The organism is Pelatocladus sp. (assembly GCF_059505505.1).
Window position 1 is genome coordinate 1 of sequence record NZ_JCACKS010000060.1, and the last position, 57,671, is coordinate 57,671.

The following is a 57,671-nucleotide window of genomic DNA, read 5'->3' on the forward strand; positions in this document are numbered from 1 at the left end:
AGGGCTATGAGGCTTATTCTGTCTGCATCATAGCTACTTTTGTCGCCCCGTCAGGTTGAGTAAAAATAAATTTGCGTTACCTAAAACACCCAGTTTACCAAGAATATTCGAGGGATTACCGCCTGTGACTCTGGTGAAAATATTGATGATATTAGCCGGATTAGAAAAATAGGCTCCTCTACCTTCACCAATATTAAATTCTTGAAAACTATGTAACAAACTTGAGCCGCGAACTGCACCACCATCAATGCGATCGCTCGGTATACCTTTAATTACATCTGGATTCACAACAGAACTTTCAGCACCCAAACTGCTATCTGGTACGATTTGCGCTGTTGCAGTGGTAATAGATGCAAGACTGATTACGGTAGATAAAGATAAGGTGGTGACAGGAGATAGGTAACGAAGCAGTTTCATCAGTAATGTCTTATAGAAATTATGGAGAAGAAGACAGCAAGCTTTAAAATTTGATACACATGATAACCATATAAGATAATATGACAATTTCGCTGGTCAGAACTAAATATTGAGGTGCTTTTTTTGGCGCATCGCTCTTCATACTCCAAATTTCCTACTTCAAACAAGAAACTTCTCGCTTCAAACAGCGGATTTGAACATTTGCGATGCTGCGATTTCAATCGCAGGCGGATTTGAACATTTGCGATGCTCCCCAAACAGGATTGCTTAAAATGCAGGACAAGCAGCAGTTGATTTAGAACTCCGTTGAGCAGTGCTAGTCGCTGTGGGATCATAGGCTGTTAACACTACTTCACCTTTGCTGTTAAATATCCATCCTTGGGCTGGAATAATCGGTTTATTAGTATTAGTTACTTTTACCGATTGGTTGGTTGTTGCAGCTTGGGTACTGTTACTAGCGACAGGTTCTACTAAATCCACACGAGTCTCGTTATTGCTAAAGCCATCATCAGGACTAGAGGGAAAACCGCCTCGTCCTGTGATTGTAAATGAGCTACCAGTACCTTTTTGACAAGGATTTTGAGCAATTTGATTACTCACATCTGCAAGATTTTCTGGTAATTCCACTAATCCCTGACTGGGGTCAACATCTGCGGTATCAATTTGAACTGTACCACTAAACTCAGGACTTGCACCTGTGGCTGTGATGTCGCTTTCTGGGGTGGGTTGGTCTCGAAACTGAGTACCAAAAATGGCATCAGCCCTGATAAATACCTTTCCACCAAAGCTTTCTTGAGAATTGGCGCTGATGTCGCTATTTTCCAGAGCAACTAAATTACCAGTATCAATATTTATATTCCCACCTGTGGCTGTACCTGTGGCGTTAGTGGTGATATTGCTGTTGCGACGCAAGATTAAATCACGAGATCTGAGGAAAATATTGCCTTGACCACCTTTGGTTTCGGCGCTAATCAATGCACCATTATTTAGTCGAATATCCTTAGTAGTTGTGATATCTATATTACCTGCCTGACGATTCTCGATATCACTGTTGGTATTTAGTTGAGCAGCATCGAGCAAAAAGGAATTGGCATTAATTTTGATATAGCCAGCATTTCCCTGACCCGAAGTGCTGGAAATAATTTCTCCACCATTAGTGACAAACAGTGAGCCTGTAGCAATTTCAATATTTCCTGCATTTCCGATAGCCCCATCTCTAACTTCACTGAAGATTCCACTGCCGTTGAAGTTGCCAGTAAAGTTAGGTGTATCACTGATTCCTGCGATATTAATTGTATCAGTGATATTGAGCTTCACATTGCCAGCATCGCCAATTCCACCGGGTTGTGTATCAGAATTTCCACGAACAAAGGTTCTTAAACCACCTCCATTCGTAAGTGAAAGTGACCTAGCAGTAATGGTGATATCTCCACCTTTACCCTCTCCTCCTGCTTCCACAGTGCTGAAGAGACCACTGGGGAATCCTTGGTTATCTGTGCCGTCAAAAGAGACAGTACCAGTAGGGGCATTAATTATGATATTACCTGCATTACCTTTTCCAAAGGTGCTGGAACTTAGTTGGCTTCCAGCAGCTATGAAAAGTGAACCTGTGGTAATTTCGATGTTACCAGCGTTACCTGTTGCTCCGCTTTCCACATCGCTGTTGATCCCACTTCTGGCAAAGATGTCGTTAGATTGAGGTATATTACTTTTCCCTATTATTTGCGTTGTATCACTTATATTGAGCTTGACATTTCCCGCATTACCGATACCACCGACTTCTGTATCGGAAGCTCCATTAACAAAGGTATTCAGTTGACCCCCATTAGTTAATGAAAGTGATCTAGCGTTAATGCTAATGTCTCCACCTTTGCCCACAGCTCCTGAACGTACGGTAGTGAAAGCTGAACTAGCGAATCCTTCGTTATCTGTGCCATCAAAAAAGACTGTACCACTGGGAGCATTAATTGTGATGTTACCAGCATTTCCTTTGTTGAAGGTTTCGGCAAGTAATTGACCTCCATTGGTGACAGAAAGTGATCCCCCTGTAATATTGATGTCACCTGCATTACCTTCTCCAAAGGAGCGAGAAGCTAACACAGCATTATCTATATTTACAAAATCAGAAGCATTGACTTCGATATTTCCAGCATTAGGTAGCCCATTCTCTCCTGTAAATCCAGAAGTGACAGTAGACAAGATCGCACCATTAGTCACAGAGAGCGATCGCGCCTTAATCTCAATATCACCACCTTGGCCAGTACCGACAACATCAACTCCAGAAATATTTGATTCACCATTAATAGATGTGTTTGCTGATGTTCCTACGCCATCAAAGGAGACAGTTGCATTGGGAGCGTTAATGATGATGTTACCCGCATTGCCATCAGAAAAAGTAGATGCTAGCAAAGATGAAGCGCTATTTACTGAGACAGAATTCGCAGCGTTAATAATAATATTGCCTGCACTTCCTTGTCCAGATGTAGAGGTATTGATTCCAGCATCGTTAGATATAGAAAACGATGGTGTATTGATAATAATATTGCCTGCATTTCCAGAGGACGAAGCAATAGCGGTAAAAAATGAGTTACTACCGCTTAACGAGACAGAATCAGAAGCATTGATCTCGATATTACCTCCATTTCCTTGCCCAAGGGTGGAAGTACCCAGAACAACAGAATCTGATACAGAAAGCGATCGCGTGTTGATGACAATATTACCAGCGTTTCCTGTCGCTGAATCTCCTGTGAGGCTATTAATTCCACCATTGAATCCTGTCAATCCCTGCAAGGATACTTTATCTGTAGCCGTAATCGTTACATTCCCGGCATTTCCTTGTCCAGAGGTAGCAGAACCAATTGAAAAATTACCAGTACCTTCCAAAATACTGGTGTTGATAACTACATCTCCCGCAATGCCAGTATCTGCTAGTGAACCATTAAGGATATTGCTTTGAGAGTTAGAATCTCCCTCAATTCTGACCTTATCTGTAGCATTAATGACGATATCACCAGCCTGAGCATTAGGATTAGCATTTGATGGAATCACAGCAAATAGTCCCCCTCCAGCAGAAATATCTAGATTTCGCGCATTAACTGCGATACTACCTCCTTGTCCGATAGCACCAACGCGAACTCCATTACTGAGTCTGACATCGCCTCTAGTTATGCCATTGGGAAAACTCAAGCTACCATCAGGATTTATCCCAATTGTTCCAGCTTGTGCTAATCCCCCTAACTCAACTCGCACCCCTGGTACTGTTAATATCCCATCGTTGAAGCTAACGTCACCACCTACTAAAGCGAAAAATTTGCCAGATTGTACGTCCAGATTGGCGTTACTGTTAATACTGCCAGGATTTTCCCGAAATCGCAAACCTATAGGAATATTAATGGTTAATTGGGGTACTGGCTGGGGATTACTCGCACTAAATTCAAAATTGTTGTCAAATAAAATACTATCTGCCGTACTGCCAAAAAACGAGCCACCACGCAAATCCAGACTTGCACCTGGGCCAAAAAAAATCCCTTTCGGGTTAATTAAGAAGAGATTCGCATTACCTAAAACACCAAGCCTACCGAGGATATTCGAGGGATTACCACCTGTGACTCTAGTAAGAATATTAATGATATTAGCAGGATTAGAAAAATAAGCTCCTCTACCTGCATCAATATTAAATTCCTGAAAGCTGTGAAACAAGTTTGAGCCGCGAGTTGCACCACCATCAATGCGATCAACCCCATCAACAACATTAGGACTAACAACAGAACTTTCCGCACCCAGACTGTTATCTGGTATGATTTGCGCTGTTGCAGTGTTGATAGATGCAAGGCTGCTTACAGTGCATAAGCATAAGGTGGTGAGAGGAAATAGGGAACAAAGCAGTTTCATCACTAGTACCTATAGAGATCGTGGTGAAGAACACAGCAATCCTTAAACTTTGATACACATAAGATAATATGACAATTTCACTGGTTAGAACTAAAGACACTCGGTTCTTTTTTTGCGCGATCGCTCTTCAAACTCCAAATGTCTCACTTGAAACAGGAAACTTCTGACTTGAAGTAGGAAACTTCTCGCTTCAAACAGAAAATTTCTCACCTGAAACAGCAAACTTCTCACCTAAAACAGGAAACTTCTTGCTTCAAACAGAAAATTTCTCATCTAAAACAGCAAACTTCTCACCTGAAACAGCAAACTTCTCATCTAAAACAGCAAATTTCTTGCTTCAAACAAGAAACTTCCCGTTTTAATCCTTAGCGGTATATTTTCAAAGCAGAAATCTAGAAAATGAAAATTTCTTGGTGTCTTAGTGTCTTAGTGTTTCAATAGACCTCTTGCAAAAGTCGAATGAACCCCCCTCAATCCCCCCGTTCACGCTTAGGGTTAGGGTGGGGTAAAAATATTTTTGCAACAGGTCTAATAATTATCTTTGCAACCGTGCAATCATGCTGTTAGCTTGGGACTCATATCCACCACCAAACAAATTAAAATGATTGACAATGTGATACAAATTATACAAAATTTTCCGTCGTTCATATCCTGGTTCCAGGGGAAACACCTGATCATAGCCCTGATAAAACGCCGCCGGAAAACCCCCAAAAACTTCAGTCATGGCGATGTCTACTTCTCTATCTCCAAAATAAGTTGCTGGATCAAAAATCACTGGTTCTCCAGTTACAGTAAATCCAGCATTACCCCCCCACAAATCACCATGTACCAAAGAAGGTTGCGGATGATAATCTACTAATATTTCAGGAATAGATGTAAGTAACTCTTCTGCTTGCGGAAATCTACCACCCCCTCGCCTTGCTAATTGAAACTGATAACCCAGGCGATGCTTACCAAAAAATTCTACCCAGTTCGATGTCCAAGTATTAATTTGAGGTGTAGAACCAATCGTATTATTTGTATCCCAGCCAAAACCGTTCCGACTCGTGACTTTGTGCATCGCCGCTAACTTACGCCCCATCTCTTCCCAGGTTTTGGTATTACCTGAACCCATATCCAACCACTCTAAAACCAAGTAACAAGAATTACCTGCTATTCCATAACAAATTGGTTTGGGAACGCGAATAGTACCTGTGTTATACATTTGTTCCAAACCCAGCGCTTCCGCTTCAAACATGGAAACTTGGGATGCTTGATTCAGCTTCACAAAATAGGTAAGCTTGCCATCAGATATGGCATAACCTTGATTTATGCACCCGCCACTAACAGAACGTCGTTGTGCAGAATGGAATTTTTCACCAGTGATTTGAGTAATATTAGCGTCGATATCAGTCCACATGATTCAGTTAACAGTTAACAGTTAACATTATCTCTTGAATAACTGATAACTGATAAGATCAAGTTCGGATAATTACTAAATTGGTTTCATTATTACTACACCGTACGCATCGGGGTTAAGATACTTTTGGGCAGCTTGGATTAAGTTTGTTGCATCCTGGGCTTGGATATGGCTGGGATAGTCAAAAGCTGGCTCTAAATCACCTATTAGTGTTTGATAATAACCATATAAACGTGCGCGAGCGCTCGGTGTCTCGTTGCTAAAAATAAATTTATTGGCTACTCGTTTGTGTATGCGGTTAACTTCTGATTCTTGCACTAACTCGGTTTGTAGGGTTCTGATGTGTTGGGCGATCGCTTGTTCTACTAACTTGACATTTTCGACTGGACAGTGGGCGGAAATATAAAATGTCCCCTGCAACTTATGACTCATGTTACTCACAGAAATGTGAGAAGCCAGTCCCTGTTCTTCGCGTAAATCTCGGACTAATCTTGATGTACGTCCATGTCCTAAAATTGCTGCTAAAACATCCAAAGCGTAAGTTTCATCAAGTTTATCTAACCCTGGAACTCGCCAAACCATCACTATTCGTGCTTGCTGCAAGCTTTGATCGCTAAATTCGTTTCGGATAATTTCAGTAAATGGTGCTTCGGGAGCAAATGTTGATAGTTGTTTGTTGGTAGTTAATTGTTGATTATTAGTTTTTGTAAAGCCTTCTGCAATGGTTGCAATTAATTCTTCTACTGGTAAATTACCCACAGCTACAGCAGTGATTGACTGGGGTTGATACCAAGTAGTGTGAAAATCTCGCATTTGTTGGGCTTTGAGTTGAGAGATTACTGCTTCTGGCCCCAATACTGGTCGCCGATAGGGTAGTTGTGCAAAAGCTAGTTCCATCGCTCTCCTAAAGGTGCGACGACGAGGATTATCTTCGGAACGCCTAATTTCTTCTAAGACTACCAATCTTTCTCGTTCAAAGGCATCATCAGGGATACTTGCGTTAGTGACTACATCTATTTGCAGAGGTGCCAGAGCGGCAAAATCTTGGGGAGCAGTAGTTATATAGTAATGAGTATAATCCTGGCTAGTGGCAGCATTGGTAACAGCACCCCGCTCTTCAATTCTACGTTCAAATTCACCACTTATGAGTCGCTCAGTTCCCTTAAATATCATATGCTCTAAAAAGTGAGCCATGCCGTTAATTGCATCTGTTTCTATGGCTGAACCAACCTTAATCCACAAATTCAGGTTCACCACATCTATCGGCATTTGCTCTGCGATGATTGTTAAACCATTAGACAAATGATGTAATGTGGGGGCATTTAAACGAGGAAATGTTAGCAGGGTTGAGGTCATGGGTTGTTGTAGGTGAGCGATTACCTCTATCTTACGTAGAGACGCAAAATTACGCGTCTGGTACAAAGAATTGTGGACTTATGTTTGTAAAGTATAATTAAGAAACATAAGTATAATTTTGTAACATCAATGCCAAGTCATCGTGTTGGCAAAATCAAATCCCGTGTCATCGTCATTGGTGCAGGAATTGGCGGACTCACTGCTGGGGCTTTACTCGCACGTCGAGGTTATAGTGTCCTCATCTTAGATCAAGCTTTAGTGCCTGGTGGTTGTGCTTCTACATTTAAACGCAAAGGCTTTACCTTTGATGTGGGTGCAACTCAAGTTGCGGGTTTGGAACCTGGAGGAATTCATCATCGGATTTTCTCAGAGTTAGATCTTGATCTCCCGCCAGCAATACCTTGTGATCCTGCTTGCGCGGTGTTTTTACCTGGAGAAAATACACCTATAAATGTTTGGCGCGATCCTCAAAAATGGCAAGAAGAACGCCAGCGCCAGTTTCCTGGTAGTGAACCTTTTTGGCAGTTAATCGCAGCATTATTTAAAGCTAGTTGGAAATTTCAAGGGCGTGATCCAGTACTTCCACCGCGTAACTTTTGGGATTTGTTGCAGCTAACGAAAGCAGTCCGTCCTGGTACTTTAATTACAGTACCTTATACGTTATTTACGGTTGGGGATGCGTTACGTGCTTATAAATTGGCAGATGATCACCGCTTGCGGACATTTCTGGATTTGCAACTGAAGCTATATTCTCAGGTAGATGCAGAGGAAACAGCATTACTTTACGCAGCAACGGCTTTGAGTGTATCTCAGGAACCACAAGGATTGTTTCATCTTGAAGGTAGTATGCAGGTGTTGAGCGATCGCTTAGTTTCTGCTTTAGAAAGAGATGGTGGTCAATTATTAATGCGCCACACCGTTGAACACATTAAAATAGCCCAAGGTAAAGCTAAGGCTGTAGTGATTTGCAACCAAAAAACTGGGGAAACTTGGACAGAATCGGCTGATCATATAGTGGCGAATGTGACAGTCCAAAATTTAGTAAAATTGCTGGGTGAAAAAGCTCCATCTGGGTATAAAAAACGTGTAGAAAAATTGCCTCCTGCATCAGGTGCATTTGTGGTGTATCTAGGCGTGGATGCAAGTGCTATTCCCCTTAATTGTCCACCCCACTTACAATTTATGTATGATGCCAATGGTCCGATTGGCGAAAATAATTCCCTATTTGTATCTGTAAGTCATCCTGGTGATGGTCGTGCTACTACAGGTCAAGCTACAATTATTGCTTCTTCGTTTGTAGATCCCCAAATTTGGTGGAATACAGATGATTACGAAGGATTAAAACAAAAATTCACTGAAGATGCGATCGCTCATCTGGCACAATACTTTTACTTAAAACCAGAAACTATCATTCATATAGAAGCCGCCACTCCCCGTACTTTTGCTTATTACACAGCACGCGATCGCGGTATTGTTGGTGGTATTGGTCAAAGGATACCGACATTCGGCCCCTTTGGATTTGCCAATCGTACACCCATAGATCATCTCTGGTTAGTTGGTGACTCCACCCATCCCGGCGAAGGTACAGCAGGTGTGAGTTATTCAGCACTAACAGTAGTTAGGCAAATAGATGGTTAATTGGGGATTGGGAAAACCCTACCTTCCCCAATCCCCGATCTCTCAAGGTAAAAACCGATCTAAAGCAGCTTTGAGTTGTTCAATTTCTACATCAATATTGCCTTCTTCTGCGGCTCTAGCAATACACTCAGTTAAGTGTTCATCCAAAACTATTCGTGCTACTTTATCCAGCGCACCTCTAACTGCGGCGATTTGCAATAACACATCAGGACAAGGGCTATTTTGCTGTACCATAGTTTTAATCCCGCGAATATGTCCTTCTATGCGCGACAGTCGGTTTACTAATCTTCGCAAAGACTCTTCACTGTGAACGTGAGGATGAGGTGATTGTCCATGGTTATGAGTCTTGTCTGTAGGTTCGTGGTCTGTATTTTCCAAAAGTACATCGTCATCTTGCTCAAAACTAGGCAAAGATGATTTAGGCGATCGCTTTGATCCATTCATTGGCAACTATTTGGCAACTATTGGCATTCTGGTCATACATTAGATCCTAGCTTAGTTGGGGATAGTAGTGGGGAGTGTGAAGTGTCAGGTATTTTTGAATTGTGATGCTCCCTCATGATGGCAAATCGCTAAAGTAAAGAAAAGCACTAAAAATTTATACTAAAGTTGCAAAGCAGTAATGCTTGTTAGTCATATTATTCATAACCATAAAAAAGCTCTCCTGGACTTTGGTCGTACTCTTAAAATTAATCCCAACCACATTTTTACACTGGTGCGTCGGGGTCAAATTTATCACTCCATGCAGCGCTATGAAGATGCTCTCCAGGATTTTGATCGCGCTATTGAACTTGACCCCAATTTTATTGAAGCATTAGCAATTCGGGGTGAAACTTATCGCTTAATGCAGCGTTATGACGACGCACTCCAAGACTTTGACCGTGCGATCGCACTTAAACCTAATTTTGAGTGGGCGATCGCAAGTCGGGGTCAAATTTATCACTCAATGCAGCGCTACGACGAAGCACTCCAAGACTTTAACTGTGCAATTAAAATTAACTCTAACTTGGATTGGGTGTTGGCAAGTCGAGGTCAAACTTATCAATTAATGCAAAGTTACAAACAAGCCCTCAAAGACTTTGACCGTGCGATTAAACTTAATCCTGGTAATGCTTGGGCGTTAACAGGACGGGGTGAAACTTATCGCTTGATGCAGCGCTATAAACAAGCACTCAAAGATTTTGACTGTGCGATTCAACTTAACCCTAATTACGCTTGGGTGTTGGTAACTAGGGGCGAAGTTTACTTAATGCTCAAAAGATACAAAGATGCTCTTGCAGATTTTAACAATGCTATGAAGTTGGAATCTAATAATGATTGGTGTTTGTATGTTCGAGCTTTAGCTTACCAAGCCCTGAAACAACCAGACGAAGCACGTTCAGACCTTGCTAATGCGGTTCAACTTGCCAAAGAGAATTATAAACAAGATTCTCAAGACTGGCACAATACGTTTAACTTAGCCCTTTACTATCTGGCTGTTGATTATACTCCCACAGCAGAGCAAATATATCGATATGCTTTATCTCAGGGTGCTTCTTTGCAGTGTATCCATGAAGCCATTCGTGATTTGGATGATTTTTTAACTATCTTTCCAAATCATATATATGCTCAATCTCTGCGCCAGTTGTTACAGTCAGCTTTAATGCAATAGACTGCATCCTCGCAGACATTTGTGCAATTACCTCAAAGTCACGTGATTGCAACATTCCTCACTCTCTCCTAAAAGCTACCCAAAATCATACCAGCCAGTAAGATGAAACCAATCCAAACATTTTGTCGGAACATTTCACCATATGCAGAATTAGGTAAATCTTGTTGATTTAAGCGAACAGACTGCCAAATCCAACTAGCAGTAGCAACTACAAGACTAAACCAAAAAGCTAGGTGAAGATGAATAGCTATTCCTAACCAAGCAAGACAAAATATAGTACCAGCAAAGAAAATTACAATGGCGATCGCTGCATAATCACCAAAAAATAAAGCACTGGAGTTTACACCAATACGCTTGTCATCAGAGCGATCGCTCATGGCATAAACAGTATCAAATCCCAGTGTCCAAAATACAGTCGCGCCCCAAAGTAGCCAAGTCGGTTGAGAAATATTTTGTGTGACTGCACTCCAGCTAATCAACACCGCAAAACCCCAAGCAATTGACAGCACTAACTGGGGAACAGGAAACACTCGTTTTGCGGCTGGATATAGCAAAATTACTGGAACTGCTGCCACAGATAACCAAAAAGAGATGGGGTTAAGATAGAAAGCAAGAACCGCAGCACATCCTAAAGCCACGATCACAATCGCAATACCAACTTTTACAGAAAGCACACGGGATGCAAGGGGGCGATCGCGCGTTCTTTCCACTTCTGGATCTATATCTCTATCCCATAAATCATTGACAACACAGCCAGCAGCGCTTGTAGCTAGCGTTCCTAAAATGATCACGCCAACCAATGGTAGAGGCGGTTTACCAGCAGCTGCCAAAAATACAGCCCATAAAGCAGGAATCATCAGAATTAAACGCCCTTCCGGTTTGTGCCACCGTAATAATCGGATAATCACAAGCCAAGTAGGTTCCTGGTTACGTTCTGGCGTACTGAGCATAGGAGATAAGGGATTGGGGATTGGGGATTGGGGAAGGTAGGAGTCCCCTGGAGGGGATAAGGGGTAATGGGGATCGGGGACAAGGGAGACTTATCAGTTAACTGTTAACTGATATTTATGCCCAATCCCCTTTCCCTGATCCTCTTTCCCTAATTAATTCACACATCTTCACATATATAGAATAACTTTTTTTGATATTTATAGAAGCAACAGCAAAAGTGGCAACTTTTACTCAAAATAAGTAGTCACTTTGCTTGACCTCACAGAGAGAGTCAAAAACTCAGGCACAGTCAAAAACAGAGTCAATTTGACAATCTATATTGTGAACAGACAAACTTTGTTATCGTCCGCAAGTCAGCTTTTGCCTTTTTTTACTTCATTTACTGAGAGAACAATAAATGGTCAATTTGGTTTCTGCTAGCTGGGGGAGTACACTAACTCAAACAGACAAGCAACAGCGAATCATCGCTGCGATTGATTTGGGAACCAATTCTCTGCACATGGTGATTGTGCGGATTGAAACAACACTACCAGCATTCAGCATTATTGGTAGAGAAAAGGAAACCGTGAGATTGGGCGATCGCGATCTAGTCACAGGATGCTTAAAAGCAGAAGTGATTGAAAGGGCGATCGCTTGCTTGCGACGTTTCCAAGAAGTTGCTAAAACTCTCAACGCCGAAACAATCATTGCTGTCGCTACTAGCGCCGTCCGAGAAGCACCCAATGGTAAAGAGTTTCTACAAAAGGTAGAAGTTGAGTTGGGTTTGAGCATTGATTTGATTTCCGGCCCAGAAGAAGCACGGAGGATCTACCTAGGTGTACTGTCGGGGATGGAATTTAATAACCAACCCCACATGATTGTTGATATTGGTGGCGGTTCCACAGAACTTATTTTGGGTGACACTCACCAAGCGCGAACTCTCACCAGTACCAAAATTGGCGCAGTTCGCCTGACAAATGAATTAATTAACAGTGATCCTATTAGTAATGCTGAGTTTCAGTACCTACAAGCCTATGCACGGGGAATGTTAGAACGTTCTATAGAAGAGGTACTGGCAAATCTAAAATATGGTGAACAACCCCGCTTAGTAGGAACATCCGGTACGATTGAAACTCTGGCGATGATCAACGCCCGTGAAAAATTGGGTTTTGTTCCCTCTACGCTGAATGGTTATCAGTTTAGCCTTAAAGACTTGCGGGAGTGGGTAAATCGCTTGCGGAAAATGACTAACGTCGAACGGGCGACTATTCCTGGAATGCCAGAGAAACGGTCAGAAGTGATACTGGCAGGGGCAGTAATATTACAGGAAGCAATGAATTTGTTAGGGCTAGAGGCGATCGCAGTTTGTGAACGCGCCCTCCGTGAAGGCGTGATTGTAGACTGGATGCTCGCCCACGGCTTAATTGAAGACCGCCTACGCTATCAAAGTTCGGTACGTGAGCGCAGTGTTCTTAAAACTGCTAAGAAATACCATGTCAACTTAGAACATAGCGATCGCGTTGCCGTCTTTGCCCTGAGTATCTTTGACCAAACTCAAGGCATACTCCATAATTGGGGAAGCGAACAGAGACAGCTACTGTGGGCTGCGGCAATACTGCACAATTGTGGTCATTTTGTCAACCATGATTCTCATCACAAACATTCATACTACTTAATTCGCAATGGTGAATTGCTGGGTTATACCGAAACCGAGATGGAAATCATCGCCAATATTGCCCGTTATCATCGCAAATCTCCGCCCAAGAAAAAACATGAGAATTTTCGCAATTTGTTGCATAAAGAACACCGACAAATTGTTAGTCAGTTGAGTGCAATTCTCAGATTAGCTGTTGCTCTGGATCGGCGACAAATCGGAGCTATTCATAAATTACAATGTGAATTTATTCCAGATAAACGAGAATTGAAAATACGAATTTTCCCATCTCGTCCTGATGATGAATGCTCTTTAGAACTCTGGAGCTTGGATTATAAAAAAGGAGTATTTGAGTCAGAGTTTGATGTGAAATTAGTACCAAGTTTGGAAGAATCTGCTGTGATACTTAATTAAGCACCAAGCCCATATCCCGCCTCATAATTAAGGAATGAGGCTAATAGCATAAGTCCGTTTTAACGGACTCAAACACCGTCCTAGTCAGATTTATCTGACTTTCGCTATTAGCCAATAAATTTATTTATTGGCGGGATATGGGGTTGATGCAAGATATGATTTATAGCAGTTCTCGGTTGTGTCCAATACGTACCCCAACCCCACCCCTTAATCCCCTCCCCGCTTGCGGGGAGGGGAGGTTTTGCGTCAGCAAAGCCAGGGTGGGGTTCCGACTGTATTGCAATCGAGTGAGAAGTGCTATAGGCTGAAGCCAACGCAACGGCAATAAAGCGGGAGGAACATCCACGCCGCTTTTTGCCTCCCCTAGTTAAGATTTACTTTATAAATAGTCTTTTATCCTCGTCGTCGAGTCTTTGATCTCCGTCATCGAGTCTTTGATCTCCGTCGTCGAGTCTTTGATACTCATTAATGAGTCTTTTATCCTCGTCGTCGAGTCTTTGATCTCCGTCATCGAGTCTTTGATACTCATTAACGAGTCTTTGATCTCCGTCATCGAGTCTTTGATCTCCGTCGTCGAGTCTTTGATACTCATTAACGAGTCTTTGATCTCCGTCGTCGAGTCTTTGATACTCATTAATGAGTCTTTGATCTCCGTCATCGAGTCTTTTATTTCGACGATAGGGAAAAATGATGAAAAATATTCTCTGTGTCCTCCCCTTGTCCTCCTGATCAAGCAACTTCTTGGTGATCTACGCAGTCATAGGTGATCATTAGTTGAAGCCTATGTGAAATTTGCTATCCAGTCAATGATGAAAAAGTTTGTTCAATCGTGTAAGAAATTGTTTGTGTGGAATGCTCGTCAAAGTAGTCAACGCAACTTAGCTTTTTTTGCTGTGGTGGTAACTTTGTCTATGGTTGCTACGATGATGTTATCTTTTCCCTTACCAGCTCAAAATTTACCTACCCGTTCGCAAACAGCAGAGTTACGGGGAGTGTGGTTAACCAATATTGATAGTAATGTGCTGTTTGAGAGCGATCGCCTCAAGAGTGGATTGCAAAATCTTCAACAGCTAAATTTTAACGTTGTCTATCCGACTGTATGGAACTGGGGTTGGACGCTGTATCCTAGCAAAGTGGCTCAAACGGTGATTGGGCGATCGCTAGATCCAGAACCCGGTCTGCAAGGACGAGATATGCTTAAAGAAATAGTCAACGTTGGTCATCAACAAGGTTTAAAAGTTATTCCCTGGTTTGAATTTGGCTTTATGGCCCCCGCAGACTCGCAATTAGCAAAACGTCGTCCTCAATGGCTAACTAGTCGCAGAGATGGTAGCAAAATTTGGAAAGAAGGTACTCACGACCGAGTTTGGCTAAATCCCTTTCGACCGGAAGTGCAACAATTCATCCAAAATTTAATAGTAGAAATAGTTAGAAATTACGATATTGATGGTATCCAATTTGATGATCATTTTGGCTTGCCATCGGAGTTAGGATACGACGCTTATACAGTCGCATTATACAAAAAAGAACACGGTGGCAAAGCACCTCCGAGCAACTCTAAAGATCCAGAATGGGTGAGGTGGCGAGCAAACAAAATTACTAATTATATGAAACGGGTGTTTACTGCGATCAAAGCCACGAAAAAGAATTGTATTGTTTCCGTAGCACCTAATCCTCAACGCTTCTCCTACGAATTCTTTCTGGCAGACTGGGAAAAATGGGAAAGAATGGGAATTGTGGAAGACTTAGTGATCCAAGTGTATCGAGATGATCCCAATGTCTTTAAGAGTGAATTACAGTATCCAGAAGTCAAAGCTGCTAAAAATCACATCCCTGTAAGTATCGGGATTATGACAGGATTGAAAGCCAAACATGTACCGATGACACGAATTGCTCAACAAGTTCAACAAGTACGCGATCGCAATTTTGCTGGTGTCTCTTTCTTTTTCTACGAAAGTTTGTGGAACATGACCAAAGAAGCACCGCAACTACGTCAAACAGGTTTGAAAAATCTTTTCCCCACACCAAGTTCTTACCCAAATTTAATCGCAGGGTGGAAACCGTAAGTAAGTATGAAGTATGAAGTCGGAAGTCGGAAGTATAAAATTTTTATTTTCACCCTTCACTCTTCAGGCTTCATGCTTCATCATTTTTTTCTATCCAATTCCCAAACGCCCAGCTAAACCGGGAGTCAGGGGTAACAGAGTCGCAATCATTAAGAATAAAGCCAATAAACCCAAAGCGGCGCGGGCGTCGTCTGGTTCGCTGATTTCATTCAAACTGGGGCGTTCTAAATCACGTTGTAAAAACAAAATCACGATCGCCCAGTACATCGCTAAAGGATTACCCAAAGCTACTAATCCCAACAAAATTAAAGTTGCAAAGGTCGCCCGACCAGCAGTTTTGCGTCCGTAGATGGCTTGGACAATCCGACCACCATCAAGTTGTCCAGCAGGCATTAAATTTAAAGCTGTGATTACCAAACCCAACCAACCAATCACCACCAAGGGATGCACATCTACCAATGGTGACTGCAAAGCCGAACCAAGCACAACTTTTGCCAAGCTACCTACCAAAATCGAACCTTGGAAAAACTCATTGGGTAATTGAAACATACTACCTTGATGAGAAAGCAGCAATCCCGTAATCACCATCACTACAGACACAATCCCCCCAGCAGCTGGCCCAGCCAAAGCGATATCAAATAATACCTTACGGTTGGGTAACAAAGACTCAAACCGAGTAATTGCTCCAAAAGATCCAATTTGCACAGCTGGGAGAAAATAGGGCCAGCTGAGGCGGATATTGTGACGACGGGCAAGTAACCAATGACCGATTTCATGCGCCAGTAAAACGATTAAAAGCCCCAGACCAATAGGCAAAGTTTCTTGTAACCGTCCAAAATCGGCAAATAAATCAAAACCTTGTAAAATGCCCGACGCTTCTAAACTTGTGACTACGGTTGCTACCAGCAGAATAATTCCAAAGACTTTTTGCGATAAGGTCATCGGGCGCGGATCATTACGGCTGGGTAGGACAATCACCACTGGTTTACCATCTGTGTTTTCCACCAGATAAAGGCGATATTTATCACCAATAGTTTCCTGTAACTTAGTAGTCAGACGATTGTGAACCATTTCTGGTTCTCCCCGCAGATTACCTTTAAAAATAGCTCCTTCTTGATACGCAATGGTTTCTGTGGCAAAAAATGTATCCAGACCAAAAATACCTTTGATAGCGTTCAAATCTGCTTCTGGAATTGGCGGAACTTCCAGTTTTATTTCTACAGATTCAACCATCGGTGTTGTTTGTGATGTCGAAGTAGATTCTTGTTCAGATAGCTTTTGTGTCGCCCGTTGTCTGAGAATTACATCTTGTCCAGCTGCTCTTAACTGTCTGCCCAGATAGATGTAAATTGCGGTAGAAACCACAAGTAACAAGAGGATGGCTACAATATTGATGTAAATCCCGGCAGCAAATAAGCCAAAAAACACTAGCCAGGGAGCCATTAAAACCACTGACTGTAACCAGGCGAAGATTCCTAGCTTGCCATAGGGTCTGGCACGATAAAAGCCCCAACCCAAGATTCCGAAAGCGACTAATAGGATTGTCGCAATAATAGGAGTCTCTGATGCAGTAAACATTTCCAAACCCTTCGCCTCGTAAAATCAAGCCTGAATTTAGTCAGGTTTTACAGATATTAATAATTTATCAATATATGTAGATGGGATGGATGTGAGGAGTTGCGATCGCAAAACTTAGATAAACATCATTAAAACCTTGACCAATGACCAATGACAACTCTCGCCAATAGTTAATTATTATCCTGTGGTATTACCTCGCTTGTTTGTTCTTTGGTTCGTTTTTGGAGTTTTTGTTGTAACTGACTCTCCAGATTAAGATTTTGCTTAAGTTCCTGTGTTGGAACTACTACTTCTGGTGGATTTGACTGTTTTGAACCCCTATTTGGCAAGATTGGTACAACCACTGAACTAGAATCTTTGGTTGGTGATGGTTGTGGGGCAAGTTTCAATTTTATTGGAGATGGTGATTGAGTTTGTGAACGTGTAGAAGAAGTTTGACGAGAGTTCCGGTATTCTCGCAGTTTTTCCACTAGAGACGGTGATGAAGAATTATCAGGCGTAGTGGGTGATAGTGTTTGTGTTGGGGATTGTTTCTGTTGTGATTCTTGTGATTCTTCTGTGGTGGAATTATTTTTGCTTGATTCTTCTATAGTGTTGGTGTTGCGAGTCGAGGTTTCTGATTCGGAAGAACGCCGATTGCGCCTGCGTCGCCGAGAAGAAGTAGAGACGGATGCAGAGTTGATTTTTGATTGGGAAGTCTCAGAAGGTGTGGGAGAAGGTGAATTCGTGGATTGTATTTCTGCTGAAGTACTTTGATTAGGCTGTTCAAAAACTGGTTTGGGGGATGGTGGCTGAGGCTTGTTCAACATACTAGTTATACCAAAACCTGCGGTTGCAGCAACAACAGCTACACCAGTACCCAGAAGTACTTTTGGCGATCGCAGTTTTTTTCTAAAAGGAGTAATCTTTGCAAACAGTGATGAAATTCTTTTTTGATTTGTTATTTTTTCTTGAGGTAATTTTTCCTCGTGCAACTGGGCAGATAAATCAATAGTTGGTACTGCGTATGTCACCATTGGCATTGGTATGTGATTTGTTACGTCTCCTGGTAGCAGTTTCAACCACTCTACCACTGTTTGGGGACGAAACTTGGCTTCAATTGCCATACCACGCATCACAGCTTGATTGACTGCTGCACTTAAATGAGGTTGCAATTCACGGGGTGTAGGCATTTGTTCGCGATCGCGCAACAATGCAGGCATGGGTACTTGTCCCGTCAAAAATGAGTACAATGTTGCTGCTAAACCGTAAACATCTGTTGCAGGTGTGCGCGTTGCTTGTGACAAGTATTGTTCAATTGGCGAATAGCCTTCAGATACCATACCTGTGTGAGTTTGTCTCACCCCACTATTAAATTCACGGGCAATACCAAAATCAATCAGTACTACTTCCTGAGTTCCTTGGCGGAGAATAATATTATCCGGTTTGACATCTCGGTGCAACAAACCATTTTGATGCACCACTTGCAAAGCAGCCCCAATTTGACGAATGTAATGAATTGCTGTCGCCTCTGGTAGAGGAATTCCAGGTAAAATGTAAGCCTCACCTAAAGTATCACCGGGAATGTATTCCATCACCATATATGGCAACCCAGTCTCGACAAAAAAATCACTGACCCGGACAATATTGGGGTGGACACATGTAGCCAAACGTCTAGCCTCATCCTGAAACTGACGCTCAAACTTGGCAAAATCAGGATGTTGTCTGAGCTTTTCATTCAGGGTTTTAATCACCACTACATGGTTTAAAAAGTCATGCGTAGCTTTGAAAGTAATACCAAAGCCACCTCGACCAATTTCCTGGTCTAAGGTATATTTACCACCCTGCAATTTTGTACCAGCTTGCATAGTATTTTGATTTGGGATTTGAGATTTAGATCTGGACATCCACTTTTAGATTTTAGATTAGCGTCAAATATTATCCTAATAATCTAAAATCCAAAATCCAAAATCTTGATGGAGATCGGGGATTGGGGATTGGGGAAGGTAGGGGTCCCTGGAGGGGATAAGGGGTTATGGGGATTGGGAAGAGACTTGTTAAATTAAGTCTCCCCACACTCTCCCTTGTCCCCAATCCCCGCTCTCCGATTTTTTCTACCTAAAGTCACCCATTCAGGTGAAGTGAAGAATACTTGGGAAAGGTTAACATCAAATAAAGTTAAGAAACTATAAGTTCACTATTTATACTCATACTCTTTCCTACGCAAGATGAATGTTAACAGAACTTAAGTTCTATAGAAAGTTAATGATCTTGCCTACAACAGATAAATATTTTTAATCAATATTTCTTCCTTACTCCCCCTTTATCATCCTGAAATCGAAGTTATTTCTCAAGGCTGCTGTAATGAATACCCATATAGAAATTCCCGTTATTGGCAAAATAAAGCATCCCCAACGTTGGCTAATTGGGCTAGTTACAGCTGGTATTTTGGTTGTTGGTGGCACCACAACTTATACTCTGGTGAATCGGGGAGCAAGTAAAGAAGATATTGCAGCACTTACTATTCCTGTAGAAGCAAAAGATGTGACTTTGCGGATTACTGCCAGTGGTAAGGTAGTGCCAGATCAAAGTGTGAATATTAGCCCGAAACAACCAGGAATTGTTGCAGAGTTAAAGGTTGAACAAGGCGATCGCGTCCAGAAAGGACAAATTCTTGCTGTCATGGATAGTGCAAATGTCAAAACCCAAATTCTGCAATACCAAGCCAGCTTACAACAAGCCAAAGCACAACTTGACGAAGCTATAGCTGGGAGTCGCCCCCAAGAAATTGTCCAAGCTAAAGCGCGTTTAGCACAAGCCGAAGCCCAACTTGACGAAGCTATAGCTGGAACTCGTGTAGAAGAAATTGCTCAAGCAGAAGCGGACGTTAATAAATTTGAAGCACAGTTGCAGCAAGCTCGTTCTCGTTTGGAATTAGCATCTCTACGAGTCAAGCGCCGAGAATATCCAGTCTCCCAAGGAGCGATATCTCGTGATTCTTTGGATGAAGCATTGGCTGAAGAACGAAATGCTAAAGATAACCTCGAACAAGTTCAAGCTAGTCTCCAAGCTGCCAAACAAGAACTCATAAAGCTACGCAATGGCTCTCGTTCTGAAGAAATTGATCGTCAAAAAGCTGCTGTTGCGGAAGCCAAAGCCGCGTTAAAGTTGCTAGAAAACGGTACACGCCCAGAGGTGATTGCTCAACGTCAAGCAGCAGTAGCTGTTGCTGAAGCACAATTAAAGTCGGCTCAGGTGAATTTACAAGATACCGTCATCCGCGCTCCCTTTGCAGGAATTGTCACCCAAAAATATGCTAACGACGGTGCTTATGTAGCACCGACTACTTCTGCTTCTTCGAGCGCTTCGGCTACTTCCAGCTCCATCGTGGCTCTAGCTAAGGGTTTAGAGGTATTAGCACAAGTTCCGGAAGCCGATATTGGCAGAATTAAACAAGGACAACAGGTAGAAATTGTTACCGATGCTTACCCCGATCAAGTCTTTAAAGGTCGTGTACGCCTGATTGCTCCCGAAGCCGTCAAGGAAGAAGGTGTGACGTTATTCCAAGTACGAGTAGCGATTAATACGGGTCAAGAAAAATTACGTTCCGGCTTAAATGTTGATTTGACGTTTTTAGGGGATCAAGTAGACGATGCCTTAGTAGTACCAACTGTAGCCATTGTGACTGAGAAAGGTGAAACTGGAGTACTTGTCCCAGATGCTCAAAATAAACCCCTGTTCCGTTCAGTGACAGTAGGAGCGCAGGTCAAAGATCAGACTCAGATTATGTCTGGTGTTAAAGAAGGCGATCGCGTATTTCTCAACCCACCCAAAGACTATAAACGCGAACAGCAAGCAAAAGAACAAAAATGAACCTAGCAGAAAGCATCAAAATGGCAGGAAAAACCCTGCTGTCTAATAAATTACGTAGCACTCTCACCATGTTGGGTATCGTCATTGGTAATGCTTCGGTAATTGCCATGATTGGTATTGGTGAAGCTGGACAAAAGTACGTTAATAAGCAGTTAGAATCTTTGGGGCCAAATGTGCTGTTTGTGCTTCCTGGAAATCAGGAAACTCAGCGTATTTCTTTTGAAGTACCGAAAACTCTCGTTTTGGCTGATGCAGATGCGATCGCAACTCAAGTGCCAACTATAGCAGGAGTTGCACCAGAATTGAACAGAAGACAAGTGGTGATTTACCGTAACCGCAACACCAACGTCAATATTATTGGTACAACTCCTGGATTTCCTGAAGTACGAGATTTTGAAACTGCTAAAGGACGCTTTTTTACTGAAGTAGACATGAAGCGCAACAACCTAGTTACTGTGTTGGGTGCTGATTTAGCAGAAAAACTATTTGGTAGTAGTAACCCCGTTGGCGCTCAACTGCGAATAAAAAATACTAGTTTTCAAGTCATTGGTGTTTTAGAAGCAAAAGGTTCCAGCGTCGGTGCTGATTATGATGAAGCAGCCTTGATACCCTTGACAACAGCTGCAAACCGACTGATAGGACGAAATTCTCCCTATGGTATTGGCTTAGATTATATTGTTGCTTCGGCTACTGATGGTCAGAGTGTAGACGCAGCAGAATTTCAAATGACAAATTTGCTTCGCCTACGACACAAAATTACCAGCGAAGACGATTTTACAATCCGCACTCAAAAAGATGCTTTGCAGACTGTTGGACAGATCACAGGTGCATTGACAATCATGCTCGCCGCGATCGCAGCTATTTCCCTGATTGTCGGCGGTATCGGTATCATGAATATTATGCTTGTCTCCGTCACCGAACGCACTCAAGAAATCGGACTGCGAAAAGCAATTGGTGCAACCCAGCAAGATATCTTATTACAATTCATCATTGAAGCCGTGATTCTCTCAGCAGCAGGTGGTTTAATTGGGACTGCGATCGGTATCGGTGGTATTTTGTTAGTAGCAGCTTTAACACCATTAGATGCAGGCATTTCCGTTGTTGCAATTAGTCTTACAGTCGGCGTTTCTGGTGGTATAGGTTTATTCTTTGGCGTTGTTCCTGCTCGTCGTGCTGCTAAACTCGACCCCATTGTAGCGTTAAGAAGCGCTTAATTTTGCGAAAAATTTCTTATAAGTGCTGTCTTCGCTGAAGCCTTATTCAAGCGATGCTCCGTTCGCGCAAGCGTTCCGGAGGCTTTCATGGGTAGGGTTTTTAGCAGAGCGAAAATAGTTGAGAAAATTCTCAAATGTTCAACGTGGTTTGGTCGTTTCCGGATTCTTAAATCGGCTGAAATAGTCAAAAAATGACCAAATACAAAATCCCTACCCTTGAAAGGGGATGAAAGGGGGGTGGGAGGTTGAGCTACGGTGTACACACAAGTCAAAATTTTTCATGTTGAAACTGTATCCCGCCTAGAACTAAAGTTCCAGGCTCATAGCGAAAGTCCACTCAAGTGGACTGGAACAAACTTTTTTTTGAGTCCTCTGAAGAGGACTTGCGCTATGAGACTCGGAATTTATTCCGAGGCGGTACAGATGCGCTCAACCTAGATTTGTGTGTACACCGTAGCCTTGCAAAGGGGAGGGAACAGTTTCCCCTCTTTGCAAGGGGGGATTAAGGGGGGTAATTCTTGTGTGTACACCGTAGAGATGTCAATCTCCTACATCAACCAAGATACTTCCATCTTCCACACGTACAGGATAAACTGGTAACTGTTTTTCTTGTGACACCATACCCATGGCCTTATTCACTACAGGTGGCCATGTGATCCATTCTTTGACTTCACCGTTGGAGAGATTAAAAGCGCTACGATGCCAAGGACAAACGATCGCACCATCTACAATTTTGCCTTTTTTGAGAGATAATTTCAGATGGGGACAAGCATTATCTACTGCATAAAATTGACCTTCGTGATTAACCAACAAAATTTTCCGGCTACCAACTGTTACCACTTGTCGCGCACCAGGTGAAAGTGCATCAGTTCCAAGAACTTTCGTCCAACTCATAAATTCTTCTCTCTTAAGTATTCTGCTTCTATAGTTTCCCGCAATTGTGACCAAAATTTATTGGTTGTTGGAATTAAGCATTCTTCCTTGTCCCCCATCCTCAATCCCTCAAATGAACATAATATAAAATTTGGTTGGTATTAACTCACACCTTAACAAATGGCACAGGGAAAAATATTATTGCAAGCTGATACATTCTGGACAAGGATTAAACAGCAGACTGAACATGCTCTTGCTACCAATGCTATGGTTTCAATACCGACACACTCGGAATTTGTTGAACAAGATGGTGTTTGCTTTTTGGTGCGGATTGTGTCTAACCTTGCTCGTAAGGATGAAGTCAAGCAGAAACCAAAAACACAAAACGGTTTTGCTGCAAAAGATTTTAATCCTTTTCTTCCCTACGAGCAGGATTTATTTGTTGTAGATATTTCTGATACCCATGTGTGTATTTTGAACAAATATAACGTTGCAAAATATCATCTTCTACTAATTACCCGTGCCTTTGAAGAACAAGAAAGTTTACTGACATTAGCAGATTTTGCCGCGATGTGGGCATGTATGGCTCAATTTGATGGGTTGACATTCTACAATTCTAGTAAAATTGCTGGTGCTAGTCAGCGACACAAGCATTTGCAACTTGTGCCATTACCACTGACAACTACTGGGGTACGAATACCTATTGAATCTCTCCTCAAGTCAGCTCAATTTCACAATTCCATCGCAATCATCCCAGGATTTGATTTTTTACATGCTTTTGTCCCCCTAGATTTTCTGTGGAAGCGATCGCCATTTACAGCTGCTGAGGCAACGTTAGAGTGTTATCATTCTCTGCTACAGGCAGTTGGTTTAGAAAATACACAATCTAGAGATTACAATCTTTTGGTAACACGAGAATGGATGCTGCTCGTAGCGCGATCGCAAGAATGTTTTGCGTCTATACCAGTCAACTCATTAGGGTTTGCTGGGACTTTGTTTGTACGAAACGAGCAACAAATGCAGACTCTCAAACAATATGGGCCGATGAGTGTGTTGAAAAATGTTGCTATACCAAGAAATTAGCGATCGCTAATTCTGGGAAATTTAACTTCACTGTTTCAGCTTTCCTCCGGTAATCTGAGTTAGCGGTTCATTAACATCAAATTTCTTGGCGCTGATATTCTCAATTCCAAAAGAGTTTAAACGCGCTAAATGTTCTGTGAGGAATGTATCTAATGATGATTCATCCTCAAACAAATAAATTCCTCCTGTTTCTCCATAATTTGAATTTTCTATCCATATTTTCCACAACAAACCTGGAGTTTCGGAAAGTTTGTGCGCCAGTTCTGAATATGCTTGTGCCATCTCATTTTTCCAAGGGCCATGAAAAGGGAAATTAATCTGTAAAAGCTTTAAAGCCATTGTTAATTACCTCTTTCGCTCAATTAAAAATAACTATTAAAAAACATTCAATTGCAGAATACAAGGCAATGATAGTTTGGACTGTTATTTTCACCTATAACTATAGGATTTACAGCAAGTAGTATTCCAAAACCAATTCCTGCTCCTAATTTTTTAAACATAATTTAACTTAAGAAAGTATTACTAGTTAAAAAATTTTACCAAACCATGTTCACGCAGAATTTTTAAGTTCAAAAAATTCTCTTCATCTACAATCCGATAGTGATACCAATTCTCTGTAAAGCTGCACATTATTTTAACCCTTCCCAACCTCCCCTTGGTAAGGGGAGGTGCCGAAGGCGGTGGGGTTCTTTCTATGCATCTTCATAGTTGAACCTTTGATCACTGATGAGTAAACGTTGATCACGAGTAAAAGTAGCCAGATCGTCGTAAAACAAAAGAAACACACGAGTATTAGTAGCTGCGGCGATAAGCTTAATTGTTGCCTGAACGATGATTCCACATTGACCCAACCCACCCAGTACTGCTTCAAATAAGTCGCGATTTTGAAATTTTGAACAGGTTTCAAGCTTACCTTCACCAGTTACTACTTGAACTTCCAAGACATTATCAATCTGTACGCCATAACGATGAGTTGCGCCGCCAATACCTCCTACTGATAAAGTACCGCCAATGGAAAGTTCAATGTAATCAGTCAGAACAGGTGGTGTCAACGAATGCGGCAATGTTTGTTGTAATAGCTTACTCCACACCACCCCAGCATCAACAATAGCTCGGTCTGCAACAATAGAGTGAATCTTGTTCAGCGTACTTATATTAATGACTACGCCTGCTTCTACTTGTGACTGACCGTAGGTAGAGTGACCTTGACCGCGTGCAGCAATCTTTATTTTGTAAGTGCGAACAAATTGGATGATGCGAATAATATCAGATATTGAACCTGGTTCTAGTACGGCAATTGGTTGACGATGCACAATATGACCAAAGTCATCACTGACAGCAGCAAGTTTTGTATTATCGGTATAAAGTACTCCATCTAGAGGTGGCAAACTTTCAAACCTAGATGTGGCACTGGCGGATGTCACCCAAATACGATTGCTTACATCAAACCCAATAATAATTGCACTGGCAATCAAACTTTGTAAAACTGCACGACGTGAAGTATTGTTTTTCATTGTCCATCCATGCTGTAGCTGGTTGTCATGGGTATAACTTCCCAGGCGTGTCATGGATTCAAATATACAGTTATTAGGGAAACAACTGCGATTAAGTACTGTTAAAACTATTGGATGTCTGGATTTGCAATATATCATCCTCCCCAATATGCGATCGCAACTTCATCGTTTCCATGTTCGTATCCAGTAACGGTTCTGTGTCCTTCGATAGGAACATGACAAGAAAAGTGATATAAATCAAAATAATAATAAGCTGCAATCAGGAGGCGCTGCCATGTCTGGTTTAACGCAAATAATTAGAAACTTCTTTATTCGTCTAGAAGCCCTTTTATATCAGTTTTTCGGTTTGATCAAAAACATCTTTTCCCAGGTATTTAGTTTTTTAGGTAGGATCTTTGGGTTCTCCAAGTCTGGTTATTTCTTAGAAACCAATGATGCAACCAGCATCAAATCATCTCAAAGCAAGCAAATAACCGAGCTGGAGCCAAAGAATGCTCCAGAACCTTCCATCACTGCTCGTCGCCGTCCCGATCCCAAAATGGACTATTTCCGCAAGATGGCTGAAGAAGTTAATAAAAACTAGTAGTTCATCGCATTAATTCTGAGAGGTTATAGATCCCCAACTTCGCAAAAGTTGTCGGGGATCTTAACACCCGCAACTCATCAAAATTAATGAAACAGACCACTAACTAGTACACTGTCAAAACAAGTAAAAAGTAAAAAGTAAAAAGAAAGATTCCCACAGATTTATCAGTGGGCTTGAAAAAAGGACACCTTTTACCTTGCACTACGTGTCTCGGTAAAATTATGAGTGTTTAAGTGGGCTTGATACCCACAACTGAAGTTTTTTATGAGTGCCTTTTAACTTTTTACTTTTTACTTTTTACTTGGAGCGAAGCGACTGTCATCATCCCTCAAATCAAAATTGACACTCTACTAGTTTTAACGGTTTATAGTAAGTAGCCCTAACTGAACTTTTACAAATGCTGCGGGATATAGGTGATTTTATTTTGTAATTGATGTTATTAATATTTTGTTAAAAAAAATGCCGTAGGGGCGTACGGCTGTAAACCCCTACAACGTATCGTGATCCAAAGTGATGACATTAATTGCAGCTATTAACTATTTTGCTACTAGTAAACTAGACTCTAATTACTTAACTTCAGTTCGGGTTAAGGACTCAATTTTGATCGCTTGAACGAGAAAATAAGGGTTTCAGGCTTTCAAAACCAACGACAGAATCAAGGTTTCAGCTTATCCCGAACTCAGGTTACTTAGCTGCTTTCTCTTGGATTCTTTGTTTAGCAGCTTTGAATTGGGTAGCTAATTGCTCAGTTTCAGTGCTACTCAAGTTATTACGAATTGCAGCAAACATTGTACTTTCTTCTTGACGTATATGATCGCCAACAGCATCCATTAGCTGTCTAATTTTATCTTTAAATTGAGAAGAAGAAGGATCAATAGCCTTGATTTCTTCTAACATCTGCTTCATTTCGGCTTGCTCATCATACAATTCTTGAGTATCGTTTGCACCGTAGAATGAACGTACTCTTGGGTAGACTACTTCTTCTTCGGCTTCAGCATGAGCGCTCAAATCTTTGTAAATTTGACCAAAGTATTCTTGAATCTTATAGGAATTGTTGCTTGCCAACAATTCAGTGAATAAAGTATTTACTTTGTTGTGATCCAAGCGAATGACATCTTGAATGTTCATATCGCTTTTATCACTACTTTGGGTGACAGCACTACCAACAACACCGCTTAATGCTGCCATAGCATCTTGTACACGTCCCCAAATACCTTGATCTGCATCTTGTCCGGTGAGTTCACGAACACCCAAGATTTCTAAAATACCTTTAAGCTGTTCTTGGTGAGCGCGGTTTTCAAAGTTAACAGTGTTTAAAGGTCCAATAGCCATCATCACATCTGCACCAACTTTTTGTGCTGCTTTGTGAATTGTCAAACCAGACATTACTTGTTGATGCTTTAATAATTCATGCTGGAATACTTTTTCATACAGGCTTAATTCAGACCCTTGCATCAATTGCCGAACCTTATTAACCATTTCTGTAATAGTTTTTTCTGGTTCGGCTTGAATGCCATATTGGACATTAACTGTTTCCAAAACACCCTTGTTTTTACGATCATCTTCGAGCATTTTTTGAATGCGATCATGCATTTCGCTATCAACAATTTCTCTTACAAACTGTTCTTCATTTTGGATGATCAATTCTTGAATTGCTTTCATATCTGCCAATTTCATGGCAATAGCAGAACGCTTAGTGTCATCTAAAGTGACAACCATGTTGTATTCTCCTCTAAAAATTTTGTTCTCTTTACTTTTCTCAGGTTACATAACAGATTTAGAGACTACCATCTTTCTTTTGAACGATAACCCCAAAACTAAGGAAGTAAAAATTTAATTCTTAGGATAATTTTAAAATTTAAGACACATTTATACTTTCAGATAGATTACTACTAAAACTACACTTCCACCGCCAGATAGATAAATTTTCCTTACCACTTTTCTAGATTAACTCAAGGGTAATGGAAGTGGAGATTGATACATAATGTCTGAAAATCCTGAACTAGGGAGAACAGGCGATCGATAAAACTGTAGAAATGAGTTTATCTAGCCAGTTAGTTGAACAAATCCCTTCAGTATAAAGTTACTTCAATTCTTAAAAGGTGAAACTATGGATACTCAAGAAAGAAACTCTACACCCTATCCCAATATTCCAGCTTTTTTAGAAAGTGATGATAGAGAGTTTCGTGATACTGGTATACCTAGTACCGTGTCAGTTGCAGGTCATCCCATCCATCCGATTCTTGTGCAATTCCCGATTGCATTTCTTGTAGGGGCTTTGTTAACTGATGCGGTTTTCTGGTTTACAAATGATAGTTTTTGGGCGAGGGGTTCTTTTTGGTTAATCACTGCTGGCTTGGCGGGTGGTGTTGTAGCAGCCCTAACGGGACTTTTAGACTTTTTGAGAATAGGACGAGTCCGCAAGCGTACTGCTGGTTGGGCGCACTTAATTTTGAATGTGAGTGCTTTGGTGCTGACAATTATCAACCTAGTATTACGTTGGAATCATCCAATATCGGCTGTATTACCTTGGGGACTTGTAATCTCAGTAGTTGTAGCAACACTTCTTGGTATTTCCGGCTGGTACGGTGGAGAATTAGTCTACCGACACAAAATTTCTGTAATTGGTAACGGTAATCCAGATCAACCATAATGAAAGGGATCGGGGATTAGGGATTGGGGACAAGGAGGGCGTATCAATTCAAAATTCAAAATTTAAAATTAAGAACTTGTTCCCCAATCCCCATTACCCCTTCGCCCCTAATCCCCACTCCCTTGGGGGGAGTGGGGGCCCCGAGTTCCCCAGAGGAAACCCCTACCTTCCCCTTATCCCCAGAGGGGACCCCACCTTCCCCAATCCCCGTTCCCTAATATCAGAGAAAATCGTGTCAAAAAAAACACAAAGCTTTTATATAACAATTTCTTTGCTCATCGTTACAGTGATGGGCTTTTTATTTAAATACTATACTGGTTTTGCTCATAAATGGTTCAATTATTATGGGGCTGCTGTTTTTTACGAAATTTTTTGGTGCTTGTTCGTATTTATATTTTTCCGTAGCTCAAAAGCTATTATCCAAATTCCTCTATGGGTCTTTATCATTACCTGTATATTAGAATTTCTACAACTATGGCATCCTCCCTTATTAGAGCAAATTCGTGCTACTTTAATAGGTAAATTATTGCTTGGTACAACTTTTGTTTGGTGGGATTTTCCTCATTATGTAATCGGCTGTATTCTTGGTTGGTGGTGGCTGCGACTATTACAAAGAAAAGGTTATGCAAATAAAAGTCAAAGTTAAACCAAACTCAAAAGTTCAAAAAATTGAAGAAACTAGCGATCGCAGTCTCAATATACATTTAAAATCGCCTCCTGTTGATGGTAAAGCAAATGAAGAATTAATAAAAATTTTATCTGAAAAATTTGATGTTCCTAAATCTAGAATTAGAATTAAATCTGGTGTCTCATCAAGACAAAATCTCATTGAAATAGACACAGATTTGTAGAGCAGAAAACTATTAAAAGAGGATTAAGCCAGAATAGCAATTATTGAAAAAAATGGAGGGTCAGGCAGGTATGATTCACGAATTCACTTATAAGTCGGTAATGCCTAGCCTACTTAAGATATGGTAGATATGACAGGGCGATCGCATTACAGCAACAACTATTGAAATACTCTTCATAAAAAATTAACTCGTTTTCAAGCATGAGCTTATAAAACGAGTTGGTAGATGCAAATAATTAAGAAAAATCAATGCTGTACTTCTTCTTTTATTGAAATATATCTTGGTTGGGTTTTTACTCTTTCAATCCATGCTTGGATAGCAGGAAATTGTTTCAAATCAAATTTGCCTTCATCAGCAACATGAGTGTAAGCAAATAAGGCAATATCTGCAATAGTATAACGTTCGTCAACAAAAAAATTATGAGTCTGTAAATGATTTTCCATCACTTTCAAGGCTGTATAACCAGATTCACGTCTTTGTTCTATGGCTTCCTTGTATTCTTCTGGTTTATTTAGTACAGAAATCCAAAATCTCAATGGCGCAATAAAAGGCTTAAGGCTGAACTCTTCAAAAAACAACCATTGCATTACTCGCGCTCGTAAAAAGCGGTCATAAGGTAAAAATTCTGTGCCTTCGCTCAAATAAACTAATATGGCATTTGATTCTGCCAAATATTTACCTGGTTTAATCTCCAATACTGGAATTTTCCCATTCGGATTTTTGCTTAAGAACTCTGGTGTTCGAGTCTCATCTTTCAAGATATTCACCTCTACCCTCTCAAATGGCATACCAATTTGTGATAATAAAAGACGTATCTTGTAGCCATTACCTGAAGGTAAAAAATCGTACAATCTTAGCGTTTCCATGCCAATATATTGCGAGATGAAGGTTTTGATTAATTATGATGCAGTAAAATACAATCATATTTCAAAAACACTTATAAACAGAAGAATTTTTTGATAAATGTCGCAATTCCAGACAAAATAAATTCTCTGGAAAATAAATTTTATCAAGGTATTATTTTTATCATTAAAATATTTAATTCGATTTATTTGCAAGGATCAAACAATGTGTGGAAGATTTACTTTAAGCGTATTTCCAGAAGTTTTAACCCCAATTTTTGAAGTCGAAAAAATTCCCGATTTCAAGCCGCAATATAACATTGCACCTACGCAAATGGTCTTGGTGGTTTTGTATAATTGTGAAGCTCACAAACGTGAAATTCAGCAATTACGTTGGGGTTTAATACCTTCATGGGCTAAAGATCAAAGCATGGGAGCAAAGCTCATTAATGCTAGATCTGAAACCGTAGCCGAAAAACCAGCATTTCGTCGCGCTTTCAAGCGCCAACGGTGTTTAGTAGTAGCAGATGGCTTTTACGAATGGCAAAAACAAGAAGGTAAAAAGCAGCCATATTATTTTCGTCTGTTGAACGGAAAACCCTTTGCTTTTGCAGGGCTGTGGGAGGAATGGCAATCACCAGAACAAGAACAGATAAAATCTTGTACAATTTTGACAACCCAAGCTAACGAATTACTGCAACAGATTCATGATCGTATGCCAGTAATTCTCCAACAGGAAAATTATGATTTATGGCTAGATCCTCAAGTTCATGATGGGGAATTACTACAGCCACTACTGCACCCCTATCCTTCAGAGACGATGACTAGCTATCCTGTCACAACCTTGGTAAATAGCCCCAAAAATAATAGCCGTGAGTGCATTAACCCACTCAAAACTTAAATCAGGTGAAAGTTATAAAACTGATAACTGACAACTGATAACTGTTAAATTAGCTAATAGTTAAAAAACCCCTGCCAGTAGCCCAACATCAATGAGAGGCGTTATATGCCAAGAACTCAAAAAAACGATAATTTTATTGATAAATCCTTTACAGTTATGGCAGACCTAATCCTGAAGGTTCTGCCAGCGAACAAAAGAGCAAAAGAAGCGTTTGTTTATTACCGAGACGGAATGTCGGCGCAATCAGAAGGAGAATACGCCGAAGCTTTAGACAACTATAAGCAAGCTTTAGAACTAGAAGATGATTCCCTCGATCGCGGTTACATACTCTACAACATGGGATTAATTTATGCTAGTAACGGCGAACACCAAACAGCTTTAGAGTTATATCATCAAGCACTAGAGTACAATCCTCGCTTACCTCAAGCCTTAAATAACATCGCCGTCATTTATCACTATTTAGGCGAAAAAGCCAAAGAAGCAGGAGATGAAGACGCTGGCGAAGCACTGTTTGACAAAGCTGCTGACTATTGGGTGAGAGCCATTCGCCTTGCTCCCAACAACTACATCGAAGCCCAAAACTGGCTGAAAACTACAGGTAGAATGCAAATTGATGTATTCTTTTAAGTCATTAGTCATTTGTCATTTGTCATTTGTAAAAAATTAATGACCAATGACCAATGACCAATGACCAATGACTATTGACTATTGACCATTGACTAAAATTTTATGCTCGATCGCGAACAAGTCCATAAAGTAGCCCATCTTGCTCGTTTAGAATTGACACCAGAAGAGGAAGAACAATTCACTACTCAACTGGCTAGTATTCTGGACTATTTTGAGCAGCTCAGTGAATTAGATGTTAGCGACGTACCACCCACAACACGGGCTATCGATGTCAGCAATGTGACACGCGCCGACGATCTTCAACCATATAGCGATCGCGAAGCAATTCTTCAAAGTGCGCCAGAACAAGAAGGCGAATTTTTCAAAGTGCCAAAAATTCTTAACGAGGAATAGTTAGTGGTTAGTGGATAGTAGATAGTGGTTAGTAGTTGATTTATTACCATGATCCCCGATCCCCGCTCCGTGATCCCCTATCCCCTTTCCCTTAACATCATCAAAGGAGAAAAACAATGAGTTTGGGAATTCTCAAGGATGGTAAGTGGCTATCCCAACGGGAACAGGAAGACTCAGCAGGTAAATTTATCCGTCCTTCTACCACTTTCCGCAACAAAGTTACCGCCGATGGTTCCAGTGGATTCCAGGCTGAAGCAGGGCGTTATCATTTGTATATTTCCTGGGCTTGTCCTTGGGCGTGTCGTACTGCTATTATGCGCCAACTCAAAGGACTGCAAGATATTGTTGGGATGTCTGTGGTTGCTCCCGAAATTCACGACAATGGCTGGGAGTTTGCAGATGAACCAGGTTGCATTCCTGATACTGTCAACAGTGCTGATTATCTCTGGCAAATTTATCTCAAAGCTGATCCCAGCTATAGCGGACGTGTCACAGTTCCTGTTTTGTGGGATACACAAAAGAATACGATTGTCAATAACGAATCCCGCGAAATTATCCGAATGTTTGACGCTGAGTTTAATCATCTTGCTCAGAATAATATAAACTTTTATCCAGAAAATTTACAAAAAGTTATTGACGAAACAATAGATGCTATTTACCAACCGATTAATAATGGTGTGTATCGGGCGGGATTTGCAACTAAGCAAGCAGCCTATGATGAAGCGGTAACAGAATTATTTGATGCTCTTGATCATTGGGAAAAAGTTTTAGGAGAGCAACGTTATCTATGTGGGGATCAAGTTACTGAAGCAGATTGGTGTATGTTCACAACTTTGTTTCGCTTTGACCCGGTTTATTATGTGCATTTCAAATGCAACTTACGTCAGATCGTAGATTATCCTCACTTGTGGAATTATCTCAAAGACTTGTACCAACAGCCAGGGGTAAAACAAACTTGTAATTTAGACCACATCAAGCGACATTATTACCGGAGTCATCCCAAAGTCAACCCGACTCGCATTGTTCCGAAAGGGCCACTGATTGATTTTGATGCTCCCCATAATCGCGATCGCATGTTTGGGTGATGACTAGGATGAAAATGGGGATCGGGGATCGGGAATCAGGGAGCGGGAATTCTTCTGACGGAGACGCACTCGCGTTCGGGGAAGAGATTTTCATGTTTGCTTGTGTTGTAGGATTTTCCCCTGATTAGCTGACTTGTAACTGACTTATTAATGAGTAAGCAGTACCACTGGAAACAAACGGTATGATCTGAGCATCTTGCTGAGAAAACCCAGTTATGTCACGCTCAGTAAAAATTCGTAAAGAATGTATTGACAAAGTTAAGACAACTGTCCAACTTCAGGGTTATCCCCGTCAAAAAGATTTGGCTGAAGATGTAGGAGTTTGTCTGGATACAGTCAGAAAATTTCTTAACGGTAAGCCTATTGATTGTCTAAATTTTCAAGAAATTTGCCAGAAATTGGGACTGGATTGGCAAGCGATAGCAGATTTTAACCCCAACATTAACAATATTACATTGCCAGAGTTTGCAGACGAGCCAGATACAGAGAACTTCATTTATGTAAAGCGTCCTTATACTGAATCTATTTGTGAGCAAACACTACGCCAAGCTGGTGCGCTACTGTTGATTAAAGCACCTGGATTGATGGGTAAAACCTCACTGATGGCAAAGATTTTATTGCAGTTAGCATCTGAAGGATATCGGACTGTATTCTTGAACTTACATTATGCAGAAATAGATCACTTTACCAATTTAGATAAATTTTTACAGTGGTTCAGTGTCAGTGTTGGTAAAAGATTGAAAATGTCGAACCAACTCGCTAATTACTGGGATGATGAGTCTAGCAGTAAATTAAACTGCACTGCCTATTTTGAAGAGTATTTATTACCACAATCGCTTAGTCCATTGGTATTATGCTTGGATGAAGTAGAGCGGATTTTTCCTTATCAGCAAGTAGCCTCTGAATTCTTTGGACTGCTACGAGTTTGGCACGAACTGGCGAAAACTTGTAGTATTTGGCAAAAAATGCGGTTAATAGTCGTCCACTCAACAGAAGTATACGTGCCTTTGAATGTCAATGAGTCGCCTTTTAATGTCGGTAAACTAGTACAATTACCAGAATTAACGCCGGAACAGGTAAATGATTTAGCTCAACAATATGGAATTTTTTGGGAACATGAGCAAATACAACAATTGATGTCTATGTTAAGAGGACATCCCTATTTGCTCGGACAGGCTTTCTCTTATCTCAAGAATAATACCACAATCAGCCTTGAAGAATTTTTGCAATCTGCTCCTACAGAAGCAGGAATATATAGTAGCTTTCTGCGGCGATATTGGAAGATTATTCAACAGCATTTTGAATTGGCGGAAGCATTAAAAAAAGTAGTAATTACAAGAGATAAAATACAACTAGAACCAATGTTGGCGTATAAATTATACAGCATGGGGTTAATACATTTAACCGGGAATGAAGTAGAAATTAGTTGCAATTTGTATCGGTTGTATTTTGGCGATCGCTTCGGAATTAATTCGTAGATTTTAGGTGAACAATGAATATTCAACCCAGTTTTATTTATCAAGTTGGGTCTAGTTTACCTGTTGATGCTCCTACTTATGTCAGGCGCAAGGCAGATCAAGAACTTTATCATGCATTGAAAGTAAGGAAGTTTTGTTATATATTGAACTCCCGACAGATGGGAAAATCTTCACTCAAAGTGCAAACTATGCATAGGCTGCAACAAGAAGGTATAGTCTGTGCAGCAATTGACACTACTTTAATTTTGGAAGAAGGAGTTACTGCTCAGAAATGGTATAAAGGTTTAATCAGAAGACTTGTTAGTAGTTTTAAGATATCAGAAGATTTTAACTGGCGAATTTGGTGGCAAGAACGCGAGCAGTTTTCTTGTGTTCAGTGTTGGATAGAGTTTATTGAAGACGTACTTTTAAAGAAAATATTCGGCAATATAGTAATTTTTATTGATGAAATTGATAGACTCCTCAGCTTAAATTTTAAAGATGATTTTTTTGCCGTGATTCGAGCATTAGATAATCTACGAACAGAAAAACCAGAATATAGACGTTTGACTTTTGCACTCTTGGGTGTTGCGACACCTTCAGATTTGATTAGTGATAAAAATCGCACACCATTTAATATTGGTCAAGCAATTGAACTTACTGGCTTTGAGTTAGCAGAAACAGTACCTTTAGTAGCAGGATTACAAAATCACGTAGAAAATCCGCAAGCTGTACTCAAAGAGGTTTTGTACTGGACAGGTGGACAACCTTTTCTGACTCAAAAGCTATGCAAATTAATTGTCGATTGTCAATCACCTATTCCCGTTGGACATGAGGTGGAATGTGTAGAAAAAATTGTGCAATCCCAAATCATTAGTAACTGGGAAGGAAATGATGAACCACAACATTTGCGAACGATACGCGATCGCATTCTCTGTAATGAGCAACCTGTTGTACAGCTATTGTGTTTGTATCAGCAAATTTTACAACAGGATGAAATAAAAGCGGATAAAAGTCAAGAACAATTAAAATTGCGGCTGTCGGGGTTAGTTGTTAAATGTGAGGGGAAATTAAGGATTTACAACCGTATTTATAAAGCTATTTTTGACAAATCTTGGGTTAATCAGATATTAGCACAGCAACGTCCTTACGCGATTAAACTTAATGCATGGTTAGATTCCAATTGTCAAGACAAGTCAAAACTTTTGCGTGGTAAAGCATTACAATATGCATGGCAATGGGCAAAAGATAAAAGTTTAAGCGATCGCGATTATCAATTCTTAAATGCTAGTCAAGAATTACAAAGACGATCTCAGCAGCGCTTTGCTTTAGGTTTGGTAGCTACCCTCATGTTTGTAGTTGGGACAGTTGTTGGATTACGAAAAGAAATTACTGATTTAATTTTTGATTATTATTCTTCATCTTTACAACTAGCAGAGCCAGAACGATTTAGTGAAGGAGAGCGGAATTTATTTGGTGATTTTTCTCAAAACTATAATCGAATACTAGGTATAGAAGCTTTTGAACAAAAGAATTATGCAAAATCTATTGAATTATTCCAAAAAGCTCTAAAAGCTAATCCTGACGACCCGGTAGTGAAAATTTACTATAACAATGCACGAGCAAATCAACAAGGTAATCCTCTAACTCTAGCAGTTGTGACATCAGGCTATACTCGCAAAATAACTTCTCTAGAACTTTTAAGAGGAGTAGCACAAGCACAAGAAAATTTTAATAAAAAACGTAATAAATCTAATGCTCGGCTCTTGAAAATTATTATTGCTAATGATGACACTGAGCCAATTCAAGCTGCAAAAATTGCCCGCAGGCTAGTGATAAATTCAAATGTTATGGGAGTGATTGGACATCAAAATAGCACAGCTAGTATGTCAGCACTACCAATTTATGAAAAAGCTGGTCTAGCCATGATATCTCCCTCTAGTGCTAGCGATTTGCTCAAAGGTAAGTTTTTTCATAGAACAACTGCTACTGCTCAAAAGTTTGCTGAAAAGATGACTGAGTATCTCATATATAAGAAACTTAAGCGAGTTAATATTTTCTACAATCCCGATGATACCTATGGTAAAAATATAGCTTCCAATCTAGAAAAATTACTTTTTAATCATGGAATCAGCATTATCCGAAAAGTAAATTTGAATAATCCTATGTTGAATCCAGAAGCCGAAGTATTACGTAGTCAACAAGAGAGTGCTGATGCACTGATGTTGTTCCCAGATATCAATTTCACTTCTGTAGCAATTGAAATATATCGTGCTAGCAATAATCTGACTAATCAACCCAAAAAAATGCTAATATTAGGAGCAGGTTCTTTTAATTATCCAGATATTCTAGCAGAAAATGTATTCATAAAAGATTTGATTTTAGTTGTACCAAGTATAAATAAATCGTACAAAGAATCTGAAAAAAAATGTAAACAGCCTGTTACTTGGTTGACTGGTACTAGTTATAATGCAACTCAAGCTTTTATTCAAGCTCTGTCTTCATCCAAACAACCTTCTCGCTCAACTGTACTAGCAAAAATCAATTCTATGAGTCTTGAAGTCAAAGAACCAGTTATTGTCAAAGTGGTTAAAAATAATGGAAATTGCCAAGAAAGTCAACTTCATTTAGAAGCAGTTATTTTTTAGCTGGTGTCGGCGCTAAGAATCCCGCCAAACCACCTAATGATCCTGTACCCAAAGCAATCAAAATTTCGGGAATATCTTTATCCTGAGATTTTAGCCAAACTGCACCACCAATAGAAGATATTAAAGTTAATGCTAATGCGCTTACTACAATCCGATATATCCAGCAGTCTGTTTGTAGTGGTGTTCCAATATTTTCTTTACTATTTTCTGTCAATTCTGCATCTTGTTTGATCAGCATCTTCCTTTTCATAATCAACCTTTTTCTCATCTTTGGATCAACGCCAAGTAGAATTAAACTTATCGATGTATTTGTCTGCTCGCTTCGTCTCATTCAACTTAATTACATTCAACCGTAGCCATTACTGAGATCAAGACTGAGATATTTGAAATAATTAAAGACTTGCAACTGAGTAATTACTTACTTATGATCACTACTCAAAATCTCCAACTTCTTTAATGAAGTCGAGGATCTGTATCTTTATTTCAGGATTGCACAGAAACGGTATCACCAAATTTTGTGAAAACCACAGCAGAATCAATATTGATCGCATTCACTGATCGAGTAGACTAATCTCAAAGTGTGAGGAATGCGAACATGGCTAATCCACGATCAGGGGTAAAATTGCTTTCTTTGGCTTTCATTGGTGTATGTTTTTGTGTAGGAATTGGTATTGGATTGGGTATTCGTTCTAAGCGATCGCAAGCTACAGATACAAACAACCTACCCAGTGAATATCTCCCAGAGCCAAATTCACCTCCACTGATCAAAGAGCCTAGCTATACAGACACTATTACCATTCAAGCAGTTGGCGATGTTATTCCTGGTACGAATTTTCCTAACTACAGATTGGCACGCGATCGCAACCAATTAATCCCAAAGTCGGTAAGAGCAAACTTAAAAAAAGCTGATATCTTATTTGGTAACTTTGAAACCAGCTTAACTAACTATCCATACACTACCAAAGACATCAGTCGTGGACAGATGTTCGCGTTTCGATCTCCACCTTCCTATGCTCAGTTGTTTGCTGATGTCGGCTTTGATGTATTCAATATCGCTAACAATCATGCTATGGATTTTGGTTTAGTGGGGTTTGCAGATACGATTAAGAATCTCTCTGCTGTTGGGATTGAAACACTAGGTCATAAAAATCAAATACTTTTACTGCAAGCTAAAAATATTCCAGTTGCAATGATCGGGTTTGCACCCTATGAACGTTACAACTCCATTCACGATTTCCAAACAGCCAAAAATCTGGTACAACAAGCGAAAAAACGTGCGGATATTGTAATTGTATCAATGCACGTCGGAGCAGAGGGAACAAAAGCATTACGAGTAAAAAATCAAACAGAAACCTTCTACGGAGAAAATAGAGGTAATGCGGTAAAGTTTGCTCACACAATGATTGATGCGGGAGCAAATTTAGTTCTTGGCCATGGTCCCCATGTTCCCAGAGCCATGGAGATTTATAAAGGAAAATTGATTGCTTACTCTTTAGGAAACTTTTTAGGATACCGAACTTTATCTACTAGAAATGAGACTGGCTACTCAATGATTTTAGAAGTAAAGTTAAATTTCCAAGGGGATTTAGTGGGAGGTAAAATTATTCCTATACATATGAATCGCCAGGGAATTCCCTATATTGATAAGCAATTGCGAACTGTAAAACTTGTCCGCTATTTGATTGCCAATGATTTTCCTAATACACCAGTTAAAATTAATAAAAAAGGTGAAATCACCGTTATAAATTAATTAGCTCTTATTAATTAGAATTCACTATATAGCACAATACGGTTGGTGTTAAGGATTTTTAGTACAGAAAATTGGTGTGTACCAGACGCGAAATTACCCTGTGGGATCTTGCTACGCGTCTCTCCTCTACAAAAAATTGTGAGCTTAACACCAAGCGTATTGCTATATAGCATTCTAAAATTATTCGTGAGAGACAAGACCCCCGACAAATTCTGCAAAGTCGAGGATCTCTCAATAGTCACCTGTGTATATATCAAGTGCCTTGATTTTCATAAACCTGAGAGTCTGAATTTTCTATGACTAAGCCAGTAGCTTTTTGCCATTCTTCAACCGTAAAATTATAGCCGTGTTGATGCGCTATTTGTACAAAAGCTTCTAGGTTCAATGCCGAATTAAGGACTTTCCTCAGATTAGGATTAGTTTGAGCATTTCTAAATAGTCTAATCACTTCTTGTTTTGACATAGCTATTGTTCCTAAGATGACTTCATTTAGTCATTAGTGAGTTGCATCTGTAAGTGAGGATTATCCCATTTTGAATGAATACAAATTGGGATAGATACAGTAATCAAATTTAATTCCTGAAATTACTTGTTCAGAATCATATCTATAGGAATCCAGTTTGGTTTATGAACTTATTAGTTGAGTCAGGGAACAGGGAACAAATATAATGATGACTTACTTAACCGTTATTTTACTGAATTAATTGAAAATATATGTCAGAAATATTACGGATAAAAATCTAAGAGTTTTACTTAATTTGTTTAAGTTACACCAGAATCCTTAGATAGGCTATAGTAGTACCACGTAACTATACTGAGAATAAAAAATCATAAAAAGACAACAAAGAAAACTAAGGTATCACCCAATTACTCAATATTTATCTAAGTCAGTAGGCGAAAATAAACATCACTGTGTAGAGAAATATAAAATCGCTGAAACCCTTACCAATGAAAAATGACGACCCTCACGAGTTAGCTTTATTTGTGCCGACCTGACTTGAAAATAGATCTAGGGGTGTAAGGGTGTAGGGGGTGTAAGAAGAGTCATATTTTTATTCACCCTGGTGTACGCAGTTCAGTCAGGGCTACTTAGCACAGATCAAAAAGCTAAATAAGATAACACTGCTTGCGATAGAAGCCAGGAATAATGTACAACTGTTACGCTTCAATCTGTAAATAAACTGAAAATTAGTGCAAAATTTGTTCTTCATCCTACATAAATTCGGGTTTTATTGGTTAGCATTTTTCGGAATTATTATAGTCCGATACTTCCTCATCGCTGGAGGAGCATATTGGTTCTTTTATTCGGTTATGGGTAAGCCTTTCGTGAAGCGGAGGTTACACCTCAAACCTATAGTATGGAAGTCAATTCGACAGGATATTGAACTGTCGGTTCTCTCCGCGGTATTTTTTGGACTTTGCGCCGCATTCATTATGTCAGCATATGATTCGGGAGTAACGCTTTTGTACACTTCTGTAAATGAGTATGGACTGTGGTATTTGGCGGTCAGTTTTGTTGCAGTACTTATCATCCAAGATGCGTATTTTTACTTTATTCATCGAGGGTTTCACCACCCTTTATTCTTCAAGTGGCTACACTATGGTCATCATCGATCAGGAGATCCAACACCTTGGACATCCTTCGCCTTCGACCTACCAGAAGCTGTCATACAAGGTCTTTTCTTTGTAGGGATAGTTTTCCTGATTCCACTTCACTTCATTACCTTAATTGCTGTCCTCATGACTATGACAGTATGGGCTGTGTTGACTCATGTGGGATTTGAACTGTTTACCTCACGATTTTGGTTTTTCCCCCAATGGCTTGGAAAGTGCTTCATTGGTTCGACACATCACGCGATACATCATCATAAGTACAGAGTACATTACGGGCTATATTTTACCTTCTGGGACAAGCTGCTAGGAACTCACGATCCCAGCTATGAGGGACTTTCAAATAAAAAAATAGCCAATCACTATGTAAGCAGGGGAGCAGGAAACTCTGAGCAAGGGGACTAAAAAAAGAAGTGTAGAGGTGTAAGAAGGGTCATTTAGTTTAACTATTATTGCTAATGCTTTGCGAGTTGGCGATCGCATTATTCAATATATGAAATAAGCAAACCATGATCAAAACTCTCATCTTTTAAGAATAAAAATATGACAGCACACATCCTGTTAGTTGAAGATGAAGTTAAATTAGCCAGATTTGTTGAATTGGAACTAACTAGTGAAGGCTATCAGGTAAGTGTGGCACATGATGGTATAACTGGATTGACACTGGCGCGAGAGTCATCACCAGATTTAGCAATTCTCGATTGGATGCTACCAGGATTATCAGGTGTGGAAATCTGTCGGCGTTTGCGAGCAACAGGTAGTTCAATACCGATGATTTTGTTGACAGCAAAAGATGAAGTGAGCGATCGCGTAGCTGGTTTAGATGCGGGTGCTGATGACTATGTAGTTAAGCCTTTTAGTATTGAAGAATTACTAGCTAGAATTCGCGCTCATCTTCGTCGCACCCAAGAAACAGATGAAGATTTGTTGCAGTTTGAAGATTTGAAACTCAATCGTCGCACTCGTGAAGTTTTCCGAGATCAACGTACAATTGATTTAACAGCGAAAGAATTTGATTTATTAGAATATCTCCTCAGTCATCCCCGTCAGGTTTTTACTAGAGACCAAATTTTAGAAAAAGTATGGGGTTATGACTTTATGGGTGATTCTAATATTATTGAAGTCTATGTGCGTTACTTGCGTCTGAAACTAGAAGAAAACAACGAAAAACGCTTAATTCATACAGTGCGTGGAGTAGGGTATGCATTAAGGGAGTGATCGGGGATTGGGGAACGGGGAACGGGAATTGCTGTTTATTCTCTCCCCAATCCCCAATCCCCAATCCCCAATCCCCATTACCCCTTACCCCCAGAGGCAGAGGGGACCCCTACCTTCCCCAATCCCCGATCACTCAATGCACTAATTCAATTGCTCTTTTCGTCAACGCTTCTGCTGTCAAACCATTAAACGCCATCAACTCACCTGCACTTGCTGTTGTTTCTCCACGTCTCCATGCGAAGGTATCGCGCTTGCAGTTACTCCGCAGCATCACAGGTTCTAACATCGCCGCCGCACCTCCGGTAACACCAATTAACGCGTCACCAGCAAAGATTTCGGCAAATTTTTCATCATTGATAAAATCACCTTCGGGTTCGGTGCAGGTATCCCAACCTGTATCATGGGGACGATATAAACGACGGGGGTTAATAATAGAAACTATCTTCACCCCAATACCTTCTGTTTCTAAGAAAGCTGCTGCTTCAAACACGGGAATTAATGTCATATCGCCAATTACAGCAAACACTACTTGCTGATCTCCAGCGACATCTTGCAATACCACCGCACCATCTTGTAACCCATGACGAGTCATATTAAAAGTAGTGCGAATTGGTAATGGTGATTTACTCGCAGTGATGACAACTCCCTTATTTTTGGTTCTCAAAGCCCAGTCATAACAAACTTGAATACTGTTAGCATCGGGGGGAAACAAGGGGAAAACATTACCATTTCGCATCATCGCCGCAAAGTAAGCTTCAATTTCTGGACGTTGGTGAGTCCAACCATTGCGCCCTTGTTCTAAAGCACCGGCGGTGAATAATGTAATTGTCGAGGGAGTCGGACGTCGCAATTCTGCCATTGCTTGGATGACAGTTTGCCAAATTGGTAAACCGTTAATCGCAAAAGATTCGTAGGAACACCACAAACTTCTAGCACCCATCAACGACATACCCGCAGCTAAACCAGCACAAGCATCTTCACTCAAAGGTTCGTAAACTTGTCCACCTGGTGCTTGGTTGTATAAGTCATCTGTTGTGGGGTGAATAATTTTTAAGGCTTGGTTAATATTACCAATACCTGATGCTTCATTCCCGTCGGCGTTAGTAACCAAAAAGTTTTCATCGATTTGTCCAACTTTTGCGACCAAACGTCCCATGGCTGTTGTGGAAACTTTCGGATCGCCACCCACAGCATACTCTTCTAAAGGCAATTCGCCTAAATCTGGCAAAGGATATTCAAATTCGGTAACTACTGTTTTTGCTGCTGGGCCTCCACCCGCGCGTTCGCAGTTTGTCCGTACGATTTGCCAAGCTTGAACAGGTAAGGCGCGTTCTTTGAGTGCGTTGATAATATGGGGTGCATCCAGCGTGTCTTTTGGATACAGGTTATGAGATTTTGCACCCCGCGCATGGACGCCTGCGCCTTTGAGTTGCTTAATGATAAACACAGTTAACTTACCACTCAAAGCCGATCGCGCCGCTTCATCTATACCTAAAAGTACTGCTTTGGTAAAAGCTAGACGTTGGGCAAAAGAAAAGGCGGTACTATCTACGTAATTTCCTGGTTGTTCTTTGTCATCAAAGTCTTTGGCATCTACTAACACGACTTCTTCAAAGCCATTACCATGCCAGTATGCCATCATTTGTTCATTGGTTTTAAGAGACACCATACTATGGTGTTCTTGGCTGTAACCGTTCCACACCAACACTGGCAAAAAGTTAGTTACACCAGGATAAGCGGTGTGGAAATGAGCCATAGAACTCATAATATAAGGCTCACCCAGTCCTCCATCGCCAATGGTGAACGGAAACAGCTTGTCTTTATTTAATAATGCAGCCGCCATTGCAAAATGTTGCCCTTGTCCCAAAGGGCCTGCTGGTGCAAGAATGCCAGGAATATAACCAGACAGGTGTCCTAACAGTCCATGCTTTTCTCGGAAGCGATCGCGTAATTGTTGGACTGTATAAATGCCCATGTCTTCTAAAGAGCGATCCAAGAACATGGCACTATAAAATCCGGGGGCGTGGTGTCCCACTTCCGTAATAATATTTTTGTAACCGAGCATGACCAAAGCTGCATAAGCTTCCGCTTGAGAAGCGAAACCACCAGGGTGTCCAGAAGCTTTACTTCCAGTAACTTGCAGTGTCAGATAACGCAAAGCATCCGCAGCTAGCAAGGTTTGGTATACTGCTGCTGGTTCTTCTGGATTGGCGATCGCTTCTTTGGCTGACTCTATGACTGGATTTGCACCATAAGTTTCAAATTCCGGTAACGTTTCCCCAAAATATTGAATTCCTTCGCAAAAATGGGGAAGCGCTGAAGTTGCTTTGGAAGTTGTTGCCGTCATGCTAAGTACCTTGCTAAATCAAACGGAGACACTATTTATTAATATAGATGTTCGCCAATTTAACAAAAATTTTACAACTTCACGGTTCTCACTATTGATTGCTATTCAGCATCGTCAAGATAAGTAGCTTCTATCTTGCAGCAATCTCAATTAGGTCGCAATATTGTTCTGATAATATAAATAGATTTACATTTAGGGAACTCCAAAAAATAAATTATCCAATTTCACCGAATCAACGGAGACGGGTGCTACTAAATAAAGAATTTAATAGTTTGTTGAAACTACTTAAAGGCTCGGTGTTTTCTACCACAGGGGGTTTGACTACACTTGACAGATATAAAACATCAGCATAAAGATTAAATGATTCTAAAGAAAAGGAGTAAAGTAACTAGATTTCAGTAAATATTTTTTGCTGCTCTTGTTTAGTTATCAAAAAGTTTGCTAAACCCCCTACTTTAATTATATTTGTTGATGTTTGATCTGGTGAAAAGTAAGCTGTACATCTAGAAAATATAAAATAAATATTACGTTTTCATGGCAAAATATCAGTATTAATGCGTAGGAAGCTTACTATATCTTTGTTGTAAGTCTAGGAAAAATACGGTTTATGTATACTGAGAAACAAGGTAGTCTAAGTAAATATTAGCAACAAAATAACTGTGTAAGAATCTGTAATTATATTTGCTTGTGTGACTAAACTAAATTTTTATGTATTTTATTACTCAAGGTTTTTGATATAAAGAGATTTCACCATCTCCAATATAAAAGGGCTATAACAGGTGAGAGAAAGTTTAGAAGACAATATTTTAAGATGAATCATTCAATCGCAGGGTGCAGCCTTACAAAGGAATCAGGAATATGGCAGGAGGTTGGGTACAAAGAAAATGGGTTCAATATCCAAAAGCGTACCAAAAATAAGCAAGCGTTTGTGTTCGTTGCCACAACGCCTAGATGAAATAGATAGACTCACACACTACCCGGTCAATCTAATGCAGCAAGAGGAAGAAGCAGCCCTCCAGTTAGCACAAAAAATCAATTACATCATTGCCAATCGCTCAACACCAGCAATGATGCTACAAGACATTGCTCAATTACTAGGAGTGACATTTAAAGTAGATTGCTGCTGCTTAGTGACTGCACATAAAGAGGTGACTGGTAGTGAAGAATTTATTGCAAATTGGTGTCCCCAAGAGTATTTAAATTCATCTCCAGATGAAATATTCTCATTAGAGCAATTGGATTTACCAGTAGTGCAATGCGCTTCTGAACCAACGATAGAAGACATTGCCACAATTCAAAATAGTCTGAAAATAGGATGTCAACAATTGCCAATACCAATTAAATCGGTTCTGGCAATTACTACCCGTTTCGTAAACAAAAAGAACGGTGTTATTAACTTAATTAAGTCCCAGGTACATGATTGGAGTGATTCGGAAAAATATTTGCTGCGATCGCTAGAGTCAGTCTGTGCGATCGCTCTAGAACAGGTAGCACAAGCACAGCAAATCGCTTCACAACAACAATATATAAAAACTTGTGGCAAGCATCAAAACCTGATCAAGCAATTGACAATCCTCGGTCGTAGCAACTTGGAGATTAATCAGATGCTTCAGGTAGCGATCGCTTCTACTGCTGAAGCTCTAGAAGCCGACCGGGGTTTGATTATATTACTGAAATATGCTGATCCCCTATTTAGAAATCTACGCAAAAAACAAATCCCGAAAGCAAAAGCTACAGTTATTGGTGAATGGTCTAGACAACCAGAAGATTTTTATATTGATCAAAAAGACAGCCCAGACTATTCATACTGGCTTTGCGATTGTGGTATTAGTCGGCGTGCTTTTACAGCAGAATCTGGCAAGCCTGTAATTATTAATGATACCGGAGATCGGCGCAAGGATACCTCCACAATCGCCCAAGCGTTTATTTTAGAAAAACTGCCTGCAATGCTCTTGATGCGATTGGAGAATCAAGGCAAAATTTTGGGATTTTTGGCACTACAGCAAACCCAACCCCGTTATTGGGAGACAGCAGAAATCAACATGGTAGAAATGGTCTGCGCTCAACTCAGCAATGCCATCATTCAAACACAAACACTACGGCAAGTACAAATGTTAGTGGATGAGCGTACATCCCAGTTACAGCGCAGTCTAGACGTTCAAGCTAAACTCTATGAAAGAACAAAGCAATATGTTGAGCAATTGCGAGAACTTAACCAACTCAAAGATGAGTTTTTAAGTAACATGAGCGATCGCTTGCGCTATCCTTTGACAAATATGCGTATGGCTTTACGGATGCTGCGTCAACCAGGAAGATCTCCCGAACAACAAACTAGATATCTAGATATTCTGGAGGAAGAGTGTACCAAAGAAATAAACTTAATCAATGACCTATTGACACTCCAAAAACTAGACACTCATCAAGAACCTCCCCAATTTGCCACCCTAGACTTAAATCGCAGAATCCAAGAGATATCAGCATCTTTTGAGAAAAAACTGCTAGAAAAAGGATTAAATATTTCTTATGAGTTACCGGAAGCATCCCTAGAACTGCAAACTGAACTAGAAAGTTTTGACCGCATTTTGCAAGAACTTGTAACTAATGCGGTTAAATTCTCACAACAAGATACCATCATCCAACTAGAAGCCACACATCAAGTAATTCAACAGGTTGATCGGGTTATTATTAAAATAACCAACGTCGGACATGGCATCTCACAAGCAGAAGCCACCTATATATTTGATGCATTCCGTCGCGGTAGAGGAAGATGGACTCCTGGCACTGGCTTAGGACTTGCTCTGGTAAAATCCTTAGTGCAGCATTTGAGTGGGGAAATCGCTGTGGAAAGTACTCCAATTGAGAATACAGATCTCAGCAAAATCTGTTTTACCTTGAATCTGCCCCAATTTTCTGACCAAGATCAAACCTACTCTGAAAGTGACTGAAGAAAAATACACACCAGAAGAACTCGACTTCATCGCCATTGAAGACGAAACCAACCTAGAGACGAATGATTTGCAGGCTGTGGCTATTCAAATCGAGAATATCACTGAGCGACAGCGACAAATTACCGCGAAAATTCAAATCCCCCAACCAGTGAAACAAGTTTGGGAAGTACTCACCAATTATGAAGCTTTAGCCGACTTTATCCCTAACTTAGCCCAAAGTCGCTTGCTAAAACACCCCAACGGTGGTATACGCTTGGAACAAATAGGTTCTCAACGCTTTTTACGCATGAATTTTTCTGCACGTGTAGTTCTCGATCTTGAGGAACGCTTTCCCAAAGAAATCACTTTCCGGATGGTAGAGGGTGATTTTAAAGATTTCTCTGGTAGCTGGTGCTTAGAACCATGTTCTCTGGGTCAACAAATAGGAACTAATCTCTGCTACACAGTCAAAGTTTGGCCTAAACTGACTATGCCAGTAGGAATTATTGAGCGTCGCGTTGCCAAAGACCTACAACTCAATTTACTGGCAATCTATCAGCGTTTACAGGGAACTTAGACAACCGATTTGGGATTTTGGGTTTTAGATTTTGGATTGATCCCCAGGATTTATCCGCTTTTTGTACTCTGCTCAGAATTACTTAGCAATGGAAGTATAACTAGATAACTCAGCATATGCGATCGCAGTTTCTCTTGTGCAAGCGATGTCCCGCTAAGAAGCCACTGCGCGTCGGGAGCATCTCATCTCTACAACTCCATGGATGCAATGCTCAAGCATTGTTGGATAATTTGCGACGCAGGTTATTGAAGAGGTAGGGAATATGTTAAACTTGTCATACTTTAGTATGACAAATAATCATGACTATGCGAATTAATGCCCGATTAGATGAGGAACATGCTAATAAATTAACCTACATCCAACAGCAAACTCATCAGGCAGTAACGGATGTGATTAAGTTTGCTATTGACTTGTATTACGAACAGCTTCAGCACCAACAGCAAAAGAACCCGCTAGAATTGCTCACACAAACTGGTTTTATTGGTTGTGGTGAGGCAGATGCGAATCTGTCTGTAAACTACAAGTCTATTCTGAAAGATGGCTTGAAAGCTAAATATGGTGATAGTTGATACGGGCTTTTGGTTAGCCCTGGCGAATCGAAACGACCCATACCACACTAAAGCCATAACGGCACTTGCTAATCTCAAAGAACCTCTGATTACGACTTGGGCTGTTATTACTGAAACTTGCTATCTACTTTTAACAACGATGGGGAATCATGCTCAAGTAAGTTTTATTAACAACTTATCTCTAGGGGGATTTACAGTTTTCGATTTGCAACCCGATCATGGGAAACGCATTTGTGAACTTATGGAAAAATATGCGGATTTGCCAATGGATTTTGCTGATGCGTCACTAGTGGTTTTGGCAGAACACTTGGGACATGGAAGAATTCTTTCGGTTGACCGTAGAGATTTTAATGCTTACCGTTGGAAAAATCAGCATCCGTTTGAAAATCTCATGCTTTTGGATAGTTGAGAGGGTTTTGTAGGAGCGATCGCGTTTAAAGAAGTCGGGAATCTCGTAGCCGGAGGTAGAGCGATCGCCTGTTTGGGAAGTTTATACCAATTTGAAAAAAGAATGCGACAAACAGACCATTTGTAGAGACGCGATTTATCGCGTCTCTACCCATGATCGCGTCTTTACCCAAGGATGTGTTGCAATCATTAATTGAATTGGTATTAAGTGCGATCGCATCAACTGACACTACGAATATATCGGCTTGCATTACTAATGTATCGGGTCGCATTGCCAATGTATCGGGTCGCATTTACGATCATGCGTACGCTAAATGTTTACTCTGAACTAGCGATCGGTTTACCCGCTTCAATTTCTGGCAATGCTTCTAAAATCAACTCTGTCATCACCGGACGACGTGCTAAGTCCAACAGTTGAGAATTACCCATCACTTGTTCAACCGTGGTAGGTTCAGCATTCAAGGACAACACCTGGCGGATTTGCTCATCGTTAAATTTCTCCAGTTCCAGGACTTCAAACTGCGGTGTTTCACCCGTCAGATTGGCTGTTGAGGCTTGCAATTCGGCGTTGAGTAAAGCCCGTCCTTCTTTGGCTTCGGGCTCGACACTTATTTCCTACTGATGGTTCACCTGTTGGTAGTGCTAAATAATTCTGTGCTGCCAACCGTGCTATCTCTGTTTTAATTCCTTCTAATGTCGGCAACCTGTCGAGTTGTTCAGTGATAATTGCAATTCTTTTGTGTAGAGAACGTTTTGTATAAAAGGTAAATGCAGAGTTTGCTTATCCTTGACACAAACTTTCAAGTTGCAAAAACTTATCTAATGACTATTTCTACTGCGTTCAATCGCATTTTTTACGAACATTTGTACTAAAACTGGTCTGGAATAAGTATGGAGTAAATACGAAAGCAAAATTTCTAGAGTTATGAATTCCCAAATTTATCAGTTAACAGCCAAAAGACAAGTTCCGCAAGGCTTTGAATTAGCTTTACTGGTCTAGCTTCGGTATCAAAAACAATACCCCCAGGGGAATTCGAATCCCCGTTACCTCCGTGAAAGGGAGGTGTCCTAGGCCTCTAGACGATGGGGGCGTGGTTTACACTTTTATAAATTTAGCGGCTTTTACTTTTAATGTCAACAGATTAAACGAATAATTTGATAGCAAAATTTTAAATTGCAGCAGGTTAAACTTAGTGGAAGCAAAAGTGATTCATAACCAATTGTTAAAAAATGCACTTTAGGAGGTAAACATGACACTCAAAAGCTGATGCAGCAAGCATTAACGCCGTCTCAATTTTACCAATATGAACAAATTACTGTATTGTAGGTAACTAAGTAGAAAATATTTTTCTACTGAACCAAAAAGAATTAAGTTGTGATGTTGCACCTGGTAAGTTAAGTCTTTACAATTCTTTACAAGAGATTTTGAAAAACATAGCTCAAAATCTACAACATGGAAGCATCTTTTGAAATCACCTTGCAGATGGTTATAGCCGTCGTTGCGGGCATTAGCGCTCAGGTAATAGCTGCGTACCTCCGAGTACCCAGTATCGTATTTTTATTACTGTTTGGTATTCTGCTTGGCTCTGACGGCTTTGGGCTATTGCATCCCCATTTGTTAGGCACTGGATTAGAAGTTATTGTCGCTTTGGGAACGGCAATAATTTTGTTTGAAGGCGGACTTAATCTAGAACTGCGAGAGTTAAACAAAGTTTCTACAAGTTTGCAATTACTCGTAACTTTGGGAACTTTAATCACGTTACTTGGTGGGAGCATGGCGGCCCACTGGCTGGGTGAATTTCCTTGGCCGATCGCTTTTCTGTTCGCCTCTCTAGTAGTTGTCACAGGTCCGACGGTGATCAGTCCTCTACTTAAGCAAATTAATGTGGAACGACCAGTTGCCACATTGCTAGAAGGTGAAGGAGTTTTAATTGACCCTGTTGGAGCCATTCTAGCCGTAGTAGTGCTGAACACGATCTTAAATGATAACGCCGATGCTTTTGGTGCTATCAGCAGCTTGCTAATGCGACTGGGTATTGGTGGCATAATTGGTGCCGTAGGCGGATGGCTGATGGCGTTAATTTGCAAATATGCCAATTTTCTTTCCTTTGAGGTCAAAAACTTAGTCGTCTTAGCTGGTTCCTGGGGCTTATTTGCATTAGCGCAAATGCTCCGCAGTGAATCAGGATTGATGGCGACTGTAGTGGCTGGCGTGGTGTTTGGAACCGCTTCGGTGCCAGAAGAACGACTACTGCGACACTTCAAAGGTCAGTTGACGATTTTCTTCGTTTCAGTCTTATTCATCTTACTGGCTGCGGATTTATCTATCGACAGTTTATTTGCACTTGGTTGGGGCAGTTTATTTACTGTTTTGGCGTTAATGTTTATTGTGCGTCCAATCAACATTCTGTGTTGTACCTGGAATAGTGACTTGAACTGGCGACAAAAACTGTTTCTGAGCTGGGTTGGACCCAAAGGGATTGTTTCTGCTTCTGTAGCTTCTTTATTTGCTATTTTACTGACCCAACACGGCATTAACGGTGGTGATGCCATTAAAGCTCTTGTCTTCTTGACAATTATCATGACAGTTTTCTGTCAGGGGCTAACTGCTGGCTGGATTGCTAGGTGGCTGGAAATTACCTCCAAAGAAGCCACAGGGGCGGTAATTGTTGGTTGCAATCCTTTGAGTATTTTCATTGGTCGCCTGCTACAAGAGAGAGGAGAAGCAGTTGTCATGATTGACACTGATCCTGAAGCAAGTCAACAAGCCCAAGCCGAAAACCTGCGAGTGTTAACTAGTAGTGCTTTAGATGCTGATGTTTTAGAAGAAGCAGGATTGGCTGCTATGGGGACTTTTTTGGCAATGACCAAAAATGGTGAAGTAAATTTTGTGTTAGCACAACGAGCCGCAGAAGAGTTTAATCCACCCCGTGTCTTAGCAATTTTCCCCCGTGACCCCCAAGCCAATAACGGTAAAAACAATACTAAAGTTAACCAGGCTTTTATCTCAGACTTTCAAATTAAAACCTGGAATCAATATCTCAAAGATGGGCAAGTCAAGTTAGGGATGACGACACTCAAAGAACCTGGTTTTTCATTGCAAAAGGTTCAGTTGCAAGCATTAATCCGGACTGGGGAGTTAGTACCACTATTTTTAGAACGGGACGAGAAATTGCAAATCATACCTGCGGGTGAAGCTTGGCAAAATGGCGATCGCATTATCTACCTCTTGCACGATCCCAGACCGAATCTTTTGAAACGCCTATCGGGTGGTAGAGATGCAAATCGCCTCTCTTTAGAAAAACTACCAGAAGTTGAAGAAATTCCGATCACTAAATTATCTCAATCTCAACTTTCTGCCAGTGATGTTCCTGCACCCTGAACATTACTCTGTGCTAAGTTATCACCTTTAGAGTTGGCGAGTTGAGCTTTCATTTGTTTTTCTTGCCACAATACACTCAATAAATGCACCACAGAAATGATAATGGCAGCAATGGAAAGAATATAGCTGTGGATGGTGTAAAGTCTTTGGATAGTGAGCGTACTAATTGCGCCACCACCAGTCAGGATTTCGCGTAGCTGCGAACCAATCAAAGGAATTGCTTCAACGGTTCCCAATTCAATACTAAAACGCCAGAATCCTTCTTGATCCCAGCTTAAAATCATTGCTGTCCAACTTAAGCCAATTACAGTTAGGGTGAACAATATCGCACTAACCCACGCTGAGAACCAACTCTTGCGAAACTGTCTACCCAAAAATAACACCACAATTTGCACAAGTGCGATCGCAATTACTCCATTACCAGCAATATTGTGGGCTTTGCGGAATAACCAACCATATTGCACCTGATCTGTAATTAGTTTTAACGACTGATAAGCCCTACCTGCTGCTGGTTCGTAGTAAAAAGACAACAAAATGCCAGTAGAAGCTGCAACCAAAGATAGGGTAATAATGACAACAGATAATACCGTAGCTATACGCTGCATAACCCTATTAAACTCGGTGCTTTCCATCACTCACCGCTCCTTTTCTTAGCTAGGAATGTACTTTTATAACAATTTTAACTAAGAAATATTAAGAAAATATAATTGCTAATTAACGTGACACGGAAGTACCCACTCTATGAGTACTCATAGAGTGGGTACTTCTACGTAATGTGTCAATTTAGCGATCGCATAAAAAACCACAATGAAAAGGTAGTTAATATTTGCTCATTCCAAACAACCACCAACTACCAACCAAATTAATAATGACTACCCGCCTTACGGTGATGCATAGCTGTCACAGTATCCGGTTGCAATAACTTACCATTATCAACGATCGCATACACCACCCAATGGTCGCCGCATTCCATGCGTTTGTTAACTGAACATTCCAAATAAGCTATTGAGTCAGTGATGATTGCACAACCGTTATCTGCAACTGCTGTGGAAAAGTCCTTAAATCTATCTTCTCCGGGAGCAAAGTTTTTGCGGAAGTGTTTCATATAATCTTGGTAATTTTCTTCACCCAAGATATTCAAAACAAACTTACCGCCTGTATGCATAATCGATTCAACCGCTCTTTCTTTGGCTATAGCTACAGTAATTCCCGGTGGGTTAAAAGTTGCTTGTGATACCCATGCTCCCAACATCCCCGTAGAAACTTCACCTTGCTTGGCTGTGACGACGCAAACAGAACCAACAATCCGCCCAACAGCTTGTTCCATTTGTGTTGCAGCAGCTTGAGTCAAACGTGGTTTTTTTGCTTTTCTCAGGCTTTGGGCAAAATCTGTTGCCATTTCTTCACATTCTTTGAGCATGACATCTGTGGGTTTAAATCTGGCCTTTAAAGTTTCAAAGCCAAATCGATAACCAGCATCTTTGAGCTTACCTTCAATTAAATCAAAAGCTTCGCCACTCCAGCCATAGGAACCAAAGACACCAGCTAATTTGCTGTTGTCACCAACGGCGAGAACAATACCCAAAGCAGTGTGAATTGGTGTCGGTGCATTCCCACCAATAGTGGGAGAACCCATAATAAAGCCATCACATTTTTCAATTGCATTACGAACTTCATCGGGTTCAGCAAATTCACAGTTAATTGATTCGACAGCAACTCCACCTTTAGTCAATCCCAAAGCAAAAGCTTGTGCCAAAGTTGCAGTGTTACCATAAGCTGAAGCATAAAGCAAGGCAACGGTAATCTCACGTTCAGTTTGTGACTTGCTCCAAATTTCGTAGGCTTTGGCTAGTTCCAACAAGCCGTAGCGAATCAATGGCCCGTGAATAGTAGCATACATTCGCACTTGCAACTCTGATAATTTTTCCAAAGCAGCTTGCACGTGAGTAGCATGGGGAGCCATCAAACAGTCAAAATAGTAGTGCTGGTCTTCTTTAAGGAGATCCCAATCTTCATCAAAAACTTCATCACCGCACAAATGCGTCCCAAATAGCTTATTCGAGTAAAGAATTTGGGTTTGTTCGTCGTAAGTACAAAGTCCTGTTGGCCAGCGTGGACTGGGGATCGGAAAGAATCTTAAAATATGACCCTTACCCAAATCCAGAGTTTCTTTCCCTCGCATAGAAATAATTTTCAGTTCGCGATTGGGGAAAGCTGCGCGTAAATTCGCAGCACAAGGAAGGGAACAAACAAAAGTCAGTTTGGGAACTAAATCTAAAAGTGCTTTGAGTGTGGCAACCCGGTTAGGATTAAAATGACCAAGAATCACATAATCCAACCGTTCCCAATCATTTAAACACTGCCTAAGTGGATCTAAATAAATTAAGCTAAAAGTTTCCGGTGGTGGATCAATGACTGCGACTTTATCACCACTAATTACATAAGAATTAGAGGTTGTACCTCTAGCTAAGGCGTATTCAATTTCAAACCGCAGGCGTGTCCAACTGCGCGCGCGCAGCACAGTTGTATTTGTCGCAATTGGTAAAACCTGCACATCGCGAGGATTAGGATTGGTCATAGGTATTTACGTGAGGGGAGGGAATTTGTGGAGATAGGGGATCGGGGATTCTCCAGAGGAGACGCTACGCGTAGAGGCGCAAGCGGCTTCTCACAGAGTACGGGGATCGGGGATTGGGGATCAGGGATTGGGGATTGATTATTCTCCTTTGTCCCCACGTCTGCGTGCAAAGAGTTCCCTTGTCTTCCTTGTCTCCCCACTCTCCCGTGTCCCCATTTGCCTTATTAGTAATAATTGCCTACCTTACGATGGCGAACTGCTGTTAATCCGTCGGATTTGGAAACTCGACCATCGGTGACGGTGCAGTACAATAGCCAGTGGTCGCTGCATTCCATGCTGCTCTTAACTTCGCATTCCATGTAAGCCAGAGCGTCTGTGAGAATTGGAGAACCGTTTTTAGCTGTTTGGGTTCTGACTCCCGCAAATCTATCTGCACCAGGAAGCAGACGTTTGAGGAAATGTTTCTTCAGTTCTTGATAATTTCCTTCTTCCAGCACATTCAGGACAAACTTATCGCCGACTTGCAACAACGAATCAATTGCTCGGTCTTTAGCGACAGAAACTGTAAATCCTAAAGGTTGTAAACTAGCTTGTGCTACCCAAGAAGCCAGCATTGCTCCTTGTACATTGTTCTTTTTAGCGGTGATAATGTAAAGTCCGCTACTAACCCGACCTAGTGCTTTTTCTAAATTAACGTCGATGGACTTAATTTGTTTAATGTTGCGTTCGCGGACTAACATTTGTCCCAAATCAGTACCCGCTTCTTCGCACAGTTGGAAGGTGATTGGGGAAGGAGTTTCTTTAATCCGAATTGCTGGGAAAGCTTCTTTGACGCCAAAGTCAACAAATCTTCTACGTAAGGGATCGATGGGTTCATCGTCACCGCCGTAACATTCAAAAAATCCAATGACTTGTTTGTCTTTGACTACACCCAAAAGCGCACTAATCGCAGCTTGCGCCGCAGCGTTAGCAGTTGGCGGCATACCAACAATAATGCCAGATGAACGACCTGCTAATTCTTGAATTTCTTGGATCTCAGCATTTGTCAGATCCATGATTTCAATCCCGACGCCAGTTTTTTGGACTCCATGAGCGATCGCCTGAGCAATGCGATCGCCATAACCATAATCAGCGACATAAAACATGCCGACAATTGTCTCTGTTTTGGCTTGTCTTTGACTCCAACCTTGGTAGCACTCTCTGAGTATTCCCAAATGATGGTAGAGTAGAGGACCATGACCATTAGCAATAATTTTGATGTTGCCCAACTCGTTCATTTTCTTCATCGCATTCAGCAGCGAACGAGCATTTGGCCCCATCAAACAATCATAGTAAAATCTAAAGTCCGGTTCGATTGCCTCTAAGTTGACATCAAAAGTGTCATCGCTGCAATAGTGCATCCCAAAAGCGTCACATGTGAACAGAGTTTGGGTTTTGTGATCAAAGCTGAAAATAGTATCTGGCCAGTGCAAGTTAGGCGCACTCACAAATTCAATTTCGTGGCCTTGACCTAAATCTACGCGATCGCCACTCTTGACAATCCGCTTAGAGAAGGGGTCGTGAACCAAATTTTCCAGAAACTGAAGTGCAACTTTCGACGCTAAGACAGTTGCTCTGGGTGCTAATTGCAGAACGTCTTCAACCAAGCCACTATGATCTGGCTCTGTATGGCTGACAATGATGTAATCAATTGCTTTTGGATTAACCAGTTTCTTAAGAGTCTCTAAATATAGGTGGCGAAACTTGGTGTGAGAAGTATCCACCAAGGCGATGCGATCGCCCTTAATTAGATATGAATTGTAAGTTGTACCATTTTGTAGACCGAATTCAATATCAAAGCGATCGCGATCCCAATCAAGCGAACGAATCGCCGTTGTGTTAGGAGCGATTTCGACAGTTTGTATAGTAAGTCGTTTGTTTTGAGGGTTCTCTGTAAGAGCTACCATTAGTCGTCTCCAAGCACAAATCATCAGTCTGCTTTTCTGACTCTATTTTGCTCATAATTCTTTTTGTAAAGTTGTTCAAAATAGTCTTTTTTGAAAAACTCCATTTGTAGCCAAAGTGTCTGTTTTTTGGCATACTTGATAACCGAAAAACTATAGTTAATTTTCTGTTTTTTGAGCGTGAATTATAGCAAAAAATTAGTGATTTGTTCTATAAGTTTTCCCTACATAAAAGTAATCAAAATAATGTCGCTGCTCCAAATTTTGTAACGAAAATCATCATTTTGGCAACCGTTGTATCTAATTTAAAATGTTGATGGTTGATGAAGACAGGAAACAGGGAACGCTTACTAGAGAACAGCGAATAGAAAACAATGTGTTTCAAAGGGGTGTAGTGAACTCAAGCGCCATATCATGGGAATAAGGACGGTGTTCCCATCGATGTTGCAGCCTCACTCAAAGCCCACTTACTTGGATTGTATAGAGGTAAGGACGAAGGTGTTCCCCTAATTGCAGTTGAAAAAATGCGACAAGCTTATAGAATATTATTACTTTTGGGATAAACCAAACGCGCCCCTCACTGGTATAATGCTGACTGCTCAATCAATAATTATTTTCGCAAGTTGGAAAATCTTAAAATTACCAAAAGTTTTGGCTCAACAACAAAACGTTTACGTTACTTACATGGGAATGCGTGATCAAAGGATTTAAGAAATGGGATATGTAATCGCAACTGCAAATATGAAGGGTGGGGTTGGTAAAACAACTCTCAGCGTCAATATAGCAAC

The 57,671-nt window shown here is 40.7% G+C and carries 47 protein-coding genes, 1 tRNA gene and 2 pseudogenes (1 of these 50 running past the window's edge); 27 read left to right on the forward strand and 23 right to left on the reverse strand.

The window, feature by feature from the left end:
* Window positions 1-45 precede the first annotated feature (45 nt).
* The 4 genes and pseudogenes from AC5JMK_RS05925 to AC5JMK_RS05940 form a co-directional block, all read right to left on the reverse strand.
* Window positions 46-417, reverse strand: a pseudogene (locus AC5JMK_RS05925) (two-partner secretion domain-containing protein); the annotation flags it as partial.
* Between the two features lie 267 nt (window positions 418-684).
* A complete protein-coding gene (locus AC5JMK_RS05930) occupies window positions 685-4,308 on the reverse strand; it encodes a two-partner secretion domain-containing protein (RefSeq protein WP_495909644.1) in 3,624 nt (1,207 codons plus the stop codon).
* Window positions 4,309-4,843: 535 nt separating this feature from the next.
* On the reverse strand, window positions 4,844-5,707 hold the full coding sequence (locus AC5JMK_RS05935; protein ID WP_495909645.1) for a fructosamine kinase family protein: 864 nt from the start codon (window positions 5,705-5,707) through the stop codon (window positions 4,844-4,846).
* A gap of 75 nt (window positions 5,708-5,782) precedes the next feature.
* Window positions 5,783-7,063 carry a M16 family metallopeptidase gene (locus tag AC5JMK_RS05940; protein ID WP_495909666.1) on the reverse strand — a complete coding sequence of 427 codons (1,281 nt, stop codon included), beginning with the start codon at window positions 7,061-7,063 and terminating at the stop codon, window positions 5,783-5,785.
* Window positions 7,064-7,192: 129 nt separating this feature from the next.
* Between AC5JMK_RS05940 and crtD the strand changes: the two genes are divergently transcribed.
* Window positions 7,193-8,701, forward strand: coding sequence for a C-3',4' desaturase CrtD (gene crtD, locus AC5JMK_RS05945; protein WP_096672755.1), 1,509 nt, complete (start codon window positions 7,193-7,195; stop codon window positions 8,699-8,701).
* Between the two features lie 42 nt (window positions 8,702-8,743).
* On the opposite strand, the gene AC5JMK_RS05950 is transcribed toward crtD, so the two are convergent.
* Entirely contained in the window at window positions 8,744-9,145 is a 402-nt protein-coding gene (locus AC5JMK_RS05950) for a metal-sensing transcriptional repressor (RefSeq protein WP_096672757.1), read from the reverse strand.
* 178 nt (window positions 9,146-9,323) lie between these two features.
* Between AC5JMK_RS05950 and AC5JMK_RS05955 the strand changes: the two genes are divergently transcribed.
* On the forward strand, window positions 9,324-10,352 hold the full coding sequence (locus AC5JMK_RS05955) for a tetratricopeptide repeat protein (RefSeq protein ID WP_096672759.1): 1,029 nt from the start codon (window positions 9,324-9,326) through the stop codon (window positions 10,350-10,352).
* A 68-nt stretch (window positions 10,353-10,420) separates the two neighbouring features.
* Here AC5JMK_RS05955 and AC5JMK_RS05960 read toward each other — a convergent pair whose 3' ends face one another.
* Window positions 10,421-11,302 (reverse strand): 4-hydroxybenzoate solanesyltransferase, encoded by an 882-nt coding sequence (locus AC5JMK_RS05960; RefSeq protein ID WP_096672761.1) that lies wholly within the window; start codon window positions 11,300-11,302, stop codon window positions 10,421-10,423.
* A gap of 398 nt (window positions 11,303-11,700) precedes the next feature.
* Between AC5JMK_RS05960 and AC5JMK_RS05965 the strand changes: the two genes are divergently transcribed.
* Window positions 11,701-13,350 (forward strand): Ppx/GppA phosphatase family protein, encoded by a 1,650-nt coding sequence (locus tag AC5JMK_RS05965; protein ID WP_096672763.1) that lies wholly within the window; start codon window positions 11,701-11,703, stop codon window positions 13,348-13,350.
* 374 nt (window positions 13,351-13,724) lie between these two features.
* Here the strand turns inward: AC5JMK_RS05965 and AC5JMK_RS05970 are convergent, their stop codons facing one another.
* Complete coding sequence (locus AC5JMK_RS05970) at window positions 13,725-14,087, reverse strand: hypothetical protein (protein WP_495909646.1); 363 nt, start codon at window positions 14,085-14,087, stop codon at window positions 13,725-13,727.
* Window positions 14,088-14,159: 72 nt separating this feature from the next.
* Between AC5JMK_RS05970 and AC5JMK_RS05975 the strand changes: the two genes are divergently transcribed.
* Window positions 14,160-15,416, forward strand: coding sequence for a glycoside hydrolase family 10-like protein (locus AC5JMK_RS05975; RefSeq protein ID WP_495909667.1), 1,257 nt, complete (start codon window positions 14,160-14,162; stop codon window positions 15,414-15,416).
* 90 nt (window positions 15,417-15,506) lie between these two features.
* Here the strand turns inward: AC5JMK_RS05975 and AC5JMK_RS05980 are convergent, their stop codons facing one another.
* Both AC5JMK_RS05980 and AC5JMK_RS05985 read right to left on the reverse strand, forming a co-directional pair.
* A complete protein-coding gene (locus AC5JMK_RS05980) occupies window positions 15,507-16,994 on the reverse strand; it encodes a site-2 protease family protein (protein ID WP_096672767.1) in 1,488 nt (495 codons plus the stop codon).
* Window positions 16,995-17,164: 170 nt separating this feature from the next.
* Window positions 17,165-18,880, reverse strand: a complete 1,716-nt coding sequence (locus AC5JMK_RS05985; RefSeq protein ID WP_495909647.1) for a serine/threonine protein kinase — start codon at window positions 18,878-18,880, stop codon at window positions 17,165-17,167.
* Window positions 18,881-19,337: 457 nt separating this feature from the next.
* Here AC5JMK_RS05985 and AC5JMK_RS05990 point away from each other — a divergent pair, with 457 nt between their 5' ends.
* Together AC5JMK_RS05990 and AC5JMK_RS05995 are read left to right on the forward strand one after the other, a co-directional pair.
* Window positions 19,338-20,846, forward strand: a complete 1,509-nt coding sequence (locus AC5JMK_RS05990; protein ID WP_096672769.1) for an efflux RND transporter periplasmic adaptor subunit — start codon at window positions 19,338-19,340, stop codon at window positions 20,844-20,846.
* A complete protein-coding gene (locus AC5JMK_RS05995; protein ID WP_096672771.1) occupies window positions 20,843-22,060 on the forward strand; it encodes an ABC transporter permease in 1,218 nt (405 codons plus the stop codon). The genes AC5JMK_RS05990 and AC5JMK_RS05995 overlap by 4 nt, the downstream gene beginning before the upstream one ends.
* A gap of 540 nt (window positions 22,061-22,600) precedes the next feature.
* Here AC5JMK_RS05995 and AC5JMK_RS06000 read toward each other — a convergent pair.
* Window positions 22,601-22,954: a Rieske (2Fe-2S) protein gene (locus AC5JMK_RS06000; protein ID WP_096672773.1), complete on the reverse strand. Its 354-nt coding sequence runs from the start codon at window positions 22,952-22,954 to the stop codon at window positions 22,601-22,603.
* Between the two features lie 159 nt (window positions 22,955-23,113).
* On the opposite strand from AC5JMK_RS06000, the gene AC5JMK_RS06005 reads away from it, so the two are divergent.
* Window positions 23,114-24,016, forward strand: coding sequence for an ATP adenylyltransferase family protein (locus AC5JMK_RS06005; protein WP_495909648.1), 903 nt, complete (start codon window positions 23,114-23,116; stop codon window positions 24,014-24,016).
* Window positions 24,017-24,043: 27 nt separating this feature from the next.
* Here the strand turns inward: AC5JMK_RS06005 and AC5JMK_RS06010 are convergent, their stop codons facing one another.
* Window positions 24,044-24,355: a monooxygenase gene (locus AC5JMK_RS06010; protein WP_495909649.1), complete on the reverse strand. Its 312-nt coding sequence runs from the start codon at window positions 24,353-24,355 to the stop codon at window positions 24,044-24,046.
* Window positions 24,356-24,708: 353 nt separating this feature from the next.
* Complete coding sequence (locus AC5JMK_RS06015; protein WP_495909650.1) at window positions 24,709-25,584, reverse strand: FAD-binding protein; 876 nt, start codon at window positions 25,582-25,584, stop codon at window positions 24,709-24,711.
* Here AC5JMK_RS06015 and AC5JMK_RS06020 point away from each other — a divergent pair.
* Together AC5JMK_RS06020 and AC5JMK_RS06025 are read left to right on the forward strand one after the other, a co-directional pair.
* The gene (locus tag AC5JMK_RS06020; RefSeq protein ID WP_495909651.1) at window positions 25,583-25,720 is read left to right on the forward strand and encodes a hypothetical protein; all 138 of its coding nucleotides are present in this window, start codon (window positions 25,583-25,585) and stop codon (window positions 25,718-25,720) included. The genes AC5JMK_RS06015 and AC5JMK_RS06020 overlap by 2 nt on opposite strands.
* Before the next feature lie 84 nt (window positions 25,721-25,804).
* On the forward strand, window positions 25,805-26,113 hold the full coding sequence (locus AC5JMK_RS06025) for a threonine dehydratase (RefSeq protein ID WP_096672779.1): 309 nt from the start codon (window positions 25,805-25,807) through the stop codon (window positions 26,111-26,113).
* A gap of 687 nt (window positions 26,114-26,800) precedes the next feature.
* Here the strand turns inward: AC5JMK_RS06025 and AC5JMK_RS06030 are convergent.
* On the reverse strand, window positions 26,801-27,835 hold the full coding sequence (locus tag AC5JMK_RS06030; protein ID WP_495909652.1) for a hemerythrin domain-containing protein: 1,035 nt from the start codon (window positions 27,833-27,835) through the stop codon (window positions 26,801-26,803).
* A 391-nt stretch (window positions 27,836-28,226) separates the two neighbouring features.
* Between AC5JMK_RS06030 and AC5JMK_RS06035 the strand changes: the two genes are divergently transcribed.
* The 3 genes from AC5JMK_RS06035 (at window position 28,227) to AC5JMK_RS06045 (ending at window position 29,620) form a co-directional block, all read left to right on the forward strand.
* Window positions 28,227-28,769, forward strand: coding sequence for a DUF2231 domain-containing protein (locus AC5JMK_RS06035; protein WP_096672783.1), 543 nt, complete (start codon window positions 28,227-28,229; stop codon window positions 28,767-28,769).
* A 232-nt stretch (window positions 28,770-29,001) separates the two neighbouring features.
* Complete coding sequence (locus AC5JMK_RS06040; RefSeq protein WP_096678652.1) at window positions 29,002-29,415, forward strand: ribosomal maturation YjgA family protein; 414 nt, start codon at window positions 29,002-29,004, stop codon at window positions 29,413-29,415.
* Window positions 29,393-29,620: a DUF167 domain-containing protein gene (locus AC5JMK_RS06045; protein WP_096678654.1), complete on the forward strand. Its 228-nt coding sequence runs from the start codon at window positions 29,393-29,395 to the stop codon at window positions 29,618-29,620. The genes AC5JMK_RS06040 and AC5JMK_RS06045 overlap by 23 nt, the downstream gene beginning before the upstream one ends.
* 245 nt (window positions 29,621-29,865) lie before the next feature.
* Here AC5JMK_RS06045 and AC5JMK_RS06050 read toward each other — a convergent pair whose 3' ends face one another.
* Window positions 29,866-30,486 (reverse strand): glutathione S-transferase family protein, encoded by a 621-nt coding sequence (locus AC5JMK_RS06050; RefSeq protein ID WP_096672785.1) that lies wholly within the window; start codon window positions 30,484-30,486, stop codon window positions 29,866-29,868.
* 202 nt (window positions 30,487-30,688) lie between these two features.
* Between AC5JMK_RS06050 and AC5JMK_RS06055 the strand changes: the two genes are divergently transcribed.
* The 6 genes from AC5JMK_RS06055 to AC5JMK_RS06080 all read left to right on the forward strand — a co-directional run bounded on the left by AC5JMK_RS06055 (window position 30,689) and on the right by AC5JMK_RS06080 (window position 37,573).
* Complete coding sequence (locus tag AC5JMK_RS06055) at window positions 30,689-31,363, forward strand: SOS response-associated peptidase (protein WP_495909653.1); 675 nt, start codon at window positions 30,689-30,691, stop codon at window positions 31,361-31,363.
* 105 nt (window positions 31,364-31,468) lie between these two features.
* A complete protein-coding gene (locus AC5JMK_RS06060) occupies window positions 31,469-31,990 on the forward strand; it encodes a photosystem I assembly protein Ycf3 (RefSeq protein WP_096672789.1) in 522 nt (173 codons plus the stop codon).
* Between the two features lie 102 nt (window positions 31,991-32,092).
* Entirely contained in the window at window positions 32,093-32,383 is a 291-nt protein-coding gene (gene gatC / locus AC5JMK_RS06065; RefSeq protein WP_016860287.1) for an Asp-tRNA(Asn)/Glu-tRNA(Gln) amidotransferase subunit GatC, read from the forward strand.
* 116 nt (window positions 32,384-32,499) lie between these two features.
* The gene (locus AC5JMK_RS06070; RefSeq protein ID WP_096672791.1) at window positions 32,500-33,468 is read left to right on the forward strand and encodes a glutathione S-transferase family protein; all 969 of its coding nucleotides are present in this window, start codon (window positions 32,500-32,502) and stop codon (window positions 33,466-33,468) included.
* A 215-nt stretch (window positions 33,469-33,683) separates the two neighbouring features.
* Entirely contained in the window at window positions 33,684-34,946 is a 1,263-nt protein-coding gene (locus tag AC5JMK_RS06075; protein WP_096672793.1) for an AAA-like domain-containing protein, read from the forward strand.
* Window positions 34,947-34,960: 14 nt separating this feature from the next.
* The gene (locus AC5JMK_RS06080; protein ID WP_096672795.1) at window positions 34,961-37,573 is read left to right on the forward strand and encodes an AAA-like domain-containing protein; all 2,613 of its coding nucleotides are present in this window, start codon (window positions 34,961-34,963) and stop codon (window positions 37,571-37,573) included.
* Here the strand turns inward: AC5JMK_RS06080 and AC5JMK_RS06085 are convergent.
* Window positions 37,563-37,823, reverse strand: coding sequence for a hypothetical protein (locus AC5JMK_RS06085; RefSeq protein WP_495909654.1), 261 nt, complete (start codon window positions 37,821-37,823; stop codon window positions 37,563-37,565). The genes AC5JMK_RS06080 and AC5JMK_RS06085 overlap by 11 nt on opposite strands.
* Window positions 37,824-38,168: 345 nt before the next feature.
* Between AC5JMK_RS06085 and AC5JMK_RS06090 the strand changes: the two genes are divergently transcribed.
* Window positions 38,169-39,323: a CapA family protein gene (locus tag AC5JMK_RS06090; RefSeq protein WP_096672799.1), complete on the forward strand. Its 1,155-nt coding sequence runs from the start codon at window positions 38,169-38,171 to the stop codon at window positions 39,321-39,323.
* 253 nt (window positions 39,324-39,576) lie between these two features.
* Here the strand turns inward: AC5JMK_RS06090 and AC5JMK_RS06095 are convergent, their stop codons facing one another.
* Window positions 39,577-39,786, reverse strand: a complete 210-nt coding sequence (locus tag AC5JMK_RS06095; RefSeq protein WP_096672801.1) for a Nif11-like leader peptide family natural product precursor — start codon at window positions 39,784-39,786, stop codon at window positions 39,577-39,579.
* Between the two features lie 728 nt (window positions 39,787-40,514).
* Here AC5JMK_RS06095 and AC5JMK_RS06100 point away from each other — a divergent pair.
* The gene (locus tag AC5JMK_RS06100) at window positions 40,515-41,339 is read left to right on the forward strand and encodes a sterol desaturase family protein (RefSeq protein ID WP_096672803.1); all 825 of its coding nucleotides are present in this window, start codon (window positions 40,515-40,517) and stop codon (window positions 41,337-41,339) included.
* 138 nt (window positions 41,340-41,477) lie between these two features.
* Window positions 41,478-42,152, forward strand: coding sequence for a response regulator transcription factor (locus tag AC5JMK_RS06105; protein ID WP_096672805.1), 675 nt, complete (start codon window positions 41,478-41,480; stop codon window positions 42,150-42,152).
* Between the two features lie 133 nt (window positions 42,153-42,285).
* Here AC5JMK_RS06105 and AC5JMK_RS06110 read toward each other — a convergent pair whose 3' ends face one another.
* Window positions 42,286-44,499, reverse strand: a complete 2,214-nt coding sequence (locus AC5JMK_RS06110) for a phosphoketolase family protein (RefSeq protein ID WP_495909655.1) — start codon at window positions 44,497-44,499, stop codon at window positions 42,286-42,288.
* An 884-nt stretch (window positions 44,500-45,383) separates the two neighbouring features.
* Between AC5JMK_RS06110 and AC5JMK_RS06115 the strand changes: the two genes are divergently transcribed.
* The 4 genes from AC5JMK_RS06115 (at window position 45,384) to AC5JMK_RS06130 (ending at window position 48,981) form a co-directional block, all read left to right on the forward strand.
* Entirely contained in the window at window positions 45,384-47,444 is a 2,061-nt protein-coding gene (locus AC5JMK_RS06115) for a GAF domain-containing sensor histidine kinase (protein ID WP_495909656.1), read from the forward strand.
* Window positions 47,437-48,003, forward strand: coding sequence for an SRPBCC family protein (locus tag AC5JMK_RS06120; protein WP_096672810.1), 567 nt, complete (start codon window positions 47,437-47,439; stop codon window positions 48,001-48,003). The genes AC5JMK_RS06115 and AC5JMK_RS06120 overlap by 8 nt, the downstream gene beginning before the upstream one ends.
* Window positions 48,004-48,302: 299 nt before the next feature.
* Complete coding sequence (locus AC5JMK_RS06125) at window positions 48,303-48,572, forward strand: ribbon-helix-helix domain-containing protein (RefSeq protein WP_495909657.1); 270 nt, start codon at window positions 48,303-48,305, stop codon at window positions 48,570-48,572.
* A complete protein-coding gene (locus AC5JMK_RS06130; RefSeq protein WP_374866004.1) occupies window positions 48,559-48,981 on the forward strand; it encodes a type II toxin-antitoxin system VapC family toxin in 423 nt (140 codons plus the stop codon). The genes AC5JMK_RS06125 and AC5JMK_RS06130 overlap by 14 nt, the downstream gene beginning before the upstream one ends.
* A 25-nt stretch (window positions 48,982-49,006) precedes the next feature.
* On the opposite strand, the gene AC5JMK_RS06135 is transcribed toward AC5JMK_RS06130, so the two are convergent.
* The 3 genes and pseudogenes from AC5JMK_RS06135 to AC5JMK_RS06145 all read right to left on the reverse strand — a co-directional run bounded on the left by AC5JMK_RS06135 (window position 49,007) and on the right by AC5JMK_RS06145 (window position 50,071).
* Window positions 49,007-49,273, reverse strand: a complete 267-nt coding sequence (locus AC5JMK_RS06135) for a hypothetical protein (RefSeq protein ID WP_495909658.1) — start codon at window positions 49,271-49,273, stop codon at window positions 49,007-49,009.
* A 31-nt stretch (window positions 49,274-49,304) separates the two neighbouring features.
* Window positions 49,305-49,580: pseudogene (locus AC5JMK_RS06140) on the reverse strand (NACHT domain-containing protein); the annotation flags it as partial.
* Between the two features lie 418 nt (window positions 49,581-49,998).
* Window positions 49,999-50,071 (reverse strand) — tRNA-Glu (locus AC5JMK_RS06145).
* A 362-nt stretch (window positions 50,072-50,433) separates the two neighbouring features.
* Here AC5JMK_RS06145 and AC5JMK_RS06150 point away from each other — a divergent pair.
* Window positions 50,434-52,362, forward strand: coding sequence for a cation:proton antiporter (locus AC5JMK_RS06150; RefSeq protein ID WP_096672816.1), 1,929 nt, complete (start codon window positions 50,434-50,436; stop codon window positions 52,360-52,362).
* On the opposite strand, the gene AC5JMK_RS06155 is transcribed toward AC5JMK_RS06150, so the two are convergent.
* From AC5JMK_RS06155 to AC5JMK_RS06165, 3 genes are all read right to left on the reverse strand, one after another.
* A complete protein-coding gene (locus tag AC5JMK_RS06155) occupies window positions 52,329-52,994 on the reverse strand; it encodes a cytochrome b N-terminal domain-containing protein (protein ID WP_096672818.1) in 666 nt (221 codons plus the stop codon). The genes AC5JMK_RS06150 and AC5JMK_RS06155 overlap by 34 nt on opposite strands.
* Before the next feature lie 230 nt (window positions 52,995-53,224).
* A complete protein-coding gene (locus AC5JMK_RS06160; protein ID WP_096672820.1) occupies window positions 53,225-54,940 on the reverse strand; it encodes a diflavin flavoprotein in 1,716 nt (571 codons plus the stop codon).
* A 224-nt stretch (window positions 54,941-55,164) separates the two neighbouring features.
* Window positions 55,165-56,886, reverse strand: a complete 1,722-nt coding sequence (locus AC5JMK_RS06165) for a diflavin flavoprotein (protein ID WP_096672824.1) — start codon at window positions 56,884-56,886, stop codon at window positions 55,165-55,167.
* Between the two features lie 711 nt (window positions 56,887-57,597).
* Here AC5JMK_RS06165 and AC5JMK_RS06170 point away from each other — a divergent pair.
* On the forward strand, window positions 57,598-57,671 hold the 5' portion of the coding sequence (locus tag AC5JMK_RS06170; protein WP_096672826.1) for a ParA family protein. It continues 823 nt past the right edge of the window; 74 of the gene's 897 nt are visible here — the first part of the coding sequence; the start codon lies at window positions 57,598-57,600; its stop codon lies off the right edge, out of view.

Coding starts and splice junctions, on each gene's coding strand:
- AC5JMK_RS05965 (WP_096672763.1), top strand. CDS start 11,701: ATGGTCAATTTGGTTTCTGCTAGCTGGGGGAGTACACTAACTCAAACA.
- AC5JMK_RS06010 (WP_495909649.1), bottom strand. CDS start 24,355: ATGGCTTTAAAGCTTTTACAGATTAATTTCCCTTTTCATGGCCCTTGG.
- AC5JMK_RS06025 (WP_096672779.1), top strand. CDS start 25,805: ATGTCTGGTTTAACGCAAATAATTAGAAACTTCTTTATTCGTCTAGAA.
- crtD (WP_096672755.1), top strand. CDS start 7,193: ATGCCAAGTCATCGTGTTGGCAAAATCAAATCCCGTGTCATCGTCATT.
- AC5JMK_RS06085 (WP_495909654.1), bottom strand. CDS start 37,823: ATGAAAAGGAAGATGCTGATCAAACAAGATGCAGAATTGACAGAAAAT.
- AC5JMK_RS05935 (WP_495909645.1), bottom strand. CDS start 5,707: ATGTGGACTGATATCGACGCTAATATTACTCAAATCACTGGTGAAAAA.
- AC5JMK_RS06020 (WP_495909651.1), top strand. CDS start 25,583: ATGGATTCAAATATACAGTTATTAGGGAAACAACTGCGATTAAGTACT.
- AC5JMK_RS06110 (WP_495909655.1), bottom strand. CDS start 44,499: ATGACGGCAACAACTTCCAAAGCAACTTCAGCGCTTCCCCATTTTTGC.
- AC5JMK_RS06130 (WP_374866004.1), top strand. CDS start 48,559: ATGGTGATAGTTGATACGGGCTTTTGGTTAGCCCTGGCGAATCGAAAC.
- AC5JMK_RS05930 (WP_495909644.1), bottom strand. CDS start 4,308: ATGAAACTGCTTTGTTCCCTATTTCCTCTCACCACCTTATGCTTATGC.
- AC5JMK_RS06150 (WP_096672816.1), top strand. CDS start 50,434: ATGGAAGCATCTTTTGAAATCACCTTGCAGATGGTTATAGCCGTCGTT.
- AC5JMK_RS06050 (WP_096672785.1), bottom strand. CDS start 30,486: ATGGAAACGCTAAGATTGTACGATTTTTTACCTTCAGGTAATGGCTAC.
- AC5JMK_RS06115 (WP_495909656.1), top strand. CDS start 45,384: ATGGGTTCAATATCCAAAAGCGTACCAAAAATAAGCAAGCGTTTGTGT.
- AC5JMK_RS05985 (WP_495909647.1), bottom strand. CDS start 18,880: ATGTCCAGATCTAAATCTCAAATCCCAAATCAAAATACTATGCAAGCT.
- AC5JMK_RS06095 (WP_096672801.1), bottom strand. CDS start 39,786: ATGTCAAAACAAGAAGTGATTAGACTATTTAGAAATGCTCAAACTAAT.
- AC5JMK_RS05950 (WP_096672757.1), bottom strand. CDS start 9,145: ATGAATGGATCAAAGCGATCGCCTAAATCATCTTTGCCTAGTTTTGAG.
- AC5JMK_RS06090 (WP_096672799.1), top strand. CDS start 38,169: ATGGCTAATCCACGATCAGGGGTAAAATTGCTTTCTTTGGCTTTCATT.
- AC5JMK_RS05960 (WP_096672761.1), bottom strand. CDS start 11,302: ATGCTCAGTACGCCAGAACGTAACCAGGAACCTACTTGGCTTGTGATT.
- AC5JMK_RS06035 (WP_096672783.1), top strand. CDS start 28,227: ATGGATACTCAAGAAAGAAACTCTACACCCTATCCCAATATTCCAGCT.
- AC5JMK_RS06165 (WP_096672824.1), bottom strand. CDS start 56,886: ATGGTAGCTCTTACAGAGAACCCTCAAAACAAACGACTTACTATACAA.
- AC5JMK_RS06105 (WP_096672805.1), top strand. CDS start 41,478: ATGACAGCACACATCCTGTTAGTTGAAGATGAAGTTAAATTAGCCAGA.
- AC5JMK_RS05955 (WP_096672759.1), top strand. CDS start 9,324: ATGCTTGTTAGTCATATTATTCATAACCATAAAAAAGCTCTCCTGGAC.
- AC5JMK_RS06015 (WP_495909650.1), bottom strand. CDS start 25,584: ATGACACGCCTGGGAAGTTATACCCATGACAACCAGCTACAGCATGGA.
- AC5JMK_RS06000 (WP_096672773.1), bottom strand. CDS start 22,954: ATGAGTTGGACGAAAGTTCTTGGAACTGATGCACTTTCACCTGGTGCG.
- AC5JMK_RS05975 (WP_495909667.1), top strand. CDS start 14,160: ATGAAAAAGTTTGTTCAATCGTGTAAGAAATTGTTTGTGTGGAATGCT.
- AC5JMK_RS06005 (WP_495909648.1), top strand. CDS start 23,114: ATGGCACAGGGAAAAATATTATTGCAAGCTGATACATTCTGGACAAGG.
- AC5JMK_RS06070 (WP_096672791.1), top strand. CDS start 32,500: ATGAGTTTGGGAATTCTCAAGGATGGTAAGTGGCTATCCCAACGGGAA.
- AC5JMK_RS06055 (WP_495909653.1), top strand. CDS start 30,689: ATGTGTGGAAGATTTACTTTAAGCGTATTTCCAGAAGTTTTAACCCCA.
- AC5JMK_RS06080 (WP_096672795.1), top strand. CDS start 34,961: ATGAATATTCAACCCAGTTTTATTTATCAAGTTGGGTCTAGTTTACCT.
- AC5JMK_RS05995 (WP_096672771.1), top strand. CDS start 20,843: ATGAACCTAGCAGAAAGCATCAAAATGGCAGGAAAAACCCTGCTGTCT.
- AC5JMK_RS05980 (WP_096672767.1), bottom strand. CDS start 16,994: ATGTTTACTGCATCAGAGACTCCTATTATTGCGACAATCCTATTAGTC.
- gatC (WP_016860287.1), top strand. CDS start 32,093: ATGCTCGATCGCGAACAAGTCCATAAAGTAGCCCATCTTGCTCGTTTA.
- AC5JMK_RS05940 (WP_495909666.1), bottom strand. CDS start 7,063: ATGACCTCAACCCTGCTAACATTTCCTCGTTTAAATGCCCCCACATTA.
- AC5JMK_RS06060 (WP_096672789.1), top strand. CDS start 31,469: ATGCCAAGAACTCAAAAAAACGATAATTTTATTGATAAATCCTTTACA.
- AC5JMK_RS06155 (WP_096672818.1), bottom strand. CDS start 52,994: ATGGAAAGCACCGAGTTTAATAGGGTTATGCAGCGTATAGCTACGGTA.
- AC5JMK_RS05990 (WP_096672769.1), top strand. CDS start 19,338: ATGAATACCCATATAGAAATTCCCGTTATTGGCAAAATAAAGCATCCC.
- AC5JMK_RS06030 (WP_495909652.1), bottom strand. CDS start 27,835: ATGGTTGTCACTTTAGATGACACTAAGCGTTCTGCTATTGCCATGAAA.
- AC5JMK_RS06135 (WP_495909658.1), bottom strand. CDS start 49,273: ATGCGACCCGATACATTGGCAATGCGACCCGATACATTAGTAATGCAA.
- AC5JMK_RS06075 (WP_096672793.1), top strand. CDS start 33,684: ATGTCACGCTCAGTAAAAATTCGTAAAGAATGTATTGACAAAGTTAAG.
- AC5JMK_RS06045 (WP_096678654.1), top strand. CDS start 29,393: ATGCAAATAAAAGTCAAAGTTAAACCAAACTCAAAAGTTCAAAAAATT.
- AC5JMK_RS06160 (WP_096672820.1), bottom strand. CDS start 54,940: ATGACCAATCCTAATCCTCGCGATGTGCAGGTTTTACCAATTGCGACA.
- AC5JMK_RS06125 (WP_495909657.1), top strand. CDS start 48,303: ATGACTATGCGAATTAATGCCCGATTAGATGAGGAACATGCTAATAAA.